This window comes from Breoghania sp., assembly GCF_030066895.1.
In the GTDB taxonomy this organism is placed as follows: domain Bacteria; phylum Pseudomonadota; class Alphaproteobacteria; order Rhizobiales; family Stappiaceae; genus Breoghania.
In genome coordinates this window covers 53,491-101,516 of sequence record NZ_JASJAV010000014.1, presented here as the reverse complement: position 1 = coordinate 101,516, position 48,026 = coordinate 53,491, and the positions used below count along the sequence as shown (strand labels likewise).

Below are 48,026 nucleotides of genomic sequence, written 5' to 3'. Positions count from 1 at the left end.
GAACGGTTACAATCAGCCTTTCGGTTGCGAGCACAGAGGCCAGAGATGCCGCCAGCGCCGTCATCAGGATACCGCGGTCGTCCAAGTCCACATCGGATTCGCCATAGAGCGTCTGCAGCGCGCCGACGGCGGCAGCAACAGGATCGAGCCGCCCGCGCAATCCCCGTTCCAGCGAATTGGTGGTCAGGATTGCCTTGTCATTGAGGAGTGCGAAGGTATTCGAGAAATTCGCCCGGCCGCTCAAGGCCAGGACGATCACCATGGAAAGACCGACGAGCAAGGCATAAGAACCGCCGGCAATGAGGACGATCGACGGTTTTCCCCTCGCCTTGCGCCGCCGACGCCACCACTTCATGCCGATCCCCGTCCTCTCAGCCGCTCTTCCATCCCGTCATGGACGGCCGCGCACAATCACAACCGGCAAGGGCGCTTTCAACAACCATACGTCATCCCGGAACATTACGGTATCGTCGCCTGTCAGGCGATGGCGGGGTCGATCTAATCGAAAAACGGTGTGAACAGCGGTTCGTCGCAGCGATAGCCGACCACGCATTGCGAGTTGTCGCGCGTGGGCGCACGTTCGGGGAAAAGTTGCTGCCAGCGATCGCAATAGCGTTGCTGAGAAACGAAACGCTGAAAGGTATGAGGCCCGGTCGTCATCACCACCGCGCCGTGGCAGCGAACGAAATCCTGTGCCTGAGCACAAGTCATGGATCGAGTATCGGGTCTGGCCGCGTATGCAGAGCCCACCGACAGAATGCACGAAACGAGGATCAGGATCGAAGCCGCCATCCGCCGCATGATGAAACCCTTTCGAGGTGGAAAACGGAGACGATCAGTATAGCAGATCAAGGGCGCAACGCTGTAAGTGGCAGGGCGCATTCCACTGACCCTAAACAGAATACGCCCCTTGCCGACGAGGCATTCCGGGATTTCGGGTCGCTCTCCCGGGGCCCGCTCTCACTCCGTCTCGGTTATCCGCCCGAGTTCGGCAAGAATTTCCGCCGTGTGTTCGCGAAGGCGCGGCGAGGGACGGTCCATCGGCATCCCGGAGCGCGAATAGCGGATGGGGCTGCGCACGGAGGGGATATGATCGCCCTGCGATGAGGTCAGTTCCAGTTTCAAGCCGCGATGAATCACCTGAGCGTCATCGAAGACATCGGCCACCGTGTTGATCGGCCCGGCCGGAATGCCGACGGCCTCCAGCTTCGCCAGCAGATCGTCGCAGGCAAAGGTTGCGGTTGCGGGCGCCAGTTCCTCCACCAGTTCCTCGCGGTTCTTCACCCGTCCCGCATTGGTCTTGTATGCGGCAATCTCAGACAGATCCGAACGTCCCAGCACCTCGCAAAAGCGCACATATTGGCCATCATTGCCGACCGCAACAATCAGGTGCCCGTCGCTTGCCGGGAAGACCTGATAGAGCACGATATTGGGATGGGCATTGCCGAGCCGATGCGGAGCATTGCCTGAAACCAGATAGTTCATCGCCTGATTGACAAGAATGGCAGTGGAGGTATCCATCAACGCCATGTCGATGTGCTGGCCGAGCGCGGCGGCCTCGCGTTCGCGCAAGGCCGCCAGGATGGCGATGATGCCATAGAGCCCGGTGAAGATATCGCATACGGCGAGCCCCACCTTCTGCGGCTCGCCCGCCGGATCGCCGGTCAGATCCATGATCGCACTCATGCACTGGATCATGAAATCGTATCCGGCGCGGTGGGCATAGGGCCCGTCCTGGCCGAAACCGGTAATCGAACAGTAGACGAGGCGCGGGTTCACCTCTTTCAGCGTCTCGTAGTCGAGGCCGTATTTCTTAAGGCCGCCGACCTTGAAATTCTCCACCAGCACATCGGCCCATCGCACCAGATTGAGCACAATCTCGCGGCCTTCCTCGGTGCGGAAATTGGCAGTGATGGAGCGCTTGCCACGGTTGCAGGAATGGAAATAGGCAGCGCCCAGCCCCTCCCCGTCCGCACCTTCCACGAAGGGCGGCCCCCAGCCCCGCGTGTCGTCTCCTGCCGGGACCTCGACCTTGATCACGTCTGCGCCGAGATCGGCGAGTGTCTGTCCGATCCAGGGACCGGCAAGGATCCGGGCAAGTTCAAGCACACGAACGCCCTTGAGCGGCGCATCCGAAGAGGAAGACTAGGGCACGGCGAGTATCCAGGACTGGGGCAAGGATTACAACAGGACGGAACCGGGGCGCGAGGAGCTGTTTGCTGGGCCCATTCTTCGAGGAGGCCCGACAGGGCCGTCTCGAAGAATGGGCCCAGCAAAAAACACCCCAAACCCCCGGCACCACACTCCGGTCGGATCATTGCGGAGCGACACGCGCTCCGCAACGTCAAACGGCGTTGATCAGAAGAACGCCTGCAAGAGCGCATGGGCGTCGTGCGTACCCTCGTAGGTGTTGACCGTCTCCAGGTTCTGGGCGTGACGCATGACATGGTATTCCTCGGAAATACCGTTGCCGCCGTGCATATCGCGGGCCTGACGGGCGATATCCAGCGCCTTGCCGCAATTATTGCGCTTGATGAGCGAAACCATTTAGGGAGCAGCGCGGTGGTCGTCTAACAGGCGCCCGACCCGCAAGGATGCCTGAAGGCCCAGCGCGATTTCCGTCTGCATGTCGGCGAGCTTCTTCTGGAAGAGCTGCGTGTTGGCGAGCAGACGGCCGAACTGCTTGCGCTCCAGACCGTAGGCACGTGCGCGGTGCCAGCAATCTTCCGCAGCACCCATCGCGCCCCAGGAAATGCCGTAGCACGCCCGGTTGAGACAGCCGAACGGTCCCTTGAGACCGGAAACGTTGGGAAGAAGCGCCTCTTCGCCCACTTCCACGTTGTCCATCACGATCTCGCCGGTGATGGAGGCGCGAAGCGAGAGCTTGCCCTGGATCTTCGGTGCGGAAAGGCTCTTCATGCCATTTTCCAGCACGAAGCCGCGGATCTGGTTGTCATGCGCTTCCGACTTCGCCCACACGACGAAAACGTCGGCGATCGGCGCGTTGGAGATCCACATCTTCGAGCCCTTGAGCAAATAGCCGCTCTCGGTCTTGATGGAGCGGGTGCGCATGGAGCCGGCATCGGGCTCGGTCAGGCCGAAGCAGCCAATATATTCGCCAGACGCAAGCTTGGGCAGATACTTGGCCTTCTGCTCCTCGGAGCCGTAGGCGTAGATGGGGAACATTACCAGCGAGGTCTGGACCGAGCTCATCGAGCGATAACCGGAGTCCACCCGCTCCACCTCACGCGCTACCAAACCGTAGGCGACGTAGGGGGCGTTGGCGCAGCCGTATTCCTCCGGCATGGTCACACCGAGAAAGCCGAGCTCGCCCATCTCGTTGAAGATCTCTCGGTCGATCTTTTCCTAGGCATAGGCCTTCAGCACACGCGGCAGGAGCTTTTCCTGCGCGTAGCCGCGCGCGGTCTCCAGGATCATGCGCTCGTCTTCGGTGAGCTGATCCACCAGCAGGAAGGGATCGTCCCAGACGAACTTGCCGCCGCCGGAGGGGGAAGGCGCGGAAGGCCTGGGCGTGGTGGTGGTGGTGGCGGTCGCAGTCATATGCTGTCTCTCCCATCATCAAGCGAAACGGCCGGTCGTCGTCTCAGACCCTCGGCCCCGGCGCACATCTCGCGGTATGCGTTAATTACCTACCGTCCGGCCGGTAATAAATTGTATTCAGAAAAAGTTAATCCGAGGCAATGCTCGTCAGGATGATCCTGGCGTACTCGGCCGCGCTCTTGCGCCCTTGCGCCCTTGCGGATTGTATCATCGCGTCATCCAGTTCAACATGCCCAGGATACCGCGCGTGGTGAGGGGCGCATCGTCGAAAACGAAGGCGCCCTGCGCCCTCCCCTCCTCCAGAATGGCCGTCAGAAAATCCGTATATGCGCGCCGGGCGGCCATCTGCTCGGGCGTGAAGACATAGAGATCACCGCCCCGGCCGATGAAGGCGGCGCGATAGGGATTGCGGTTGGCTTCGAAATAAGCCGATGCCCGGCCATGAAGGCGGCGACCCGCTCGCCCGGCGTCTCCGCCTTCACCACACGCTCCTTCGCCCAGTCGAGCATGTCGGACAGGACGGCGAGCACGATCGTGTCGAACAGATCCTGCTTGGTGGAGAAGTAGTGGTAGAGCCCGCCCGGCCTTGGTCACGCCGACGGCGGAGGTAACGTCCTGAAGGGAAGTGCCGTCATAGCCCTTGGCGGCAAAAAGCGCGGCAGCCGCATCGCGGATGGTGGCGGGGCGGCCGGGGCGCGGCGGGGTGTCCTTAGTGCTCATGGAGAACTCGGCTACCCCATAGAAGATGCTTGAGCAAACCTTCTGAGCGGATCGCACCTAAGAACTTCACCACCGAATGCGAAAAAACCGGTACATCGGAAGATGCGCGCCCCCAGAATCGGGGATGATCATCTATCCTGCTCTCACAGACATGCAAAAAGACGGCGAGCAATAGCGCCGGGGAAAGCGATGATCGATTACGAAGCCGAGTACAACAACCGGGTCATGGTACCGGAGCACCCCGAGATCATTGCCGGCTGGGAGCGGGATGCCGCCGCCTATCGCGAAAGCGCGTCCTGCGATCTCGATCGTGCCTACGGCCTCGGCCCGCGCCTCTTCTACGATCTGTTCCACCCGACCGGCGGCACGGAGGCGAATTCGATCGCTCTCTTCCTGCATGGCGGCTACTGGCAGTCGCTCGATCGCAAGCATTTCTCCCACATGGCACGCGGGCTCAACGCCCATGGCTATACGGTCTGCGTGGCAAGCTACGATCTGTGCCCGGAAGTGCGCGTCGGCGATATCGTGAGCGAAATCCGCAGCCTTGCGGAATATCTGTGGGAGACCTACCGCAAGCCAATCCTGAGCTACGGCCATTCGGCGGGCGGGCATCTGACCGCAGCGCTTCTGGCAACCGACTGGCGGGCCCGGCGTCTGCCGCCCGCCCTTGCCAGGGCCGGGCTAGCGATTTCCGGCCTGTTCGATCTAGTGCCTCTGCTGGGCACCAGCGTCAACAAGGCGTTGGGGATGGATCAGAAGGAGGCGGTCACCAATTCGCCGATCACCATGGGCATTCCCTATGGCACCAAGCTGATCGCGACCGTCGGCGGCGCGGAGTCGAAGGAATACAAGCGTCAGTCCCGCGTCATCGTCGATTTCTGGAACCGCGGCGGCACCGAGGCCACCTTGCACGAAGAGGCCGGAGCGAACCATTTCACCGTCATCGCATCGTTGGCAGATACCGACAGTTCACTCGTTCACGATCTCACCCAACTCGGCAAGTAAGGCCTTGTTGCATCATTCGTTCCCTCCCTTCGGCCGCCACCTGGCCTGTCAGGACCGTTTCGAGATGACACCAAGGGCCCAGGACAGGGGTTTTGCGCTTCTCATGCCCCGTCCCGGACTTCTATAGAAGAGCATTCGATTTAAACCAGAAGCGCTTTTCAAAGCGCCTGAAACCAGCTTGGAGATTTGCCGATGCGCACCGATGAGGCTCAACCCATCCGCCTGGAGGAATACCGCCCCACGTCCTATGCGATCCGCACGGTCGATCTGGATATCCGCCTTGCCCCCAAGGCGACCAGGGTGACGGCAAAGATCGCCTTTTCGAAGCGCGATGAGACAGCGCCGGGAACCGCGCTGGAGCTTGCGGGCGATGAACTGAAACTTCTCAGCCTGTCGCTGAACGGCGCGCGGCTCGACCACACGGACTACGAGGTCAGCGCGGACAAGCTCGTCGTCAAGACGCCGCCGTCAGATCCGTTCGTCTTGGAGATCGTCACCGAGATCTATCCGGACACCAATTCCAAGCTGATGGGGCTCTATTGCTCGTCTGGCACCTATTGCACCCAGTGCGAGGCGGAGGGCTTCCGCCGCATTACCTATTTCTACGATCGCCCCGACGTGCTGGCCGTCTATACGACGCGCATCGAGGCGCGCAAATCGGATGCGCCGATCCTGCTCGCCAACGGCAACCCGGTTGAATCGGGAGATATCGAAGGCACGGATCGCCACTACGCGATCTGGCACGACCCGTTCCCCAAGCCGTCCTACCTGTTCGCCATGGTGGCGGGCGATCTGGCCTGCGTTTCCGACACCTACCGCACGCTGATCAGCGGTCGCGACGTGGAACTGCGCATCTATGTGGAGCACGGCAACGAGACGCGCTGCGACTACGCCATGGACTCGCTGAAGCGCTCGATGCGCTGGGACGAGGAGACGTTCGGGCGCGAATACGATCTCGACATCTTCATGATCGCCGCCGTGTCCGACTTCAACATGGGCGCGGTGGAGAACAAGGGCCTCAACGTCTTCAACGACAAGTACGTGCTGGCGAACCCCGAGACCGCAACCGACCAAGACTATGCCGGTATCGAGAGCGTGATCGCGCACGAGTACTTCCACAACTGGACCGGCGACCGCATCACCTGCCGCGACTGGTTCCAGCTCTGCCTGAAGGAAGGCCTGACGGTCTTCCGCGATCAGGAATTCTCCTCCAACATGCGTTCGTGCCCGGTCAAGCGCATCGCCGACGTGCGCCTTTTGCAATCGCACCAGTTCCCCGAGGATGGCGGCCCGCTCGCCCATCCGGTACGCCCGACTGCCTACCGTCAGATCAACAACTTCTACACCGCGACCGTCTACGAGAAGGGCGCGGAAATCGTGCGCATGCTCAAGACGATCCTCGGCGAGAAGGGCTTCCGCGCCGGGATGGATCTCTATTTCGAACGCCATGACGGCGAAGCGGCGACGATCGAAGATTTCCTGAAGAGCTTCGAGGACGCCAACAAGACCGACCTCACCCAGTTCGCCCGCTGGTATGCCCAGGCGGGCACGTCGTCGCTGAAGATCTCCGAACAGTGGGACGAGGCCAACAAGCGCCTGCGCATGGACATCGAGCAGTCCTGCCAGCCGACGCCGGGCCAGGACACGAAGCTGCCCTTCACGATCCCGGTGCGGTTTGACCTGATCGGCCCCAATGGCGGCGAGATGGAATGGACGGCGGCCTCAGGCGCCGAAATCCGTGACGATGTCATCGTGCTTACCGAGCCGAAGCACACGATCACCTTCGAGGGATTGAGCGCAAAGCCCGTTTCCTCGCTGCTGCGCGGCTTTTCCGCGCCCGTGCGGCTGACCGACAACAAGGACCACGATGCGTTGGTCTTCCTCGCCCGCCACGATCCCGATCCCTTCAATCGCTGGCAGACGGTTCAGACGCTGGCCATGCAGTTGCTGAAGCGCGGGGCGCATTCGCCGTCCAATCTGGCGACGCAGGAAATCCAGGATCTCGCCTCGCTGATCGGCGATGCGGTTGCCGACGAGAATTTCGAGTCCGCGTTGCGCGCGCAGCTGCTGCAGCTACCCTCTGAATCCGACATCGCCCGCGAGATCGGCTCCGACGTCAATCCTGATGCCATCACGTCTGTCCGCAAGGCGGTGCAGGTGGCGATCGCGGGCCATTGCACGGACGGTTTCCTCATCCTCTACGAGGCGCTTGCCGACACCGGCCCCTATTCTCCGGATGCGGATGCCGCAGGGCGGCGTGCGTTGCGGCTTGTGGTTCTGGAATATCTGGCCGGGATCGACGGGGAAGCCAGCGAACGGACCCTTGCCCATTACAAGGCCGCCGCCGACATGACGGACCGGCTGGCCTCGCTCCGTCTGCTCGTCCACCGCGCGGATCGCGGGGCGCAGGAAGCGCTCGACGATTTCGAGGCACGCTTTGCCAAGGACGCGCTGGTCATGGACAAGTGGCTGACGGTCCAAGCAACCGCCCCCTTCCCCGAGACGCTGGCGCGCATTCACACGCTGACCGAGCATCCCGCGTTCTCCTACGCCAATCCGAACCGCATCCGCGCGCTGATCGGGGCCTTTGCCGCCGGCAACCAGACCCAGTTCAACCGTCCGGACGGTGCCGGGTTCGAATTTGTCGCAGATACGGTACTGTCGCTCGACAAGCGCAATCCACAGGTTGCGGCGCGTCTTCTGTCCGCCTTCCAGTCGTGGAAGGCGCTGGAGCCGGGTCGGCGCGCACTGGCGGAAGCCGCCCTCAAGCGAGTGGCGGAAACCGGCGGGCTTTCCAGCGATGTTCAGGATATTGCGACACGCTCTCTGCAATAGGCAGAATTGGCGTTGCCAGCTCTTCGCTCATGGTTAACGCGAGTGGTTAAGCCCTGTCTGGAGCCGTAGATTATTTTTTGTCTGCGGACTCTAGACAAGACGATTCGCGTGGATTCAAATGAACCTGGTTCGGACGTGCGACGTACATCGAATCCACGAGGCTGACAACTATTTTTGAAGGAATACCGAATGGCGCGGGCCTATATAGGCAACGCGACAGGGCGGTGTTTTGGCTTTATTTCCAGACAATGGAAGGCCGCCAGCGCCCGATCGCCGAAGACGACGCTGACCGGCCATATCCGGCTGCTTGCGCGCCCGGCCTATGCCCGTTTGGTTTCCACCGAAGGGTTCCTTCGGCGCGCAATTCCGGTCCTGAGCCTTCTGTTCGTCGCCTCTCTCGCCTACTACCGCGGCGTGGAGATGTCCGGAGATCACGCCGAGACGGAAGCGCGGGCGCGCGATGATCTCACCCTGATCGCCACCACCCTCGCAACCCGGCTTTCCAGCACCGAAGAAAACCTGCACGAAGTCGGCTATCAGATCGCGTTGCGCAACGAGCTTTCCCAATCGTTGCCGCCGCGCGCGACCAGCTTCGGCCGACAGATCCTGGTCACCAACCCGGAAGGCACGGTCGTTGCCTCGCAACCCTCGCGTCCCGACCTCGAGCAGCGCTCGCTAATCTCGCTGCTCGGTCCCAACCAGCCGCTCACCACGTTCGGAGCGCGGGCCGGGGTTCTGGAGATCACGGAAGCCAACGGCAACGAGGTTCTGGCCATCGTTCAGCATCTCGACAGCAAGCTCGGCATGGTCGCGGTCGTGCAATCGGTCGATGACATCTTCGCCGGCCGGCGCTCCTCGTTGCACGCCACGGTCACCTTGTTCGTCGGCACCTCGTCCGTCCTGATCGTGCTCATCTACGCCTTCTACAGTCAGGCGGCGCGCGCGGAACAGGCGGACGAGATCTACCAGGCGGCGACCACGCGTATCGGAACGGCTCTCAATCGCGGCAGGTGCGGACTGTTCGACTGGGACCTCGGCCGGGGCCGAATGTTCTGGACGGAGAGCATGTACGAGATTCTTGGCCTGCCGCCCAGCGATGAATTGGTGGGATTTGCCGATTGGGCCGCATTGATGCACCCCGAAGACGGCAATCTCTACGAAATCGCCTCCGAGCTTCTGGAAACCGGCGAGACGACGGTCGACCGCATGTTCCGCATGCGCCATGCCAACGGATCCTGGATCTGGACGCGGGCACGCGCCGAAGTCGCGCAGGAACCCGGTGCTGCCTCCCCGCATCTGATCGGTATCGTGGTCGACGTCACCGAACAGCGCCAGCTTGAGGAATCCTCACGTACGGCGGATCTGCGCCTGCGCGACGCCATCGAGACCATTTCGGAAGCTTTCGTGCTGTGGGATTCCGCCAACGAGCTGGTCATGTGCAACACCAATTACATGGAGCTGCACAACCTGCCCGCCTCGCGCATTCACGCAGGCATGCCCTATACGGACGTGATGCAGAATGCGCGTCAGCCCGTCGTGACCGCGCATATCGATCCCGCCGACGGCCTGCCCGCCGGATCGCGCTTCTACGAGGCGCAGCTTGAAGACAGTCGCTGGCTGCAGATTTCCGAACGCCGCACCAAGGACGGCGGCTACGTGTCGGTCGGCACCGACATCACGGCGCGCAAGCTGCACGAAGAAAAGCTGATGGACAGCGAGCGGCGGCTGATGGCAACCGTCGCCGATCTGCGCCAGTCGCGGCAGAAGCTTGAATACCAGGCGCAGCAGCTCGTCGAACTGGCGGAGAAATACGCCGAGGAAAAGACCCGCGCCGAAGACGCCAACCGCGCCAAGTCGGAATTCCTGGCCAATATGAGCCACGAACTGCGCACGCCGCTCAACGCCATCATCGGCTTCTCCGAAATCATGGTGGGCGGCATGTTCGGCGAACTCGGCTCGGAGAAATACGGCAACTACTGCCGCGACATTTACAAGTCCGGCACGCATCTGCTCGGCGTCATCAACGACATTCTCGATATGTCGAAGATCGAGGCGGGGCAACTGGATCTCTCCTTCGACGAGTTGAACCTCGCCAACTTCATCGACGAGACGGTCCGCGTCATCTCGCCGGAGGCGGATGCCAAGGAAATCACCGTTTCGCGCGATGTGGATGCCGACCTGTCGATCAATGCCGACGGCAAGGCGATCAGGCAGATCCTGCTGAACCTGATGTCGAACGCGGTGAAATTCACGCCGAAGGGCGGCGAGATGACCGTGGCGGCCCGGCGCAACGGCGAGGCCTATGTGGCGATCGACATCACCGACAACGGCATCGGCATCGCCAAGAAGGACATCAACCGGCTGGCGAGCCCCTTCGTGCAGGTGGAAAACCAGTTCACCAAGAGCCATCAGGGCTCCGGCCTCGGGCTCGCCATCGCGCGGTCTCTGGTCGATCTCCACGACGGCACGATGGAAATCAAGTCCAAGGTCGGGATCGGCACAACCGTCACGGTGACGTTGCCGGTCAAGCAGCAGAAGCTGTGGCCGGGTGCGGATGACAAGGGCGACAAGACCGTCGAAGCCGCCGCAGGCGGACGTCGTCAGGCGATCTGACCCGCCGGTTCATTCTTCAATACTTGCGCCTTCCGGCAGCAGTTCCTCCACCACATGGGCGGGAACCATGCGATGCGTCGGCCGCGAGAGACGGCCATCCAGCAGATCGAAGCCGCTGCCGAGATCGACCGCTACCCCGCCCCTGCGCTTGATCGTGGTGCAATAGCCTTCCGCCCATACCCCCGTACCGACGAGACACAGGCAACCGGTCAGATCCTGCGGCAGGGCCACTTCCGTTGTCCCGATGAAATCCGGCGCCGTCAGGTGCACCCGGCCGGGTGTCGTCGCCCCGACTGGGATCCAATCAATCGAGGCACCCGGATTGCGCGCGCGTAACCGCTCAACGACCATTCCGCGATTGGTCAGGCAGATCGTTCGCGATGCGGCCGCGATCAGCCTGTCGACGTTGCGCGCAACGCCAAAATAAAAATAGAGGTGCTGCGTCACCGGGATCTGCCCCTCAAATCCCGTCTCGCGGGCCCGCCGAAGCATCAGGTCCACGCCGCGCCAGTGGCCGACCGTTCCCCTGAGTGCCGTCATTGTCTTCGCAGCCGCATCCCGGGTCAGCGGGTCGTCCTCGAGGGGCGGACGCCACAGCCCCAGCACACCCACGATATCAGCCTGTTCCACCACCAGTTCCATCTGGTCCCGTAGGAGCGAAAACCACACTTCGCCCAGCTGGAACCGGTCATATCGCTTGAGGATGGAGGCTGCGAAACAGAAGCGATCGAGATGTGTGTCCCACAATAGCGCCCAAAGGCCAGGATATTCGCCTCGCCGTCGCCGATGCGGATGACCGAATACGGGACACGGCAATGGATGGCCTCAAGGATCAGGTCGGAAATCTCGTCGGAGAACGGGTCGGCGCAGTAGGGGATCGCGAGCGCGTCGTATTGCGTGCGCACGAAGTCGGCGTCGTAGTAGCGAACATCGATACCGGCCGCACAGTGATCGATTCCGTCCTGCGGCACGCTCCCGAGATCATAGGGGTTCCGCCATTCCGAAGCGACGCTACCAGTCGGCCGCATTTTTCTGGCTGTCGCCGATCATCGGAAGTGACGCATCCACCCAAGCGGAAAGCCGTCCGGATCCTTGCCGCGGCCTTTGCCTGCCCACGCTCCACCCCTCTTTCCGTCCATATGTGCGGATCCTCGAAACCCGTTGCCCCAACGTGAATATAAGTATTTATCGCATTGATTTAAATGTCCATTATTCGCATTGTACTGGACAAATATCCAGACAAAAAAGGGGCAGCTGTCGCGGCCCCTCTTCTCGGATTGAATCTCGACACAAGCCGATCTTACTGATCGGCAGGTCCGCCGTCATTCGCCGGGGCCGCCGCACGGACGGTTCCAGTTGTGATGGAAGCCACCGCCGCGAGGTCCGCCCCAGCCACCACGGTCACCCTTGGCCACCATTGGCATCATGACGCGCAGTTCCTCGGCATCGACGACGTCGTCATTGTTGCGGTGCGGTCCAGAAGCGCGAAGCGCTTGCCGCGATAGGCGTCGAACTCTTCCTTGGAAACCTTGCCGTCGCCGTTTGCGTCAAACCGGGCAATCCGATCTGCGGCACGGGCCTGCATGCGCTTCATGAAGACCGCGGTCACTTCTTCCTGGGTAAAACGGTCCCGTCCTTGTTGGTGTCGAAGCGCGCGAAGAAGAGGCTGACACGGCCGGCGAATTCGTCCTTGGAGATCTTGCCGTCCTTGTTGACGTCCATCATCTAGAACATGTTTGCCTTTGGCTCACCAGGACCACCGGCGCCCGGCTGGCCCGGAGGTGTCTTGCCCTGAGCCAGTGCAACACCTGCGAAGGCGGAGGCCGCTACCACAACAGCGGTTTCCGTGAGAACAAAGGCGCGAGTAAGGGTCTTGTTCGATTTCTTTGTCATAGTCTGCGTGGCTCCTCTTGCATCGATGTCCCCGATGCTTAATACGTCCGCAATATGACAAGGCTCGGTTGAACCCCGGATGAACCGGCTCTTCAGAATTACTTTTCTATTGTTTCCCGCAGAATTATTGGGCCAATAATCCTCTCGAAAGTGGCCCGAACAGCGCCTTGCGTTTCCCGCACTTGATCCTCCAACCGCGCGAAATCCGTCAGATGGACGGACCGGGCCAGCAGATCACGCACCCCGGCGGGCGCGGCTTCAGGATCGAATCCCTCCCCCACCGACAGACGGAGAATCTGCGTCAGCGTGTGGTAGAGGCGGATGGCAGGAGCGAGAATGTCCGCATCGCCCGCCGACAGAAGACCAAACTCCGCGGCCCGGCCGAGCGCCTGCTCCGTCATCTGCGTCAGAATTTCGGGGTGCTCGGCCGCATTCGCAAGCTGCAGATATTGCGCGATGAACTCGATATCGATGATCCCGCCGGCCACCGTCTTCAACGACCAGATGTCGCTGGAGCCCTTTTCCGCCTCGATCCGCGCCCGCATGTCGGCCACGTCAAGCCGCAGGTTTTCGAGATCCCGCGGGCGACACAGCACCTCGCGAATGACCTCCTTCACTTTGTCGCGCAACGCCTCATCCCCGGCGATCACGTCGGCGCGGGTCAGCGCCATGTGTTCCCAGGTCCAGGCGCTTTCCGACTGATAGACGGAGAAGGCGGAAAGCCGCGTGGCAAGCGGCCCCGCATTGCCGGAGGGACGCAGGCGAAAATCGACCTCGTAGAGCGTGCCTTCGGCCGTGGGGGCGGAAATGGCGGCAACGAGGCGCTGGGTCAGGCGCATGTAATATTGAGACGGAGAGAGCGGACGCTGACCGTCCGACGACGCGGCATCGTCCGGATAGTCGTAGAGCAGAATCATGTCAAGATCGGAGGTCGGCGTCATCTCGAAGCCGCCGAGCTTGCCCATGGCGAGCACCGCCACCTCGCCGCCCGGCACCCGGCCCGAGGCTTCCGCCAGATGGTCGGCGGCGCGCACCAGAAGCGCGCGCACCAGCACGCGGGCAAGCCTTGTATAGGCACGGCCCGCCTGCCCCGGATTGAGCGTATCGGACAGAAGCCGCACGCCGATCAGGAACATCTGCTCCTGACCGAAGATGCGCGCACGGTCGAGCGCATCCTCATAAGAGCGCACTAGAGCAAGCGTCGTCTCCAGCCGGGCCGCGAAATCGGCCTCGCGCGGCATGTCCTCATAGAAACTCGGATCGAGGATCGCATCGAGCACGCTCGCCCGCCGCGACACGATTTCCGACATACGCGGCGCCTCGCCCATGATCGTGGCGAGCAGCGACAGCAGATGCGGATTGGCGTAAAGCAGCGAGAACAGCGGCACTCCTGCGGGTAGCTTGGACAGGAACCGGTCAAAGGAGGAAAGCGCAGCATCCGCGCCCGTCGTGCAACCGAAAGCATCGATGAGGGCGGGATGGAGTTCCGTCAGCCGTTCGCGCGCCTTGGCGGAGCGGGTCGCCGGATAGCGCCCGAAGTGCCATGACTTGACGATCCGGATCGCATCGAGAGGCCGCTTGAAGCCGATGCGCGACAGGGTTTCCAACGTGTCGGGGTCGTCGTCGTCGCCGGTGAAGACGAGATTGCCGAGTTCGGAGGCAAGCTCCGATTCCGCTTCGAACAGATCCGCATAGTGCTTCTGAACCACATGCAGCCGGATCCGAAGCGCGTCGCCAAAAGGCTCCGGGCTCGAGAACCCCATCAGGGCCGCGATGCGCATCAAGCCTTCGTCGATCTCCGGCAGGGTCTGGGTCTGCTCGTCATTGACCATCTGGATGCGATGTTCGACGGCGCGCAGGAAGCGGTAGGCATCGTCGAGTTCGGCGCGCGCCTCGTCATCCACCCACCCTTCGGCGCACAGCCGCTTGAGCATTTCCAGCGTGCGCCGGTTGCGAAGCCGCGGGTTGCGCCCGCCCGCGATCAACTGCTGAGTCTGGACGAAGAACTCGATCTCGCGAATGCCGCCGCGCCCGAGCTTGACGTTGTGACCGGAGACCGCGATCGCCGCATGGCCCTTGTGGGCGTTGATCTGGCGCTTGATGGAATGCACGTCGGCGATGGCCGCGAAATCGAGGTGCTTGCGCCAGATGAAGGGCGCAATATCGTGCAGAAAGATGCGACCGGCCTCCTTGTCCCCGGCGCAGGGGCGCGCCTTGATCAGGGCTGCACGCTCCCAGTTCTGGCCCATGCTTTCATAGTAGATCAGGGCCGCAGGAACGCTCATGGCGAGCGGTGTTGCGCCGGGATCGGGGCGCAGCCGGAGATCGGTGCGGAAGACATAGCCGTTGGCGGTGCGCTCCTGCATGATCTTCACCAACCGCTTGGTGAGGCGGACGAATTCAACCGGCGCCTCGACGCCCTCTGCCAAGGGGGCGACGTGCGGATCGTAGAGCACGATCAGGTCGATATCGGAGGAGTAGTTGAGCTCCTCTGCCCCGTGCTTGCCCATGGCCAGCACGATCCAGCCGCTGTCCTTTGCCGGATCTTCCGGGTCGACAGGCTTGAACTTGCCGCGCTCGCTCAGTTCGGTGAGGAGAAATCGGATCGTGGCGTCGAGTGCGGCATCGGCCAGTGCGCTCAACGATGCGGTGACCGGCTCCAACGGCCAAGCGCCGGAAAGATCAGCCAGAGCGACGGCCAACGCGGCTTCCGCCTTGGCGCATCTCAGATCATGTTCCAGCGCGGCCTGACTGTCCGGCCTCAACGTCCGCACGCACTCCAAAAGGGCGAGAACGAAATCCGCCGGATCGCTTTCCAGAATGCGCGCGAGCCTCGAAGGTTCTGCCATGGCGAGATCGCGCAAGTAAGGCGCATTGGCGAAAACACCGGAGAGGAACGGTTTGAGGGCGTCGTCTTCATCGAGCAGCGCCTGAAGGCGCTCGGCCTCTTCCCCGGCGCGCTCGATCAGATCGTTGATGACCTCGCCGTTGGGGCCGCCTTCATGGATTTGCGGCACGATATCGATGCGGGCTGCCAGCGATCCGTTGCCAAGCACGGCATGAATCGCAGATTCCACCCGTTCCTCCTCAACGCACGCAGCCCGGTTCATGCGTTCCTCGCCAACCCGTGTTTTCGTTGGCCTCTGCTTTGCCAGTTTCGAGGGCGGTTGTCATCCCTAACGAAAGGAAGAGGAGAACGGGCAGGCCCCCCATGACCGGAGACACGGCCGATCCCCCGGAATGGTCCAACACGCTTGAACAAACACGCGGCGTAGGTTTTCCTCCTCCACCAGAAAGCTCCCAAGGGCCCAGCCTTGAGACCCCGGCATTTCCAACAAATGAGTTCTTCCGTCATGTTCCGCGCAGTTCATTTGAGATCGCTATTTCTCGGCTTTTTCGTCCTCACCAGTATCGCCGCCCTCGCCCATGCCTATGAGATCTGGGAGGGACTGGAGAGCGGCGATCTCGTTTTCATCGAGACAACGGGACCTCTGGCCACCTTCCTGAAAAAGGCAACGGGCAGCCGACTGACACATGTCGGCATCATGCGGGACACAAGCGGCGGTGCATACATCCTCGACGCCACGCCGCGGGAGGGCGTCTTCGAATCCCCGATCGACGCGTTCATTGAACGCGGGGTCGGGCACCGGTATGCGGTCTATCGTTTCAACGGTATCAAGCACCCGCACCACACCAACCATCCCGCCATCACGACGGCGTTCGACCATCACTATCTGAAGCCCTACGATCCCTATTTCCGGTTGGAGAAATCCGCGTTCTACGATGCCGAACTCATCTGGACAGCCTATGCGGAAGGCGGAGCCAGGATCGGCAAACTTCTGCAATTGGGGGAGCTTGGAGGTGAGACGCCGGAAGGCCGGGTCGTGTTCCTGCGCGACTGGCAGCACAATCCGCTGTGCAAGACCGTCGCGCCTGATGCCGAGGCTTGCTGGTCCCGGATCCGGAACCAGCAGATCATCACGCCTTCAAGCATTGCAGCCGACCCGCGGATGAGGCGCGTTTATTCCACATTCGACGAGGGGCACTGAGATGCTTCGTCATCGTCACCGTGGAGGCGTGGAACGAGGCGGGTGTTTTTGCATGGCCCATCCTTCGAGATGCCGTCTTGCGACGGCTCCTCAAGGTGACGTTATCGTGTTGTTTTTTTGAAGAAATGAACAGTATAAACGACGTCATCCTGAGGAAGCCCGGCAGGACCGTCTCGAAGGATGGGGCACACAAAGACACCGGGAACGTCCGGTCTCCTCACCCCACCTTCGGCAGTATCAGCCGGACAGCGAGGCCGGGGGCATTGTTGGCCAGTTCCAGCTTGCCGCGATGAAGGCGGGCAACCGCGTGGACGAGTGACAGCCCCAACCCCGAGCCCGGAGCCGTACGGCTTTCCTCAAGGCGCACGAAACGGCGCAGCACCCGGTCATGATCGGCTTCCGGAATGCCCGACCCGTTGTCGGCGACCGTCAACACCACCTCCTTGCCCTCACAGGCGACCGAGAGGGCGATGTGCAGATCGCTCTTCTCGTTTTCGCCGTCTTCCTCCCCTTCGGCCTTGGGCGGGAAACCGTATTTCAGAGCGTTGTCGACGAGATTGGAAAGCGCCTGGGTAATCAGCTCGCGCGAACCTTCGACCGGGGCGGTTTCGCAGATCTCAGAGGTGAAGGTCACGCCCTCGTCCTCGGCCACCGGCTCGTAGAATTCGGCAACCTCGGCCGCGATCTCGCAGGCATCGATCCGTTCCAGCCCACCGTCGGGCGAGCCCGCCTCCACGCGCGCGATCTTCAAGAGCGCGTTGAATATGCGGATGAGCTGGTCGGATTCATCGATGGTCGCTTCCAGCGCCTCGCGGTAGCCCTCCTCGGACGGTTCCTCACGAAGGGCCGCCTCAACCCGGTTCCTAAGCCGGGTCAGCGGGGTTTTTAGGTCGTGGGCGATGTTGTCGGAAACGTCCTTCAGCCCCTGCATCAGGAGCTCGATGCGCTCCAGCATGGCGTTGACGTTTTCCGCCAGCCGGTCGATTTCGTCGCCCGATCCGGTGACATGCAGACGGCGGGAGAGATCACCCTCCATGATCAGCCGCCCTGTCTCTGAGACCGCATCGATGCGCTTCATCACGCGGCGGCCGACGAAGAGCCAGCTCAGGATCGCCAGAACGCCGACCACGGCGATGGTGATGCGCGACGCGCTCTGGATCACCTCGCGAAAACGCTTGCCCTCGCTGATGTCGCGGCCGATCAGGATGTGAAAACCGCCGGGCAGCACGAAGACGCGCACCGCCGCTTCCTGGGGTTGGGCGTCGGCGCCATTGCGCAGATAGCGCACGATCTGGATGGGGATCTCCGGATCGCGCGGCATGGTTCCTTTCAGCTTCGCGACATTGCCCGCGATCACGTCACCGGAATAGTCGGTGACCATGTAGAGGCTCGCGCCGGGTTGGCGCGAACGGCGCTCGACGACGTCGATCAGACGGCGGATGCCGCCCTGGCTGTACTGCTCGCCGAGCCCCTTGACCTCCGCCTCGATGGTCTCGTTGAGCTGCTCGTTCATCATCCGCTGGGTGTTGTGGCCGATATAGACGACCAGGAACACCGCGAAGACGGCAAAGGCCGCCAGATAGACGACCGAGAGCTTGAAGGCGGTCGTGCGGACGAGCTTACCGAGCGTCGTCGCGGATCGTGTACCCCGCGCCGCGGATGGTGTGGAGGAGAGGTCGTTCGAAGCCTTTGTCGATCTTCGCGCGAAGCCGCGAAATATGGACATCAATGACATTGGTCTGCGGATCGAAGTGGTAGTCCCAGACATTCTCCAGGAGCATGGTGCGGGTGACGACCTGGCCCGCATGTTTCATCAGATATTCCAGAAGCCGGAATTCGCGCGGCTGGAGAACAATGGGCTGGCCTGCGCGGGAGGCGAAATGGGTGAGCCGGTCGAGTTCCAGATCGCCGACCTTGAAGGTCGTGTCCGCATCCGCGGGCCGCTTGCGCCGCCCCAGTGCTTCCACCCGCGCCAGAAGCTCGGAGAAGGAATAGGGCTTAGGCAGATAGTCGTCGCCGCCCGCCCTCAGGCCCTCCACTCGATCATCGACCTGGCCGAGCGCGGACAGGATGAGGATGGGCATGGAATTCCCTTCCGCCTTCAATCCTTCGATGACGGACAGCCCGTCGCGTTTCGGCAGCAGCCGGTCGACGACGAGCACGTCATAGTCGGTCGTCGAGGCCATGGCGAAGCCCGTCTCGCCGTCACCGGCGTGATCGGCCACATGACCCGCTTCCTTCAGTGCCTTGATCAGATAAGCGGCCGCTTCCTGATCGTCTTCGATGATGAGAATCCGCATGACGGGCATCTTATATCAAGCGACGCGAGAGGTGTGTTTCGTGTTGGGAGGGGAGCGCGGAAGCTGGGGTCCATCCTTCGAGACGGGCCACATCTCCACTCTCCACCGTGAAAAACAGACGGCGGCGAACCGAAGTTCGCCGCCGCTGATTGGTCGGAAGAGATGTCGGGGGCGACATGAAATTCATCCCTCCGACCGAATTCTTCTCGAGACGACCTCAGCTGTCCTTCTTCAGCGACAGCGCCACGAAGCGCATATCGTCGTTGTGCTGGACGCGGAGCAGGAGAGCCTTGCGACCATCCTTGCGCGCCGCTTCGGCCTGCTTGGCGACATCCTGGGGCGTTTCGACCTTGGCGCCACCCGCTTCCAGAATGATGTCGCCGGACTGAAGGCCCTTGTCAGCGGCCGGACCATCGGGATCGACCGAGCCGATCACGACGCCGTCGCTGTCGAGCTCTGCGTCACGGGCATTGGCGAGTTCGAGGCCGAGAGCACCGACAGTGCCCTGCGTATCGCCGCTGTCGGCGGAAGCCACCTGCTGCTTTTCAGGCATCTTGCCGAGTTCGACGGTGACCGTCTTTTCCTCGCCGTCACGCCAGATCTTGATGTCGACCTTAGCACCGGGCTCATAGCCCGCGATCACCTTGGCGAGTTCGCGCGGTCCCTTCACCGGCTTGCCGTCAACCGACAGGATGGCATCGCCGGTCTTGATACCGGCTTCGGCCGCGGGGCTGGTTTCGGTCGGGTTGGCGACCAGAGCGCCTTCCGCCTTCTTCAGACCCAGGCTGTCGGCGATATCCTGCGAGACGGGCTGGATCTGGACGCCGAGCCAACCGCGCACCACGTGGCCGTCATTCTTCAGCTCGCTGATGACCTGCTTGGCGGTCTCCGCCGGAATGGCGAAGGCGATACCGACATTGCCACCGGAGGGCGAATAGATCGCGGCGTTGATGCCGATGACCTCACCCTTGGTGTTGAAGGCCGGACCGCCGGAGTTACCGCGGTTGATCGGCGCATCGATCTGGATGAAGTCGTCATAGGGGCCTGCACCGATGTCACGGCCGCGTGCCGATACGATGCCTACGGTCACCGAGCCGCCGAGACCGAAGGGGTTGCCGACGGCCACGACCCATTCGCCGACCATCGGCGTATCGTTGGCGAAGTCGACATAGGTGAACTTGTGGTCCTTGCCATCGACTTTCAGCAGCGCCAGGTCGGTGCGCTCGTCGGCGCCGATGAGCTTGGCACCGTATTCGGTTCCGTCGTTCATCTTCACCGTGAACTTGTCGCCGCCTTCGACGACATGCTGGTTGGTGACGATGTAGCCGTCATCGGAGATGAAGAAGCCCGACCCTTGCGCCATGCCGTAGCGGTGATGCTTGGGGGCCTTCTTGTCCTGATTGCCGTGCTGCTCGTTCCAGAAGCGCTTGAAGGGATGGTTGGGCGGCAGGTTGCGGAAGAAATCCGGGACATCCCCGCCGAAACCAAAGCTCCAGCCCTGCATGTTGTCGGCGACGGGCTTGACCTCGGAACGCACGATCACGGAGACCACAGCGGGCTGAACCGCCTTGACGACGCCGGTGAAGTCGGTGGGGCCTGAATCCTCGACATGGACGGGATCGGCAAGAGCGAACTGACCGGGGATCATCGTCTGCGCCGTGAAGCCGCCGACCAGCGCCAGCGCCAACGCGCCAGCCATCAACTTGGAGCGGCGCATGCGCAGGATGCCGGAGGGGGACTTTTTATCGTTTTCACAAGTCATCGTTGGCTTGCTCCGATATTGAAATTCTGGAAGCTGGAGCGAGGAGGGGGTCGTTCGCTCCATGCTTGACCGTCAATATGGGGCAGGCCGGATTACAGACGCCTTTCGGGCGGATTAAACATTGGTAATGTCGGAAAACTGACAAGTGAGCGTCTCGGAGAACGCCTTGCCAGCAAAGAGCTGGACGCTTTTCTTCCAGTCGCCTGCCCCTCTTGCGATTGTCATCCCCGCGAAGGCGGAGATCCAGCAACCACAGGATTCAGCTTCGGAAACAGGAACGCAACACCTTTGGAATGCTGGATTCCCGCCTGCGCGGGAATGGCACCTTTTCGGGGAAGCCCTGCGCAAGGCAACAACTGACACGTCTTTTTCTTGCCGGGACTTGTTGCTGTGCATTGTCGCCGAAGAACCGCTCATCACGGGGTGAGGCTCACCCCTCCCCCATGATCCGCTTCAGCTCCGCCTTTTCCTTATCATTGAGCGGCACGGCGCCCGGAGCTTCAGCGGCTGTCTGCTTGCGGCGGCGGTAGTTGACGAATATGATCACCGCTCCCAGCACCAGCGCACCAGCCGGGCCAAACCACAGGAGCAGCGTCTTCAGTTCCAGGCGCGGCTTCAAAAGGACGAATTCGCCGTAGCGCGAGACCAGATAGTTGCGCACCTCATCGTCCGTATCGCCCTTTTCCAGCCGTTCGCGCACCAGCAGACGCAGGTCGCGGGCGAGATCGGCGTTAGATTCGGCGATCGACTCGTTCTGGCACACCATGCAGCGCAGACCCTCGGAAATATCGCGCGCGCGCGCCTCAAGCTTGGGGTTCTTCAGGATCTCGTCCGGCTCCACCGCTTGAGCCGTGGTGACACCGAGACCGACAAGGCCGCCTGCCCCGACGCCAAACAACGAAACAGCGAGCACGAGGCAAAGACGGCGCATCTGACAGGTCCCAATCATCGTCGCAATACCTTCACTAGAATAATCCTATTCAGCCGGAGCCGCCGCTGCGACATGATGTGCACGGCGCGGCGCGCCGACGCGCAACCGGCGATCGCTCAAGGACAGCAGACCGCCGAGCACCATGACCACGGCGCCCAGCCAGATCAGCGTCACCAGTGGCTTGTAATAGGCGCGCACCACGATGGCTCCGCCCTCCTTGGGATCGCCCAGCGAGACATAGACCTGACTGAACCAGAAGGTCTCGATGGCGGATTCCGTCGTCGGCATCTGACGGGCCATGTAGAAGCGCTTGGCGGGCTTCATGTCGGCGACCACCGCTCCGCCCTTGCGTAGGGTAAAGTGGCCGATATCCTCGCGATAGTTGGAGCTGGAGCTGGGGCTCAGACCGTCGAAGGTCAGCTCATAGCCGCCGATCGCCTTGGTCTCGCCAGGCGCCATGACGGTGATCACTTCCTGCTGCCAGGCGGAAACGGCGACGATGCCGAGCATGGTCGCGCCCATTCCGAAATGGGCCACCATCGTGCCCCAGGAGGAGCGCGGTAGACCGACAGCGCGGCGGAACGACTGGCCGAGCGGCACCCGCCTCAGCTTGGAGCGCCAGACGATTTCCGAAACCGCCCCGGTCATCACCCACACGGCGATGCCGATGCCGATCCGCACCATGACGTTGGTCGCCCCCTTCACCCAGACGACCGCCAGCGCGATCACGATGGCGAGCGCAAACGCCATCATCAGCCGTTGTGCAACCGCCAACAAGTCACCGCGCTTCCAGGCCAGGAACGGCCCGAACGGCATGGCGATGAGCAGCGGGATCATCAGCGGCCCGAAGGTCATGTTGAAGAAGGGTGCACCGACGGAAATCTTGTCGCCCGTGGTGACGTCAAGCGCCAGCGGATAGAGCGTTCCCACCAGCACCGCCGCACAGGCTGCGGTCAGGAACAGGTTGTTGAGGATCAACGATCCTTCCCGGCTGATCGGCGCAAACAGTCCTCCCTGCTTGAGAAGTGGCGCGCGCCAGGCATAGAGCGACAGCGACCCGCCGATGAAGATGGCGAGGATCGCCAGGATGAACACGCCGCGAGAGGGGTCGGTGGCGAACGCGTGGACGGAGATCAGCACGCCGGAACGCACGAGGAAGGTGCCGAGCAGCGACAGCGAGAAGGTGAGGATGGCGAGCAACACCGTCCAGACCTTCAACGCATCGCGCTTTTCCATCACCAGCGCGGAGTGCAGCAAGGCGGTGCCCGCCAGCCACGGCATGAAGGAGGCGTTCTCGACCGGATCCCAGAACCAGTAGCCGCCCCAGCCGAGTTCGTAATAGGCCCAGTAGGACCCCATGGCGATGCCGAGCGTCAGGAAGATCCAGGCGATCAGGATCCAGGGCCGAACCCATCGCGCCCAGGCAGCATCGATACGTCCGTCAAGCAGAGCGGCGGCGGCGAAGGAGAAGGTGATGGAGAAGCCGACATAGCCGAGGTAGAGCAGCGGCGGGTGAATGGCGAGCCCCACGTCCTGCAGAATCGGGTTGAGGTCCTGCCCCTCCATCGGCGGATTGGGAATGCGGATGAAGGGATTAGAGGTGAACAGGATGAAGGCGAGGAAGGCAACCGAAATCCAGCCCTGAACGCCCAGCACGTTGGCCTTCAGCGTTTCCGGCATGGTGCGCCCGAAGGCGGCGACCAGCGCGCCGAACAGCGACAGGATCAACACCCACAGGAGCATGGAACCCTCGTGGTTGCCCCAGACGCCGGAGATCCGATAGATCAGCGGCTTGTCGGAATGGGAGTTCTGACAGACGTTGAGAACGGAGAAGTCGGACTGGATGTAGGCCATCGTCAGCGCGGCGAAGGCGAGGCCCACCATCAGGAACTGAACACCTGCGACAGGCGCGGCCACCGACATCAGCCGCTCGTCGCGCGTATGCGCCCCCCAGATCGGCACCACCGATTGCACCAACACCAGGACAAGCCCCAGAACGAGCGCGAAATGGCCAAGCTCGACGATCATCAGTTCCCTCTCCCCGGGCTCCGGCCCGCTCATTCTGTTTTGCGGCTACCCGCTGCTTTTGCATTCCCGCCGCGCCCCTCGTCGCTGGGGCGCGATTGCCGAGGTCTCTAGTTTTCGATTCTCGGGTGGCCCACCCTCAGCCCGGTCTCAAGCTCCACATCCGGAGCCTGTCAATTCGTCAGTTTCACTGCCGCGTCCTGCGGCTCGGCCCGGGACGCCTTGTCGGGCGCGGGCGCGCCCTTCGCCTTCGGATTGTCGGCGCCCATCTGCCATTCGCCGCGCTCCTTCAGCGCCTCGACGACTTCCTTGGGTATGTAATTCTCGTCGTGCTTGGCGAGCACGGTGTCGGCGTGGAAAATGCCGTCATCGCCCACCTTGCCCTCGGCCACAACGCCCTGCCCTTCGCGGAAGAGATCGGGCAGGGTGCCGGTATAAATGGCCGTGAGGTCGCCGCCGCCGTCGGTCACGACGAAGCGCACCGTCTCGCCATACTTCACGATCGAGCCGTCCTTCACTAGCCCGCCCAGACGGATGCGCTGGCCGTGCGGCACGTTGTGCTCGGCAACGTCGCTCGGCGACTGGAAGAAGACGATTTCATCATTCAGCGCATAGAGGATCAACCCGCCCGCAACGGCCAGAACCGCGCCTGCTCCACCAATCATCGACAAACGCCGTTGCTTGCGGGTCATCGCCATTATCTTCGTCCTCGTTTTCCCGGCCGACTTCCAGCCCAACACTCACATACAGATAGGGCCGCGCCTGCTCCGCGAGAAGGTCGACCTTTGCTCTCGCGGCCGCGCGTCAAAGCCCCAGATGCTTCACCAGCGCATCGATGGTCTCCAGACCGTCCGGATCGTCCTTCAGATCCGCACGTGCCCGCTTCACGGCTTCATCCGCCAGTTCATGCTCGCCCAGCACCACATAGGCTCGCACCAGCCGGATCCATTCATCCACGGTGCCGCCCTGCTCCTTCAGCCGCTCGTCGAGCTGGCTGACTATGCCGTGGATCATGGCCTGACGATCTTCGTCGGACATCTCGCCTGCGGCTTCCACATCGCCCACGGTCGGTCCTTTCAGGTCCTCGCCGGACGCGGATTGCTGCGCCTGAGGCGCGGGAGCGCTCGCCATGGGCCCGGCGGGCGCGCTGCCGCCCAAAGTGGCGGGGTCGACGCCCAGACCGCGCAATTCGGCCTGCGCCATCGGCACCCAGACCTCGTTGCCGTCGGCGTCCTTCAAGAGCGACTCCCAGGCGGCGATGGCCTGCTCGTTCTTGCCTTGCTGACCGAACCCCAGCGCGAGATAGAAGCGCGGCTTGACCATTTTCGGCGCCAGTGCGGCGGCCCGTTCGAACGCCTTGCGGGCGTCCTCGGTCACGATCCCGTCATGGGCGGCGACGATGGCCTCACCCTGATTGGCGTGGCGCGGCGCGTTCTCGCCCACGAGCCTGATCGCATTGGCATAGGCCTTGGCCGCATCGGCCGCCCGGCCCATGCGCATATAAGCCGGCGCGATCACGTCCCAGCCGCGCCCGTCGTCGGGCTTTTCGGCAAGGCGCTTCTCGACCTTGGCAACGAGATCGCTGAACTGATGGAAACCGTCATCGGTGGACATGACGCGGGCGGTCAGCGGTTCGTCCGGCATGGAGGGGGAGCCCAGCGTCAGATAGAGCGACACCGCGACCACCGGCACGCCGACGACCGCGATCGCCACCGCGACCAGAGACCTGCGGCCGCCCTTGTCGGCGGGAGCGGCCTCTTCCTTGGTCCGTGCGGCCTTGAGCAGACGGCGCGCGATCTCGGTTCGGGCCGCTTCCACGTCCTTCGGCTCGATATCGCCGCGCTCCAGGTCACGCTCGATTTCGGAGAGTTGATCCTTGTAGATGGCGACATCAGGCTTGCTGTCCTCGCCCGGCTCGCCTTCAGACCACTTGTCGGGTCTGCGCGCCAGAGGAACGAGGATCGCCAGCGCGGCAGCAACGGTCAGGACGGCGAACAGAAACCAGATCATCATGGTGCGCGCAAATACCTAAGATTGGCCGGGTCGGGCGGGACAACTGGATGAAAGGCGGTCAGAATCCGGAACGCTGTCCGAACCCCCCAATCACCTTAGAACGGCTCTACACTATCCGTCGTCCTACCGCGTGGCGACAATGTGTCGCCCGTAACGTAACTTCGGCGGATATGCGTATTTCTTATGCGTCAGGCACGCCGTTTCAACAAGGCATCATTTGGGGAGAACATGTCGGGCGGGATCAGGATCCGTCTCATTTATGGGGACACGCCCTAGCTTGCCAGCGGTCGCTTATCGACGTCGATTACCGCGGCACGGCGCTTTTTGAGGATCTCGACATAATCGTCGCCGAAGACGATTTCGGCATAGGAGATCGCGCGCTCCAGCGTCAGCTTGAGGGCCTCGCGACGCGGGCCGACGCTAGACCTCAGTTCATCGACCAACTTCTTGCTGGCGTGTCCAGCACCTGCTCGATGGCTCGGCGGGCGCGGTTAACCGTCTCGGAGACGGCGAGCAGATCCGGGCTCTTGCAAGCGAGATAGAGGATTCGCAGCGAGCGATAGGCGGTCGCCGCGACCACCTCGTTGAGCTGCACCTTGCCCGCCTCGTCGGCGTCCGGCACCTGCAGGGCGTCGTGAATCGGGCGGTGAGCTTCGAAAATCTGCCCGGCGAGGACTTCCGACATGTCGCGATTGATGTTCAGCATCTTGCGGCGCCATTCGGCGACCTCGCGCAGATCGATGCCGGTGCGAAGTTCGCGGAGCTGATCGTGGTAGCGTGACACGGCGACCACGACGGCTTCGCTGTGCCATTCGATGCCGTGGACGGGATCCTTCGAGCCAGCATCCGCCACCGCTTCCTGCGCCATCAGCACGTAACGGCGCAATTAGCTCAGCGCCATCTCGACCATAGGCGCGAAGAAGTCGGAATGAATCGCGGAAGGCTGGGTCAGTCCCGTCACACTTCCCGCGATGCGCACCGGCAGGGCCGGATCGTCGCAACGCCACAGCAGGATGGCGGAAAGCCATCTCACGAAACTGGGATGAGTCTTGAGGGCATCGATCACCTGCGTGCGCATCTTGGATGCTTCGCGGGTGGCGAAGGAGCGGCGGGTGATCACGGGGGGGAAGATGGGCGGTGAACCCTTCAAGAACAGCGTCGGCCTTCAGGATGCCGTGAATATCGATGAGCTCTTCCAGCAGATCCTCACCGCCGACGCGATAGGCGACACGCTGATGCGCGACGCCGGGGCCGTTCGCCTCAACCAGCACGTCGCCGATTGCCGCGATCATCACCTTGCGCAGCCGGTCCGCTGTGCGCCCGACGACCTCGACGTCATAACCCTTCTCGGCCAGCAGATCCTGCGCTTCGGCGATACTGTCCGGCATCACGTCGCGCAAAACCCAGGTCCATATCGCATCAAGCCAGCAACGGCGGATACGGCCTGCCAGCTTCTGCGGCAGTTGTTCGGTGATGAGATAGGGTTCCAGCGGCAGGAAAATGGCGCGCTTCAACAGGTTCTGACGGTGAGCGCGCGGCTGGTCGTCGGCGACGCGCTTGCGCAGAAGCGGGCGTGCGGCCTCTAGGAGCGTACCTTCAACGTCATGAGGCTCTGATCGACCATGTGTTCCTGTCCGAAGCGGAGCCGCCGCGCGTTGCAAATGGCGCTACGGCCTGATTCCTCCTCACCGGGCGGCAGGTAAAACGGAAAGCACCGCTCGGGCCCATCGTCACCAGAGTGGCCGACAACTTTTAACTAAAGCTTTCGCTAACCGTAAAAATGAAACGATCGGAAAGGCCGGATTGCGCAATTTTGACGTTTCGGCATGTTTTGCCATGCGTAACGCAAACAAAAAGGGAGCGGCCGTTCGGGCCGCTCCCTCTTCATCGTTCATCATGTTACCGGCGATCACGTAGCCAGCAGGCCGATGATCCGGCCCCGCCCGCCTCGGTCAGTTGACCGGACGCCACGTGCCGTCGGGTTGACGGCAAGCCGTGCCGCGTGCGACTTCCGACTTTCCGTCGATATAGATCGTGTGGGTGTAATCCCGGCAATCGGCGTTGTTGATGATGTAGCCCGGCCCCGGGACCACCTCGCCATAGTGACCGCTATCGGGATTGCGCCATTCAACCGGCTGGCCCGAACGGGAGTATTCCAGCGCCCGGTACTGGGCGTTGTAAACCTCCTGACGATCGCGCTCGTCGAGCGAACGACCGATCTCCTGGCCGATCAGCGCTCCGATGACGGCACCTGCCGCCGTCGCCGCCGCCTGGCCGGAGCCGGCGCCGAACTGACTGCCGATAACACCGCCGGCAACGGTGCCCGCCACCGTGCCAATTCCTTCCTTCGGGCCTGTATTGGTGCAAGCAACCAGGCCAAACCCGGCCAGGAGCACCACCGCAACCTTCAAAATCCGCATCATTTTCCCCATCCAGTGCCGCATCGCGTGGCGAAAGCCCGCCCGGAACATCCCGCCTTTCAGGCTGTTCACCCTGAGGCGGATCACTCCGTTCCGCAGAGCCGAAACATCCCGGACACGTTCAAAAGAACTCGAACGCGGGAATTCCGGTGGCCGGCTCGCCTCTTTTCCGTGGTAACGCCACCACCGTTAACGAAACGAAAGCCGCAGCGCAAACGCGCGCGAAGTCCCATAGCTTTGTGGCTAAAGTGGGCCGCTTACCGCGCGATACAAGATACGTCCCTTCCCGGTTTTCGACTGGATGGAGGGCCTCGCTCTCGCCAACCCCCTCTCCCCTGTCTTGACCAGATACTCCCCTTGCAGGGACGAGAAGCGAAATGTCACTCTATAAACTTGAGTCTTTTATGTAAGATATATTGCAAGCTTGGCCGTCGCCCTGCGGACGGCCCCCTCCCCTTTTCTGGAAGAGTCAATTCGATCGGTGACTTGCGACGACAAACCCACCACCGAATCCGCGTTCGACCATCGCCGGCGCATGAGTTCGGGCTCGCCGAAAGCGGCATCCGCCGCCGCCGTGCACGCGCATCATGCTCCCCCGCCGCGCGAGGTATTGCGGCTGAATGATCTTTTCACCACGCCCAGCGACGATCCGCTGGCCAATGCCTTCGCCCGCAAGACCGCCGTTCACCCGGCCATGAACGCCGCCCCGATCTCAGGCGACGACATGGTACGGACCTGGCAGACATTGGCGAATACGCCACAGTGCGGAAAATCCGTCGCCTACCTGCACATTCCCTTTTGCGAGAATCATTGCCTGTTTTGCGGCTTCTACCAGAAACCCTGGAGAAGTGGGCGCAGCCGCACCTATGCCGATGCGCTGATCGCGGAGATTCAGGCGGGCAAGGACAGTCCCGCTCAAAACGAGGGCCCCATCCACGCGGTCCATTTCGGCGGAGGCACGCCGACCGCGCTGGAGGGAGAGGATCTCGCCCGCATCGTCCAAGCGGTGCGCAAATATCTCCCGCTGGCCCCCGATTGCGAGATCACGCTAGAAGGCCGCATCTACAGTTTCGGGATCGAGAAGGCCAAGGCCTGTTTCGAGGCGGGCTTCAACCGGCTGTCGCTGGGCGTCCAGATCTTCGATACCGCACTCAGACGCAGGAAGGCTAAGAGCACGACGTTGCCATCGCAGCCGATCTGGGGTTGGACGGCTTCGATCTCTACGCGCTCAACCTGCTGCCCAACAGTCCGCTGGCGCGCTCCATCGCCAAGGGCAATCTTTCCCCCTGCCCGCAGCAAAGCGAAATGGGGCATTTCTACCGCCTCGGCCATGAGGTTCTGGCCGATCACGGCTGGCAGAGCATTTCGACGAGCCATTGGCGCCGCACCACGCGGGAGTGCAATCTCTACAACCTGCTGGTCAAGTCTGGCGCCAACTGCCTTGCGTTCGGCGCGGGCGGGTTTCTGGGCGACGTCTCATTCCGGCTTGCAAGCGATCTAGACGTCTATTTCGAAGCGGTGAAAGAGGGGCGCAAGCCGCTCGGCTTCATGATGCGCTCTCTCCAGGGCTACGACTTCCTGAAAGAGCTGAAATCGCAAATGGAGGTCGGCCTGCTCGACGTGGCCCGGCTTGAGCGGGTGCTTGCCGACCACAGGATCGACGCCCCGCGCCATGTCCGCCCGCTCATCAACCAGTGGCAGACCTGCGGACTTCTGGAACTGACGAACGGCTGGGCACAGCTGACAACGACCGGGCGCGTCTGGCAGACGACCATGACGCAGAACCTGCTGCAATGGATCCGGCAAAACGTTCGTCCCGCCGCCTAACGGCTTTCCCCTCAATCGACACCATCAAAAAGGGCTTTCCCGCATGACCGACCTGACGTCGCCGAAACACGCCGAGATCTCCAGACGACTGGATGAGGAACCGGGAGCGGTTCTTGAATATGTGGCCAAGGAAATGGGCGTCTCTCCGGCCGATGTCATCCGCTGTCTTCCGGCCGATCAGGCGACCTCCGTTGCAGGTGATCTGCTCGAAACCGTGACGAACAACGTCGCCGAGTGGGGCGAAATCACCTTCATCGTCAACACCGAGGACGTGATTTTCGAGGCCAAAGGCTCGCTTCCGCACGGCAGCAAGGCACGCGGCTTCTTCAACCTTCACGGCGACCCGATCGGCGGTCATCTGAAGGACGAGAACTGCGGCATGATCGCCTTCGTCTCGCGCCCTCTGTTCACCACGCAAACGAAATGCCTGCAGTTCTTCAACAAGTCCAGCAACTGCATGTTCAAGATCTATCTGGGAAGGGATGAGGAACGGCAGATGCACGCCAGTCAGGTCACGGCATTCGATGCCCTGCGCGACCGGCTCGCCGCCGGGGTTGCGAAGGAGTGATCGGTTCGGTGGGGTGTGATTGAGGCCTCATCGCACGCGCCCTTTCCCGAGGCCCCACCATCGTCATCCCCCGGCGAAGTCCGGGGGATCCATCACGCTCCGCATATGACGTAACCCACTGGATTGCCCGGACTTCGCCGGGCAATGACAGAGGAGAGTGTGGATTTCGAAGCATGTTGGAGATTGAAGTAAACAGTCACCTGTTTCGGCGGCGTGGCCCATCCTTAGAGACGGCCCTTACGGCCCTCTTCAGGATGACGTTATCGTGGTGTTGGTTTTTAAGGCTCGTGCAACATACACAACGTCATCCTGAGGAGCCCGCGTCAGCGGGCGTCTCGAAGGATCGCCAACACGACGAACGAGCGCGCGCCCGGCGCTCACAAATCGTCCGTGGCAGCGGGCAATTCCAGACGGGCGCCCAGTCCTCCGAGTTCGGATTCCTCCGGCACGAACCGTCCGCCTTAGAGCCCGGCGAGTTCCGCCACGATGGACAGGCCGAGCCCGGCGCCCGACACCATTTCGTCGAGGCGCCGGCCCCGCTCGACCGCAATCTTGCGTTCCGCCTCGCTCAATCCGGGGCCGTCATCGGCGACGACAAGAGACAGGATCGATCGTTCCGTCTTCTCTCCCTCGTGCCGTCGCACGGTGAGGCTGACGGTCGACGTCGCCCATTTGCAGGCATTATCAATCAGGTTGCCGAGCATCTCCTCCAAATCCTGCTGCTCGCCGCGAAAGCGCAATCCGGCGGGGGCGTCCAGCACCAGATCGAGCTCGCGCTCGCCATGGATCTTTCCCATGACGCGCATCAAGCGCGCGGTAGCCGGCGTGATTTCGGTGGTGACGCCGACCATCCGGCGCTGCGCGGCCATGCTGGCGCGTTCCAGGTGGTGCTCGATCTGCATGCGCATGATCGCGGCCTGTTCGGAAACCTTGTCGGCAGCGGTCCGTGGGCGGCGCGAGCCTCGTTGGTAATGACGGAGAGCGGCGTCTTGAGCCCGCGCGCCAGATTGCCGACATGGCCGCGTGCGCGCTCCACCGTTTCCTTGTTCGAGGCGATCAACGCGTTGAGTTCGAGGGCCAAAGGCGCCAGTTCGCTGGGCAGGTTCTCGTCGATTTTCTCCGCATCGCCCCGGCGAACGGCCGCAAAAGAGGCCCGCAGTCGCTTCAGCGGCCGGGTGCCGATCCACACCTGCAAAAGCACCGCGCCGATAAGCCCGATACCGAAGACGGAAAAGGTCAACGCGACCTGACCGGCAAATGTCGAAATCTGTTCCATCAGGCCCGACATCTCGCCCGCAACCGCGATGATATAGCGCTTGCCCGGACCGAAGCCGACGGCCCGCTAGCTGACGCGCACCTTCTCGCCACCCGGGCCAGTGGCGTATCCACGCCAGACGCCGCTTGATGAGGAGATCTCGGGCAGGGTCAGACCGTCGTCTCCCAGGAGCGAGGCGGAGGCATACAATATGCGCCCGCTTTCCGCATCGCGGACCGTCCAGTACCAACCCGAAAACGGCAGACGAAAACGCGGCTCGCCGGTAAGTTCCAGGGATGAAGGAACAGTGTCGGCATCCGCACCGGCGTCGGCCGTCGCCGCGCTGTTCGCTGCCCCGTTACTGGTAGCGCCGTTGCTCGTCCCTTGAGCTTCCTGCTCGCCGTTCTCTTCATAATCGAGACTGGCCAGCGCGCCGATGACCGTGGTCACGTAGACATCGATACGCTCATCGAAGAATCGCTCGCTCGCGCCGGAATAGAGGTGAACCAGCACCCCGCCCGCAATCAGCAGCGACACGACCGACCAGACCATCGCGGTCGCGATCATGCGCAGGGTCAGAGACTTGTGACGTCTCACCTGGCAACGCTTTCGCCTTGGGAGTTACCTTCGTCGCCCTCACCGCCGTCGGGCGGATTGAGCCGATAGCCGAGACCGCGCACCGTCTGGATGAGATCGGTGTCGAGCTTCTTGCGCAAACGCCCGATGAAGACCTCGATCGTGTTGGAGTCGCGATCGAAATCCTGATCGTAGATGTGTTCGGTCAGCTCCGTGCGCGAAACCACGCGGCCCATGTGGTGCATCAGGTAGGAGAGCAGGCGGTATTCGTGCGAGGTGAGCTTGACCGCCGATCCGTTGCTAGTCACGCGGCTGGTGCGCGTATCGAGACGGATGTCGCCGCACACGAGTTCGTTGCTGGCATGTCCGGTCGCGCGGCGAAGAATCGCCAACAGTCGCGCCAGCACCTGCTCGATATGAAACGGCTTGGCGACGTAGTCGTCCGCGCCCGCATCGATACCGGCGACCTTGTCGGACCAGCGGTCGCGCGCGGTGAGCAGCAGCACCGGCATGGTGCTGCCCGTTAGACACCGCCACATCTCCAGCACGGTGATGCCGTCCATTTTCGGCAGGCCGATATCCAGCACCACCGCGTCATACGGCTCGGTATCGCCAAGGAGCTCGGTATCGCCAACGAAATGGCCTTCTCTTCGCCATCCACAGCCGTATCGACCGCGTATCCGGCTTCCTGCAAGGTATCCGAAAGCTGGCGATTGAGATCGGGATCGTCTTCGACGACGAGCAGTCGCACCGCCGCATCTCCTTCTTTTTCATCCTGCCCGGCCTTTCGTCCGGTCGGGCCTGATCGTCATGTTGCGGTTCAGTGCCAGTGGAGGATCCGGCCGGTCTCCGCATCGACGATCATTTTCTCGACGCGCGAGCCGTTCAAGACCGCGATCAGGTAAACGAGACCGTGCGGCGTTCGACACAGCATCGTACGAACGATCTCGCCGCCGCCGATCTCACGCATGACCGGCCCCAGCGGTTTGGCCTCTCCCGCGCGCACGGCCTCACGCATTTCGCCGCCACGCAGGCAATGGTACGGGCCCCGACCCATGCATCGACCGGGCCCTCTGCCCGGCCCCGGCCCCTGGCCATGCTCGCACCCCGGACCGAATCCGGGCCCCTGGTCGGGGCCGAGCCCCGGCCCTGCTCCGGGTCCAGCTCCAGGTCCGGGCCCGCGCCTGGGATCCGTATCCGAGTCCATCTCGGGAACGAGCCCCTGATCCTGTCCCTGGTCGGGTCTCCAGTCCGGGTCGCGCTGATCCACGAGCGTGAAGATGCTCGCCCCCGGCAAAGGCAACTGCGCCGCGGCCGGCTCGGCAAGTGCCATCGCACCGAGAAACGCGATCGCGGCGAGACGGGATGCTCGAAGATGCGGAAAAACCGGGAAACCATTCATGACGCAACTACTATCGGAAGGCGCGCGAACAGGACATGAATGAATCTTTCCACCTCAAGCGATCCCCGCCCGCTTTTCCGACGAGCGCTGCCAGACATAGACGCCAAGCACCGAGGTTCCCATCCCGTAAAAGGCGATGAGAAAGCCGGAAATCCCCGCCAGAGCGTTGATCGCGGCCGTGTCGCCGTGCCAGAGAGTGCGCACCAGCGTCAGGGCCAGCGCGATGAAGGCGACGGCATAGCAAAGCCCGAAAATCGGCCGCCAGATGCGCTGGAGCAGGCTGCTCGCGGTCTGTTCGCTGCGCATGGTGGCGTTGACGTCGGCCAGCATGTCGGCCCAGTCCTCGCGCCGCTCGATCTCGACCGCCCACATGGCCTTCCCGCACTTTCCGGATCAGACCGGTAGGCCTCCTCGATGGCTTCTGGCGTCGAGGCGGTGTTCAATCGTGCGGCAAGTACATCGACGACCGCGGCTCCCGCCTCCCCGACGGCGCCTCCGGCATGACGAGCGATCAGTCGTTTGAGAAGCGGGGCGCCGACCTCCAACAGGATCGGTACGAGCAGAGCGAGCGGAAAGGCCATGAAGATCTCCTCCTTGTGGTTTGCTAAAGTCTGGCAACGAGCAGACGCAGTTCATCGCGGTAGCGCCAGGCGACGAAGCCTCCCGCCAGCATGAGCACGGCCACGGCAAACCCCACGGCGAGAAGCAGCGGATCGCCCCATCCGTCCCCGGCAACCGGATTTTCGGCAAAGACACCGGCGGTACTGCCGCTGACGACGGTGTCGCCGCTCGGTGGGAAGGGGCCCCCGATGCAAGAACGGGGAAATTTTGCGCCCTGTTCGGCGATAAGCCCGGCCAATGGCGCCGGACCCGGAAAACGGAGGACTTCGCAGAGGACTGGGCTGTCACCCATTCTCCTCAAACATACAGGCATACAGGCCGTTATGCGCAACATCCCCGGCCACGTCGCCGGGGAAGTACTCCTCATTCCCGCTTGCCGTATAAATATAAGCCCGTTCCCCTCAGCACGATAACGTCGCCCGGTAGCCGAGCCGTCAAACGTGCATCCATAGGTCGTCTGGGAACTTTGCCCCATGGCAACCGTGAAATAGCCGGGGAAGGCAGGCGTACCGATAACCGTTATCGTGCGGTTCAGGATCCGCAGGTTCGCATTATCTGAGCTTCAGATATGACAACCGCTGCCGCCACTGATCGTGTAGTCCCCAGCCGCTTCGAAATAAGCCAATTCCCAGGGGAAAATATGACAATAATGACTGACAGTCTCGATCGCGCCGAAATCCAGATTTCGAAACGTGAACCGCGCGGAATTGCTCTGGATACCACGCGATAGTCCTGCCCCTTCGATCTTGAAACCGCGCAGATACCATGATCCGACGACGTTGGCGGCAGTGATCGCAATCCCGATTGCCGGAGATAACAACACGTTGGAGGGTGTCGTCTCATCACCGATGATGTAGCAGGGGCCGCCGACCAGATCCGTCAGCCCGACGTTTTCCGCATAAGTTCCGGCTGCGATCGATATCGTTGCGACGTTACCGGCCATATCGATCGTCGCCACTTCGTCGACGGCGCGCTGGATCGTGGCAAAGGCAGAAGCGGAGGTGCGGCCGTCATTGGTGTCGTTACCGCTCGTTGCATCGACGTAGTAGATCCGGTTCGCCGTCAACGCCTCGCGCACGCCGCTTATCCCGGCGCGGAACCCAATCAACCCCGTTGCGTGATCGATCGACAAGGCGGTCGTGAACGTGGCCCCGTCGGGCGATACCTTGATCTGATAGTCGCCGTCGCTAAAGAGCCCGGCGAGCGCACGCGCCTCCCAGCCGATCTTGAAGGCGTGACCAGCATCGTTTGCATCGACCGCCTTGTTAAGGGTCACGACCATGTTGCCGTTGCCCGGCGTCACATCGTCATGGGAGTAGATGACCTCGTCCGACTTCACCGAAAGCCGCTGGATCTCTGAGACTGTCGTCCCGACGCCGAGCATGGACAGGTTCTGGAGCCAGAGAAACGAGGCGAAATTGTTCCAGCTCCCGTCCGAGAAGACAATCAGCGCCTCTTCGTCCACCACGAAGGCGATCAGCCCGTCGAAGGGCGTATGGAAGCGCCAGCCGCCATCGATCTTGGCGGCGATCTGGCCATCCTCGCCTTTCCAGTCACCGGTTGCAGAACTTGCGACGATATAGGCGTCGCCATCTGCCTCCCCACCCGCCGGGGCGGTCAGATCGCGGTCGAGCACTCTCAGGTTGACCAATGTATCGAACCCGACCAACGCCTCATTGTGGGTCACGTGCTTTTGCGCCTGCGCCGCCTCAATCAGGGGTAGGGCCAGTCTCGGAGTACCAGACATGGACGGTCGCCCTCCTTGCGCTTCCGCGCCCGACATGGGCGGAAATCTGGGTCAATGAGAGCGAAATCTCGTTCGGCAGAACGCCGAAATCCGCGATCTGGTCGGCCGCTGCATAGTTCGCCTCGGGGCTTGTCAGGCTGAGCGTGCGCAACACCGTGCCACCCGCAGACGCGAGAATTTCGAGCTCGTAGGCTTCCGCATCCTCGCCAAGCGGCACCTCCACCTGCTCCCAACCGTCACCGCCGAGCCGGGTGCGGCGGATCCAGCTCAGCGTCACGTCGCCGGACGTCTCACGCCGGACCCGAACATGCACCGGCGAGAACGGTCTGAGCGCCACTCCGTCGACCGCGAATTGAAGCGAAGTCGCCGCGTCGTCATCGATCGCACGATCCGTCGGCACCACCCGCCAGGAAAGCGGCAGCGAGAGCCGATCCCACCCGACATCGATGAGCGGCAACCCGGTATCGAGCAGCACGAAGGCAGCACCGACGGAGGCCCCCGCCGTCATCGACTCCTCCGTTCCACCCTGGGCGCGCAACAGCCGCGAAAGCCGCCACGCATTCGTGCCGACGAGTTCGGCTTGCGCGAATTGCATCACTTCCCGGGAGCCGTCATCGCAAAGGACGGCGGCCGCATTGGCACCTGCCAGCGCGTCGAGATCGGCTCGAGCCGACAAGTTTCCGCCGTAAAGCGTGACCCAGATCTCGTTGATTTCGTCCCAGCGCCCCGTCGGGCCGGCGAAAAGCGCTCCGGACAATTCGCCCATGGTCGCGGGTTCGGAGATATCGCTCACAGCCTCGAAGCCTGCCCCGCTTGCCGAGCACCAGACGGTCATGCCGCCAAGCCAGGGGCGGGCGAAGGCCGCCGCACGGAAGGCGGAGACGGGCTCGTCGCCTTTCAGAAGTGGCAGATCAAGGAGAGGTCGCACTCGGTAGATTGCTGCGCCGGGCCAACGAGGCGGGCGGATGCTCCCGCAGACGATCGGAAGCCGCACTTACCCCTTCCAAGCGACGCATCGTGCCGTCCTAGATCTGGGTAATGCGGATGAGCGCGCCGTCGAGCGTGACGAGATCGCCGGGCTCAATCGCAAGCCCCGTTTCCGAAAGGGCGAAGGCGTAGCGCTCGCGCCCCGCCCAGGCATCGCGCAGACGCGCTTCGGCCGCCACCTGCATCATTCCCGCATCGGCCGCCACATTGAGATCGATATCACTCACGCGGCGGCTCAACCCGGCAAACCTGCGCGAAGCGATGGCAAGGCGGGCATAGTCCCGCGTCGGGTCGGTAAAGCTCAGGCGAATTTCGGACGGCAGTTTAGACTCTTGCGCACGCGTTGCACTCAACAGCGCCATCTCCGGGCTCGGTTCCGCCAGATCACCGCGCGCCATTTCTTGCGGATGGTCGAGCGGAGAGCGAAACGCAAGCGCGGTGCCCGTATCGGCGGAGATGAACCCGAAAATCGTGGCAAGCTGTTCCAAAATCGCGCGTGCGCTCGTCGGCGAGGGAATAGTGAACCCGTCGATGGAACCCGCGAGCGTTCCCACGTCCACATCCGCCACAGAGATCTCGAAATCGGAGAGGATCGCTCTGACCAAGCCGTCCAGCCCGCATCCTCCGAGCCGTCCGTTCAGCCAATGGCCGAGCTGCCAGTTGTCACCATCCGCCCACACGCTTGTATCTGATGGAAAGGCAGGCCAGGGCCGCGCATCCCAAGCCCACAGATGGATGCCCGACGGGGCGACCATCGGCGCGCCGTAGACGGAGGAGACAGGATTGTCTCCGGCCGCGAGTTCCGGATGATCGTTTCCCCACCAACTCAAGAATGCTTCCAGGGCGCGGCGCTGCTGATAGTCGTTGCGCGCACCGTTAGAGAAATACGGCAAGGCGCTTTCCGACGACTTCGGATCGTAGAAGACGTTCGACTCGTTCGCCCCTCGATCAACGGCGGGGAAGCCCAGTTCTGTCAGCCAGATGGTTTCGATTCCGGCACCCAGGCCGTCGGGCTTGCCGCTTCCACCCCGTCGGAGCGGTCGTAATGGGCATTCGACCCCCAGCCGACCAGATCCTTGGCGCGGTAAACCCAGGGCTTGTCATAGGCCCCGTCCGTGATCGACGTGCGTAAACCTGCCTCCCGGTCGGCGGTGCTTGCGTAATACCAGTCGAAATACTCTCCGCTCGCGATGCGTCCGCGCAAATAGTCGAGATCGTAGGGCTCCAGTGCCAGAGCTGTATCGGCGTGGTCGCCGTCGCGCCAATCGATTATCGGCGGATAGAAATCGATGCCGACGAAATCGATGTCATCGGAGGTCCACAGCGGATCGAGATGGAAGGTCACGTCGCCCGAACCGTCATCGGGCCGGTGTCCGGAATATTCCGACCAGTTCGCGGCATAGGAAATCGCCGTGCCGGTCCCCAGAACGCTGCGCACATCGGCCGCAAGCGCGACCTAGGCCTCCACGAAAGGATAACCCGTGTCGGAGCGCACCTGCGTGAGGGCGGGCATTTCCGAGCCGATCAGGAAGGCATCGACGCCACCGGCGGCGACCGCCGGATGGGCGTAATGCAGCACGAAGCGACACCAGGACCATTCCGCCGGGCCGGAATAGACGACAGTGCTTGCGGTTGCCGCGAAATCGGACGGCCCAGCCTGACCGACAAAGGCCGCAACCTGATCTGCCACATCCGCCGTGGTGTCGGGATACCCGGTCTTGCCGGGGGCTGGATGGCAGGTGATGTGCCCGCACCAGGGGTAAGCGGCCTGCTCGCTTGCCCCGTAGGGATCGGCAAGGCCGTTTTCCTCCGGCACGTCCATCAGCACGAAGGGATAGAGCGTGACCTTCAGGCCGCGCGCCTTCAGATCGGCGATGGCGACCTTGACGGTGGCATCGGCAGGCGTGCCGCCATAGGCTGGGCGGCCGTCCTTTTGCGACACCGTCCGAGCGGAGGAACGTGACAACCCGCCTGCCAGCCAGGTGACGCCGGAACTCTTGGTGACGTGATCCTCCACGGCCGGACGAATCGTGCAGTCGCCACATCTCAGATCATCGCCGAACCAGGCAACCACCAGCGCGACCTGCTCCAGATTGGGGCAAAGCGCCTGCAACTCGTCGAGCGATGCCTGCCAGTCGGTATCGGCGTGCACGATATGGCGGTTGGCGCGTGAACTGCTTCCCTCGCCCGTGTTGATCTTCACCCGCCGGTCCGCATAGACGAACTCGCCCGCACCCGGAATGAGGCAGACGGCGCGCACCATCTCCTCCAACCGATCGACGGAACGGATCACCTCCACCGCGATCTGCGGCAGGCGGTTGCCGTAATCGGCCAGCGGCAGACGGTCGAAGACCAGATAGGCCGTGCCGCGATAGCCGGGCGCATATCCAAGCCCCTGCTTTGCCTCGATCAGCGGGTCCGGCTCCTGGGTCTCACTCCCGAGATAGCGGCGGACGGTGATCTCGGTCGTGTCCATCAGCTTGCCGTCGACCCAGACCCGGCCGATATAGCTGACCGGCACCTCGCACAGAGCGACCGCGAAATTGGCGTAATAGGAAGTAGGTGGTCACCGTGGTTGAGGAACTGCTGCTCGTGCTGCCCTTGCCGTCACCCTCCTCCTCTTTCTTGACGACCTCCTCGAATCGCGTCGCCCAGATCACCTGTCCCGTCAGTCATGCCCAGCCATAGACGCGCGTCATGGACGTGCCCTCGGTGGAGGACTGCACGTCGAGATAGGAGAGACGCGACCCTTCCACGGAGGAGTGGTGCCGAAGATCTGCTGGTCGATCGCCTGACCGGCCAGCGCACCCGCCGTGCGTCCGATCACGCCGCCGATGGGACCGCCGATCGCTGTGCCGACGGCCTGACCGACAGTGGAGAGAATGAGAGTTGCCATCACGCGCTCACATTGGGAAAGCAGAAAACGAAAGCGAGGCGGCGACGCCACCAGGGCACCAGCCGCGTTTCGACGACACAAGCCGCCTCGTAGGAATGGATGAAGAGGCCCGATTGCGCTGTGCCCGCACTCAGAATGCCCGCATGCTTGGCCGAGGCACCGGAGACGAAACGAAAGAGAAAGACATCGCCGGGGAGTGCCTCCTCCGGTTCGCGCGGCACAAGATGGGCACGGCCGGCTTCCGCCAGCTGTTCCGTACCGCCTGCTTCCGCCCAGTCGGGCGTATAGGCCGGCAGAGCCGTGGGCTCGACGCCGTGAAAGGCCCGCCAGACGCCACGCACGAGGCCGAGGCAATCGGTGCCCACGCCTTTGAGGGAGGCCTGATGACGATAGGGCGTGCCGAGCAGTCCCGCGCCTCGGTGACAAGGGCGGCCCGCGTGTAGGTCGTCTGGGGCATGGGGCCTCGATAGGATTCGGATGGGGAAATAAGAAAAGAAGCGGAGGCGCGTTGCGCCACCTATTGCGCTGGATTCCGGATCAGCGTTCGGCTGCGCCTCACTTGTCTGGAATGAGGGAATGTGGGGCTGAGTTGTAAGCACACGCGAATTTGGAAGCCTGATGCTGCTCGCTCGCGATCCGCGTGTGGTTACAACTCTCCCCTTGCTCGTCATTCCGGACGGTCTGCAGCGAAGCTGCATGGCCAGATCCGGAATCCAGCGCGGGCAAGCTGCACCGCAGGTGCTCCGTTTCCCTTCGCGCCTAGTCCACCAGCGTGCCGTCGTCGTTCACGCCGGTATCGCGGTCGGGGTAGGATAAGGCGAAATCATTGCCCGGCATGTGCGGAAAGCCGCGGAAATTGTCGAGGTTGACGAATTTCGTTAGGCACGTCGCCGCGCGCTTGTCGCACCCGGCCGTCACGGTGAAAGCATCGCCGATCGCAATGGCGGACGACGGCGCCAGCCACACGGATAGGACAGCCCCGTCCGCGCCGATGGCATGGCTCGCCACCTCCACCGCACCGCCGAGATTGTCGCCCGAGGTTCAGCGCAGCAGACCGCGGGCAAAGAAATCCTCCGCAAAGCCGTCGATCCCCGCCGCAACGATCCGGCGCTCACCCAAAACTGCACTGACCACGCCGGAGCCCAGATAGGCCGAAGCCTGAAGATTCACCCCGCAACGTCCGTCCCCCAAATCCGCATCGCAGACATGAGAAAAGACGCGGCCGCGCACCTCCTCCAATCCTTGCACCAATGAGCGCAGTTCGGCACGGAAACCGCCGTCGGCGCGAGTTACCTCTCCGATTTCGGCAATGCGCATCAAGACGCGCTGATCAGGGGCGGCCCAGTTGACCCGCCAAACCTCGATGCGTGCCCGGTCCCAAAGGCCAGCCGCCAGATCGGCCTCCGATAACGGCTCGGCCGAGAGAGCCAGATCGTTGAGCGCACCGGAAATCTCCGATCCGCCGACGGCAAGGCCCGGTCCTGTCGTCGCCTCGCTCGCCTCCGGACCGCTGTCGGCGAGATAAGTCACCCCATCGAAGACGATATCGGCATCATGATCGGTGAAACCGAGAACCGTGCCGTCACTGCGCGTCACCTTCCAGCAGGTCGCAAGCGTCGTGGCGCCGGAGCCGAGATGGTCTGCCAGGTCAGGATCTAGCGTTTTCACGGAAGCACCTCCACGATGGGAACTTGCGGGATGGCGCCCACCGCGAAATGGCTCATCGACACGTCCAGCCGGTCGGTGTCGAAGCGAGTGGGGACGTCAAAGGCAAATCCAGCGGTGACTTCTACCCCGGCTGCCGAAACCGATCCGACCTCGAAGGTGACGAGCCCGGTGGTGTCATCGACCGCGAAGCCGGTCGTGAATTCCGTTCCTCGACGGCGACGCGCACGGAGCCCGCCACTGGCTTGACGATGGTTCGGACATAGGCGATCGGCACCCGTGCCGTAGATCTTGACGAGCTGGAAGGCATCGCTTTCCCCGTCGCCTGAACCGATGACGCAATCGCCCGAGTCGAGCTGGGCGGAGGGCAGGCCCAATTTCCAGTCGAAGGGATCGCCGAAGCGGAAGCCGCACAGGCGGCCGCGCCGCTCCTCGAAGAAAGAAACCACCGCCGCGAAATCGTCGAAGGAGCGGATGCCGTAGCCGGCATCGAACCGGCGCGCGAGCGGGCCCAGCGAGCGTTACGCGCCTCCTTGCCGGAGTCGAGCGCCACGATATCCGTGCGCCGTTCTGGCCCACCGGAGGAGCCGAAACCGACTGCGACCAGAAACCGCACCTCGTGGAAGGCCGCTATCGTCGCCATGCGTCACCTTTGCGCTAGGGATTTGATTTGCGTCATGTCGAAATGGCGGTGGGTGGGCAACAGTCACCATATGACGGAGGAAAAGGCTCATGATGCACGTGCCCCATGAGCTGCAGGAGGAGTTCCCCGAGGCAGCGCAAGTACTTCATCAACTGAAAATGTCAGATCCGCACCTCGACGCACTTTGCGAGCACTACGGCGTGGTCAATCACGAAATCCATCTCATCGAGATGAAAGTCACGCCGACGTGCGACGTGACCACGGAGGATATCAAGAAAGAACGGCTGGCATTGGAGGACGATATCGCAGAGGCACTCCGCAGGGCCAGTACCATCGGGTGATTTTCCTCTCCTTCCGGTCGCGATAAACCCGCCGGTCGCTGATAAATTTCAATGAGCTCTTCCACCGTTACTCCATAGGGTGGGGAACGGTCCGCTTGAGTGACCGAGACTGGCCTCCTGCACGGATTTCCCCTCCCCGTACCGGAGACCCGACGCACCGTTGCCGCAGCCCCTCCTCGCGGTAGCGGTGTTACAGCCCGTGTTGCCCCCGTCCGGCAACGCGGGCAACCATTCTGGAAAGCTGCAATTCGGAGCGGCTGAAGCTTTCCGCATCCGGGGTCGTCACGGTGAAGGTCATCGCGACACCGTCGGACCTGCCCGCTCCCCGCACGCCGAGCCGTCCGTCGACTCCGCACGCCATCGGCAGGATAGCCCCCGCCCCCGCCCCCGCCTCACCCATCAACCCGATCTGACCGCCCGACATCGGAAAGTAGGTTGGCGTCGCCACCACGCCGCCCTCGACGAAGGCGCGCACCGTTCCCCCTTGGCAAAGGCCGTCGCGGATCCGCCGGAGAAAAGACTGGTCAGCCCGGACGTGACCGAGCTTGCCAGCGAGGACAGCGACCGGGATACGAGGCTTGAGGAAAAGCTGAGGGCTACCTGGCGCAACACGTCATCAAGCTGCTTGCCGTCGGAGACGACCCCCTTCAGCGCACTGGACAGAACACGGGAAAAATCGTTTGCAGCCGAGTTCAGCAGGTTCATTTCGGAGCTGAACCGGGTGAGATCGTCAAAGGGTAGATCGAAGCCCTGATCTTCGAAATCGGACATGGAACGTCCTTTCTGGTTTCAGCGGTCATGCGCGACGGGTTGCGCGGCAATTTGCAATCTCTCCACCCCTCAATCGGGATAGCGGCGCAGCAGCGCGGCCAGTCGTTCCCGGCTCGACCGCTCGCTTTTCCCTTTTCCGCTCGACAGGGCGACGGCAAGTTAGCGCGGGGTGGAGCGCCACATCACGTCCGGCGGTCATCTCAGGTGCGCCAGGCAGAAATACATCACCTCGTCCCAGGGAAAGGGCTCTATCCGACGAAAGGGCCGGAGGTCCTGTCCGCCGCCGAAGGTCGCCTTGAGAAGATCGCCGACGATTGCCGCAAAGCCGGGCGCGCCGCCTGCGGCCATCATGCGCTCCACGTGCTCGTTCTCCACCATGTTGCCGGCACCGCGAAGCCCCGCCCCGATGAAGCGCACCGCATCACGCGCCAAAAGTCGACCTTCCGCGAAGCGTTCGGCAAGCGCGCCCATGTCGGCGACGGAAAACGCATCCCCCAGTTCCGCCAGTGCGCCCAGCGTCAGGCAAAGCGTCCAGCGTCGGCCGTCGAGCATCGCCTCGATCTCACCCCTGTGTCGATTGACCATCATCACCTCCCTCGTCATTCGACCCTGAATCCCTCGTCATTCGACCCTGAATGTGAGCGCACCGGCGGATTCCAGCGCCATCTCGTAAGTCACCTCGCCCGCATATTCCAGCGCGGTAAGCTAAGGGCCTAAGGGCCCGGCAACGGTGCCGAAATCCGGGATCACCACCTGCCAATCGCGAATTGCTCCGGCGAAGAAGATCTCCCGCACGGCTGCATCGGAGGCCCCGTCGCGAAATATGCTGCCGCCGGAAAGCCCCGCGCGACGGATGCCCGCACCTTCCAGCAATTCCCGCCAGCACCCGGTGCTGTCGCTGTCGGTCACATCGACGGCTTCGGCGTTGAAGGTGAGACGACGGGTCCTGAGCCCCGCCACGGTGACGAAGCTGTCCGACCCATCGGTATCGAGCTTCAGCAAAAGGTCCCTGCCCCTCTGCGCACCCATGGTGTTCTCCTTGAGTTCTCCTTGAAATGAGATGAATGGTTGGTTGGAAGACGCTGAGCTCCCCCACCTCTACCGCTGTCATCCCCCGGCGAAGTCCGGGGGATCCGGCAACCTCAGTGCATGCCGACGATGCTGGATTGCCCGGACGAAGCCGGGCAATGACAAAGTAGAGAAAGGAGAATGACGACGGCTCACGTCAGCCCCGTCGGCTCCGTCACGGCGCGATACACGACCGTGCCGCGCCAGGTGCGCCCGTCGCGAGTGCGAGTGACCGTTTCGCGGATCCTCACCAGGCTCACCAGCCGATACCCGGAAAGAACAATCTCTCTCTCGTCGATCAGGCTCCCGAGTTGCGCCATCAACCCCAACGCCTCCTTGCGACCGCCTGCGCGGGAGAAGACGACGAATTGCAGCTGATGCTCCTCGCCGGGCCAGTCGTCATCGGCAATCGGGCGGCTCGTCCATTCGCCGACCACGATGTTGGGATAGGCGGCGGCGCGGCGCGCTCCATCCTCCACGCGACCATCGCCCAGCAGAGCGGACAATGTGGCATCGCTCCTGAGAAGAGTGACAAGTGCTGCCTGGAGCTCCTCGGCGGCGTGGGTCATCGGCCTTCCTCCTCCGCCAGCACGTCGAGCCAGCGACCGCGATTGTCCGGATCGCTTGCCGCCAGAACACGAAACACACGCAAACCCTGAACAAGCCGCCAGCCGCCCGCGATATCGGCGCGATGGCGCAGGCGGATGCGATGGGTAACGACGCCATCAAACCGATCATCGGTAAAGCGCTCGACCATGCCGCGCACCATCACCGCGCCCCAGACAGAGCCTGCCGCTTCGAAGCTCGTTTCGCTGCCGCCCGCACCGTCGTCGGTGAGCACGGGGCTCTGCAATTAAGCCTGGTGGAGAGGTCCGCGATCCGGGTCATGTCCACGCTCCCAGACCGATCAGCCGGTAAGGCGCGATGAGCGCAGCGACGGACCCCGGTACGTCCCCGCCTTCCGGGCCCTCGTGGGTTTCGTACCATTGGGCGACGAGCCGCCGGATGGCGAGGGTGAGCGGCGCGGGCACGTCGGTGACCGTGCCATAGCCTGCGGTGAAATCAATCTCAATGCCGTTGACACTCACCCCCGGGGTAGGCGCGCCCGCATCGATCACCAGTCGCGCGGGACGGCTGGTGGTATCGATCTGGTAGTCGGCACTGCCCAGCACTGTGGCCGTGCCGTCGGCGTCATAGACGGTCACCGCATCGATGATTGCGACCGGAGCCCGCGCAATCCGCACCCACCCGGCGCGAGGGCCAGGCATCGAGCACGGTGTGATAACCCTGGCTCATCAACGCCCGGCCGGTGATGGATTCCACGCGGATACGCGCGGCCGAGATCAGGGCCTCGATCAGGCCGTCCTCGTCGTCGTGATCGATCCGCAGGAAGGCCTTCGCCTCGGCCAGGGAGATGGGCTCGGCCGCGGGCGGCGAGATGGAAAGCGTGGGCATGGGGACCTCGGGGAGATTTCAGGGATGCGGGGCGGGTGCACAGCTCCGGTCGACGGCTCTCCGTTCTCTCTGCCCTTCCGTTCCCGCTGCCCCTCCGTCATCATCCCCCGGCTTCGTCCGGAGGATTCATCACTTTCAGCGCATGCCGACGGTGCTGGATTGCCCGGACGAAGCCGGGCAATGACGATGGAGAGAGCAGGAGCGATCGAGAGCACAAGGAGGGCGGAAAGACAGAAAACGCGGCATGGGACTGCCGGGCAGCACAACCGCGCACGAACCGTCGGCAACCGACGTTCATCTGGCCTCCCAAGCGACCCCACCCCCAATCTGGAGATGGGACCACCCGGGGGACGGCCGGCGGGAGGCAACCAGCCGCATCACGGTCAGGCGGAGAAGGCCAGCAGCTTGATGGCATTGAAATCCTGCACCCCGCCGCCGACGCGCTTGGTCGTGTAGAAGAGCACGTAGGGCTTGGCGGAATAGGGATCGCGCAGCACGCGCAGACCCATGCGGTCGATCACCAGATAGCCGCGCGCGAAATCGCCAAAGGCGATGGGCGTGGCATCGGTTGCGATATCGGCATGTCCTCGGCTTCGGTGATGGGGAAGTTCATCAGCGAGGCGTTGGCGCCCACACCGGCGGGCGGCTGCCAGAGATAGTTGCCGTCGGCGTTCTTCAGCTTGCGGATCTCCGCCTGGGTGGAACGGTTCATCATCCAGTGGGCGTTCTGGCGGTGACCGCTTTTCAGCGAGTAGACCAGATCGATCAGCAGCTCGTCGAGGGCGGAGTTGATGCACTCCAGCTTTTCGTCGGCCAGAACGTCACCGCGCGTTTCCAGCGCCTGCAACCTTGAATCATTTGCGGCCTTGAACTCCTAGAAAGCATTGAGGAATTCGTCGAGCGCGCCGCCCGTATCATCGCCCGTCCTGGGGGCCGTCATCGCCGCCACCTTGGTCTCACGCACAGGAGCCCCGTGCTCCGGGGCACCGCCGCGCAGGGATTTATGTTCCATAACGTTCGTCATTTCACTCACCTCGTTTGAAGGGTTGGGGTCGAAGGTCTGCTTGTTGGGATGGCTATCGTATGTGGTCGGGGCGGCCGCGCCCGCGTCGCGAAATCGCATCGACGTCATCCCCCATTCTCTCCGCCGTCATCCCCCGGCGACGTCCGGGGGATCCAACGCCCTCAGCGCGTACCGAAGGTGCTGGATTGCACGGACGAAGCCGGGCAATGATGGCGGAGGGAGACGGGGCGACAGAGAGTGATGCGTGGACAACGAAACCGGGACGACTGAAAAACCCGCCCTACCCGCACATCAACGTGTCCATCCGCAAGCGGTGGGTGAGATGACCTGTTTCAACGCCACGATCCGCGCACCCTCCTGCATGGGGAAGGTGACGACGGAGATCTCCCACAGGTCGACCTCGTAAAGCCGCCACACTCCGGTACGCGCATCCCGGTTGCCGCGCACGGTGCGAAAACCGATGGAGAGGCCGTCGAGTGGAGAGGCCGTCGAGAACGCCCGCATTCATCAGGCTCCTCACCTCCCGGGCGCGGGAGAGATCGGGCAGCAGGCAGCCGCGCACCTTCAGGCCGCGGGCATCCTCCGCAATCTCCTCCCAGCGGCCAATCAGTTCGCCCGGTTCGTGCTAGTAGAGAGGCTTGATGCCCCCCGCACCGCGCCGCTTGAGCGTGGCGGAAAAGGCGCCGGGCATGAGAATGTCGCGACCGAGATCGGCCACGCCGAAGAGCGCCGCATAGCCGGAGAAGGCATCCGCCTCGTCGAGGACGAGCCCCGTCTCGGGAGGGATGCCCGGCGGGGTGAGAGCGGGGTCGGATTGAGACATGACCGCCTCCATCAATGTGAGGCCTGGCGCACGCGCGGTTCCGGCCGGGATTTGGCCAGCACCTGTTCCAGCGTCCGGGCAAAGCGGGCGAAGACCTCGCGATAGGGCTTGCGCCGGAGGAACATGCGAATCCGATGAAAGGCCTGCATGGCTTTCCTGTTCCTGTCGTTGGAGGGAGAGAAAAGGACCGTCAGAGACAGCAGACAGGTCGGGAGAAAGCCACGCGGATG

At 62.8% G+C, this 48,026-nt stretch carries 51 protein-coding genes and 9 pseudogenes; 9 read left to right on the top strand and 51 right to left on the bottom strand.

Annotation, left to right across the window (positions count from 1 at the left end; translation table 11 throughout):
* From QNJ43_RS14865 to QNJ43_RS14845, 5 genes and pseudogenes are all read right to left on the bottom strand, one after another.
* Window positions 1–355 (bottom strand): annotated as a pseudogene (locus QNJ43_RS14865) (hypothetical protein); the annotation flags it as partial.
* A 143-nt stretch (window positions 356–498) separates the two neighbouring features.
* Complete coding sequence (locus QNJ43_RS14860; RefSeq protein WP_300471236.1) at window positions 499–801, bottom strand: hypothetical protein; 303 nt, start codon at window positions 799–801, stop codon at window positions 499–501.
* A gap of 159 nt (window positions 802–960) precedes the next feature.
* Window positions 961–2,133 (bottom strand): annotated as a pseudogene (locus QNJ43_RS14855) (CaiB/BaiF CoA-transferase family protein); the annotation flags it as partial.
* A 225-nt stretch (window positions 2,134–2,358) separates the two neighbouring features.
* Window positions 2,359–3,561 (bottom strand): annotated as a pseudogene (locus QNJ43_RS14850) (acyl-CoA dehydrogenase).
* 207 nt (window positions 3,562–3,768) lie between these two features.
* Window positions 3,769–4,281: a TetR family transcriptional regulator gene (locus QNJ43_RS14845; protein WP_300471234.1), complete on the bottom strand. Its 513-nt coding sequence runs from the start codon at window positions 4,279–4,281 to the stop codon at window positions 3,769–3,771.
* 189 nt (window positions 4,282–4,470) lie between these two features.
* Here QNJ43_RS14845 and QNJ43_RS14840 point away from each other — a divergent pair, with 189 nt between their 5' ends.
* The 3 genes from QNJ43_RS14840 to QNJ43_RS14830 all read left to right on the top strand — a co-directional run bounded on the left by QNJ43_RS14840 (window position 4,471) and on the right by QNJ43_RS14830 (window position 10,734).
* The gene (locus tag QNJ43_RS14840) at window positions 4,471–5,286 is read left to right on the top strand and encodes an alpha/beta hydrolase (RefSeq protein WP_300471232.1); all 816 of its coding nucleotides are present in this window, start codon (window positions 4,471–4,473) and stop codon (window positions 5,284–5,286) included.
* A gap of 192 nt (window positions 5,287–5,478) precedes the next feature.
* The gene (gene pepN / locus QNJ43_RS14835) at window positions 5,479–8,121 is read left to right on the top strand and encodes an aminopeptidase N (protein WP_300471229.1); all 2,643 of its coding nucleotides are present in this window, start codon (window positions 5,479–5,481) and stop codon (window positions 8,119–8,121) included.
* Between the two features lie 189 nt (window positions 8,122–8,310).
* Entirely contained in the window at window positions 8,311–10,734 is a 2,424-nt protein-coding gene (locus tag QNJ43_RS14830; RefSeq protein WP_300471226.1) for a PAS domain-containing sensor histidine kinase, read from the top strand.
* Window positions 10,735–10,743: 9 nt separating this feature from the next.
* Here QNJ43_RS14830 and QNJ43_RS14825 read toward each other — a convergent pair whose 3' ends face one another.
* The 5 genes from QNJ43_RS14825 to QNJ43_RS14805 all read right to left on the bottom strand — a co-directional run bounded on the left by QNJ43_RS14825 (window position 10,744) and on the right by QNJ43_RS14805 (window position 15,704).
* A complete protein-coding gene (locus QNJ43_RS14825; protein ID WP_300471224.1) occupies window positions 10,744–11,376 on the bottom strand; it encodes a hypothetical protein in 633 nt (210 codons plus the stop codon).
* On the bottom strand, window positions 11,298–11,705 hold the full coding sequence (locus tag QNJ43_RS14820; protein ID WP_300471222.1) for a hypothetical protein: 408 nt from the start codon (window positions 11,703–11,705) through the stop codon (window positions 11,298–11,300). Before QNJ43_RS14820 ends, QNJ43_RS14825 begins: the two co-directional genes overlap by 79 nt.
* A 452-nt stretch (window positions 11,706–12,157) precedes the next feature.
* Window positions 12,158–12,343 (bottom strand): EF-hand domain-containing protein, encoded by a 186-nt coding sequence (locus tag QNJ43_RS14815; protein ID WP_300471219.1) that lies wholly within the window; start codon window positions 12,341–12,343, stop codon window positions 12,158–12,160.
* Complete coding sequence (locus tag QNJ43_RS14810; RefSeq protein WP_300471216.1) at window positions 12,340–12,459, bottom strand: hypothetical protein; 120 nt, start codon at window positions 12,457–12,459, stop codon at window positions 12,340–12,342. The genes QNJ43_RS14815 and QNJ43_RS14810 overlap by 4 nt, the downstream gene beginning before the upstream one ends.
* 266 nt (window positions 12,460–12,725) lie before the next feature.
* The gene (locus QNJ43_RS14805) at window positions 12,726–15,704 is read right to left on the bottom strand and encodes a bifunctional [glutamine synthetase] adenylyltransferase/[glutamine synthetase]-adenylyl-L-tyrosine phosphorylase (RefSeq protein ID WP_300471214.1); all 2,979 of its coding nucleotides are present in this window, start codon (window positions 15,702–15,704) and stop codon (window positions 12,726–12,728) included.
* 261 nt (window positions 15,705–15,965) lie between these two features.
* On the opposite strand from QNJ43_RS14805, the gene QNJ43_RS14800 reads away from it, so the two are divergent.
* The gene (locus tag QNJ43_RS14800) at window positions 15,966–16,676 is read left to right on the top strand and encodes a YiiX/YebB-like N1pC/P60 family cysteine hydrolase (protein ID WP_300471211.1); all 711 of its coding nucleotides are present in this window, start codon (window positions 15,966–15,968) and stop codon (window positions 16,674–16,676) included.
* Between the two features lie 217 nt (window positions 16,677–16,893).
* Here the strand turns inward: QNJ43_RS14800 and QNJ43_RS14795 are convergent, their stop codons facing one another.
* From QNJ43_RS14795 to QNJ43_RS14785, 3 genes are all read right to left on the bottom strand, one after another.
* Window positions 16,894–18,411, bottom strand: coding sequence for a HAMP domain-containing sensor histidine kinase (locus tag QNJ43_RS14795; protein WP_300471209.1), 1,518 nt, complete (start codon window positions 18,409–18,411; stop codon window positions 16,894–16,896).
* Window positions 18,296–18,976, bottom strand: coding sequence for a response regulator transcription factor (locus tag QNJ43_RS14790; RefSeq protein WP_300471207.1), 681 nt, complete (start codon window positions 18,974–18,976; stop codon window positions 18,296–18,298). The genes QNJ43_RS14795 and QNJ43_RS14790 overlap by 116 nt, the downstream gene beginning before the upstream one ends.
* Window positions 18,977–19,193: 217 nt before the next feature.
* A complete protein-coding gene (locus QNJ43_RS14785; protein ID WP_300471204.1) occupies window positions 19,194–20,693 on the bottom strand; it encodes a Do family serine endopeptidase in 1,500 nt (499 codons plus the stop codon).
* 190 nt (window positions 20,694–20,883) lie between these two features.
* On the opposite strand from QNJ43_RS14785, the gene QNJ43_RS14780 reads away from it, so the two are divergent.
* Entirely contained in the window at window positions 20,884–21,165 is a 282-nt protein-coding gene (locus QNJ43_RS14780; RefSeq protein WP_300471202.1) for a hypothetical protein, read from the top strand.
* 3 nt (window positions 21,166–21,168) lie between these two features.
* Here QNJ43_RS14780 and QNJ43_RS14775 read toward each other — a convergent pair whose 3' ends face one another.
* From QNJ43_RS14775 to QNJ43_RS14745, 7 genes are all read right to left on the bottom strand, one after another.
* Window positions 21,169–21,687, bottom strand: a complete 519-nt coding sequence (locus QNJ43_RS14775; RefSeq protein ID WP_300471200.1) for a cytochrome c-type biogenesis protein CcmH — start codon at window positions 21,685–21,687, stop codon at window positions 21,169–21,171.
* 27 nt (window positions 21,688–21,714) lie between these two features.
* On the bottom strand, window positions 21,715–23,697 hold the full coding sequence (locus tag QNJ43_RS14770; protein WP_300471198.1) for a heme lyase CcmF/NrfE family subunit: 1,983 nt from the start codon (window positions 23,695–23,697) through the stop codon (window positions 21,715–21,717).
* 170 nt (window positions 23,698–23,867) lie between these two features.
* Complete coding sequence (gene ccmE, locus QNJ43_RS14765) at window positions 23,868–24,386, bottom strand: cytochrome c maturation protein CcmE (RefSeq protein WP_300471196.1); 519 nt, start codon at window positions 24,384–24,386, stop codon at window positions 23,868–23,870.
* 112 nt (window positions 24,387–24,498) lie between these two features.
* Window positions 24,499–25,707 carry a c-type cytochrome biogenesis protein CcmI gene (gene ccmI / locus QNJ43_RS14760; protein ID WP_300471194.1) on the bottom strand — a complete coding sequence of 403 codons (1,209 nt, stop codon included), beginning with the start codon at window positions 25,705–25,707 and terminating at the stop codon, window positions 24,499–24,501.
* Window positions 25,708–25,979: 272 nt separating this feature from the next.
* Complete coding sequence (locus tag QNJ43_RS14755) at window positions 25,980–26,150, bottom strand: hypothetical protein (RefSeq protein ID WP_300471192.1); 171 nt, start codon at window positions 26,148–26,150, stop codon at window positions 25,980–25,982.
* Complete coding sequence (locus tag QNJ43_RS14750) at window positions 26,135–26,593, bottom strand: hypothetical protein (protein ID WP_300471190.1); 459 nt, start codon at window positions 26,591–26,593, stop codon at window positions 26,135–26,137. Before QNJ43_RS14750 ends, QNJ43_RS14755 begins: the two co-directional genes overlap by 16 nt.
* Window positions 26,594–26,827: a hypothetical protein gene (locus QNJ43_RS14745; RefSeq protein WP_300471188.1), complete on the bottom strand. Its 234-nt coding sequence runs from the start codon at window positions 26,825–26,827 to the stop codon at window positions 26,594–26,596.
* Between QNJ43_RS14745 and QNJ43_RS14740 the strand changes: the two genes are divergently transcribed.
* Complete coding sequence (locus QNJ43_RS14740) at window positions 26,820–27,293, top strand: hypothetical protein (RefSeq protein WP_300471185.1); 474 nt, start codon at window positions 26,820–26,822, stop codon at window positions 27,291–27,293. The two genes, QNJ43_RS14745 and QNJ43_RS14740, sit on opposite strands and share 8 nt — an antisense overlap.
* A 366-nt stretch (window positions 27,294–27,659) precedes the next feature.
* On the opposite strand, the gene QNJ43_RS14735 is transcribed toward QNJ43_RS14740, so the two are convergent.
* From QNJ43_RS14735 to QNJ43_RS14725, 3 genes are all read right to left on the bottom strand, one after another.
* A complete protein-coding gene (locus tag QNJ43_RS14735) occupies window positions 27,660–28,214 on the bottom strand; it encodes an RT0821/Lpp0805 family surface protein (protein ID WP_300471183.1) in 555 nt (184 codons plus the stop codon).
* Between the two features lie 382 nt (window positions 28,215–28,596).
* Window positions 28,597–28,815: a hypothetical protein gene (locus QNJ43_RS14730; protein WP_300471181.1), complete on the bottom strand. Its 219-nt coding sequence runs from the start codon at window positions 28,813–28,815 to the stop codon at window positions 28,597–28,599.
* A 24-nt stretch (window positions 28,816–28,839) separates the two neighbouring features.
* Window positions 28,840–29,130 carry a hypothetical protein gene (locus QNJ43_RS14725; protein ID WP_300471178.1) on the bottom strand — a complete coding sequence of 97 codons (291 nt, stop codon included), beginning with the start codon at window positions 29,128–29,130 and terminating at the stop codon, window positions 28,840–28,842.
* A gap of 200 nt (window positions 29,131–29,330) precedes the next feature.
* On the opposite strand from QNJ43_RS14725, the gene QNJ43_RS14720 reads away from it, so the two are divergent.
* Both QNJ43_RS14720 and hutX read left to right on the top strand, forming a co-directional pair.
* Window positions 29,331–29,954: a hypothetical protein gene (locus QNJ43_RS14720; protein ID WP_300471176.1), complete on the top strand. Its 624-nt coding sequence runs from the start codon at window positions 29,331–29,333 to the stop codon at window positions 29,952–29,954.
* A 43-nt stretch (window positions 29,955–29,997) separates the two neighbouring features.
* Complete coding sequence (hutX, locus tag QNJ43_RS14715) at window positions 29,998–30,522, top strand: heme utilization cystosolic carrier protein HutX (protein WP_300471175.1); 525 nt, start codon at window positions 29,998–30,000, stop codon at window positions 30,520–30,522.
* A 461-nt stretch (window positions 30,523–30,983) separates the two neighbouring features.
* Here the strand turns inward: hutX and QNJ43_RS14710 are convergent, their stop codons facing one another.
* The 15 genes and pseudogenes from QNJ43_RS14710 to QNJ43_RS14640 form a co-directional block, all read right to left on the bottom strand.
* On the bottom strand, window positions 30,984–31,328 hold the full coding sequence (locus QNJ43_RS14710; protein ID WP_300471172.1) for an ATP-binding protein: 345 nt from the start codon (window positions 31,326–31,328) through the stop codon (window positions 30,984–30,986).
* On the bottom strand, window positions 31,328–31,810 hold the full coding sequence (locus tag QNJ43_RS14705) for a HAMP domain-containing protein (RefSeq protein ID WP_300471169.1): 483 nt from the start codon (window positions 31,808–31,810) through the stop codon (window positions 31,328–31,330). Before QNJ43_RS14705 ends, QNJ43_RS14710 begins: the two co-directional genes overlap by 1 nt.
* Before the next feature lie 54 nt (window positions 31,811–31,864).
* The gene (locus QNJ43_RS14700; protein WP_300471168.1) at window positions 31,865–32,374 is read right to left on the bottom strand and encodes a hypothetical protein; all 510 of its coding nucleotides are present in this window, start codon (window positions 32,372–32,374) and stop codon (window positions 31,865–31,867) included.
* Window positions 32,371–33,104 (bottom strand): annotated as a pseudogene (locus QNJ43_RS14695) (response regulator transcription factor). Before QNJ43_RS14695 ends, QNJ43_RS14700 begins: the two are co-directional and overlap by 4 nt.
* 69 nt (window positions 33,105–33,173) lie before the next feature.
* A complete protein-coding gene (locus QNJ43_RS14690; protein WP_300471166.1) occupies window positions 33,174–33,371 on the bottom strand; it encodes a PepSY domain-containing protein in 198 nt (65 codons plus the stop codon).
* Window positions 33,372–33,809: 438 nt separating this feature from the next.
* A complete protein-coding gene (locus QNJ43_RS14685) occupies window positions 33,810–34,127 on the bottom strand; it encodes a 3TM-type holin (RefSeq protein WP_300471163.1) in 318 nt (105 codons plus the stop codon).
* Window positions 34,128–34,359: 232 nt separating this feature from the next.
* Window positions 34,360–34,614, bottom strand: a complete 255-nt coding sequence (locus QNJ43_RS14680) for a hypothetical protein (RefSeq protein ID WP_300471161.1) — start codon at window positions 34,612–34,614, stop codon at window positions 34,360–34,362.
* A 324-nt stretch (window positions 34,615–34,938) separates the two neighbouring features.
* Entirely contained in the window at window positions 34,939–36,123 is a 1,185-nt protein-coding gene (locus QNJ43_RS14675) for a DUF2793 domain-containing protein (RefSeq protein ID WP_300471159.1), read from the bottom strand.
* Window positions 36,086–37,051, bottom strand: a complete 966-nt coding sequence (locus QNJ43_RS14670) for a hypothetical protein (RefSeq protein WP_300471158.1) — start codon at window positions 37,049–37,051, stop codon at window positions 36,086–36,088. Before QNJ43_RS14670 ends, QNJ43_RS14675 begins: the two co-directional genes overlap by 38 nt.
* A 97-nt stretch (window positions 37,052–37,148) precedes the next feature.
* Window positions 37,149–37,865 carry a phage tail protein gene (locus QNJ43_RS14665; protein WP_300471244.1) on the bottom strand — a complete coding sequence of 239 codons (717 nt, stop codon included), beginning with the start codon at window positions 37,863–37,865 and terminating at the stop codon, window positions 37,149–37,151.
* Window positions 37,863–39,373: pseudogene (locus QNJ43_RS14660) on the bottom strand (glycoside hydrolase TIM-barrel-like domain-containing protein); the annotation flags it as partial. The gene QNJ43_RS14665 and the pseudogene QNJ43_RS14660, both read right to left, overlap by 3 nt.
* Window positions 39,374–39,805: 432 nt before the next feature.
* Window positions 39,806–40,009, bottom strand: coding sequence for a hypothetical protein (locus tag QNJ43_RS14655; protein WP_300471156.1), 204 nt, complete (start codon window positions 40,007–40,009; stop codon window positions 39,806–39,808).
* Window positions 40,006–40,371: a peptidase P60 gene (locus tag QNJ43_RS14650; RefSeq protein WP_300471154.1), complete on the bottom strand. Its 366-nt coding sequence runs from the start codon at window positions 40,369–40,371 to the stop codon at window positions 40,006–40,008. Before QNJ43_RS14650 ends, QNJ43_RS14655 begins: the two co-directional genes overlap by 4 nt.
* A gap of 394 nt (window positions 40,372–40,765) precedes the next feature.
* Window positions 40,766–41,674: pseudogene (locus QNJ43_RS14645) on the bottom strand (DUF2163 domain-containing protein).
* Window positions 41,671–42,314 (bottom strand): annotated as a pseudogene (locus QNJ43_RS14640) (DUF2460 domain-containing protein). Before QNJ43_RS14640 ends, QNJ43_RS14645 begins: the two co-directional pseudogenes overlap by 4 nt.
* An 89-nt stretch (window positions 42,315–42,403) precedes the next feature.
* Between QNJ43_RS14640 and QNJ43_RS14635 the strand changes: the two are divergent.
* Window positions 42,404–42,655, top strand: coding sequence for a DUF465 domain-containing protein (locus QNJ43_RS14635; RefSeq protein ID WP_300471151.1), 252 nt, complete (start codon window positions 42,404–42,406; stop codon window positions 42,653–42,655).
* 190 nt (window positions 42,656–42,845) lie between these two features.
* Here the strand turns inward: QNJ43_RS14635 and QNJ43_RS14630 are convergent, their stop codons facing one another.
* The 13 genes and pseudogenes from QNJ43_RS14630 to QNJ43_RS14575 all read right to left on the bottom strand — a co-directional run bounded on the left by QNJ43_RS14630 (window position 42,846) and on the right by QNJ43_RS14575 (window position 47,945).
* Complete coding sequence (locus tag QNJ43_RS14630) at window positions 42,846–43,055, bottom strand: hypothetical protein (protein ID WP_300471149.1); 210 nt, start codon at window positions 43,053–43,055, stop codon at window positions 42,846–42,848.
* On the bottom strand, window positions 43,055–43,426 hold the full coding sequence (locus QNJ43_RS14625; RefSeq protein WP_300471147.1) for a hypothetical protein: 372 nt from the start codon (window positions 43,424–43,426) through the stop codon (window positions 43,055–43,057). The genes QNJ43_RS14630 and QNJ43_RS14625 overlap by 1 nt, the downstream gene beginning before the upstream one ends.
* A gap of 195 nt (window positions 43,427–43,621) precedes the next feature.
* Window positions 43,622–44,011 (bottom strand): gene transfer agent family protein, encoded by a 390-nt coding sequence (locus tag QNJ43_RS14620; RefSeq protein ID WP_300471241.1) that lies wholly within the window; start codon window positions 44,009–44,011, stop codon window positions 43,622–43,624.
* Window positions 44,012–44,047: 36 nt separating this feature from the next.
* Window positions 44,048–44,455: pseudogene (locus QNJ43_RS14615) on the bottom strand (phage major tail protein, TP901-1 family).
* A gap of 191 nt (window positions 44,456–44,646) precedes the next feature.
* Window positions 44,647–45,063, bottom strand: a complete 417-nt coding sequence (locus QNJ43_RS14610) for a DUF3168 domain-containing protein (protein WP_300471145.1) — start codon at window positions 45,061–45,063, stop codon at window positions 44,647–44,649.
* Window positions 45,060–45,335 (bottom strand): phage head closure protein, encoded by a 276-nt coding sequence (locus QNJ43_RS14605; RefSeq protein WP_300471143.1) that lies wholly within the window; start codon window positions 45,333–45,335, stop codon window positions 45,060–45,062. Before QNJ43_RS14605 ends, QNJ43_RS14610 begins: the two co-directional genes overlap by 4 nt.
* Window positions 45,336–45,378: 43 nt before the next feature.
* Window positions 45,379–45,738, bottom strand: coding sequence for a hypothetical protein (locus QNJ43_RS14600; protein WP_300471141.1), 360 nt, complete (start codon window positions 45,736–45,738; stop codon window positions 45,379–45,381).
* Window positions 45,686–45,949, bottom strand: coding sequence for a head-tail connector protein (locus QNJ43_RS14595; protein WP_300471138.1), 264 nt, complete (start codon window positions 45,947–45,949; stop codon window positions 45,686–45,688). Before QNJ43_RS14595 ends, QNJ43_RS14600 begins: the two co-directional genes overlap by 53 nt.
* Window positions 45,950–46,332: 383 nt before the next feature.
* A pseudogene (locus QNJ43_RS14590) lies at window positions 46,333–46,724 on the bottom strand (phage major capsid protein); the annotation flags it as partial.
* Window positions 46,725–46,823: 99 nt separating this feature from the next.
* Window positions 46,824–47,072: a hypothetical protein gene (locus QNJ43_RS14585; RefSeq protein WP_300471136.1), complete on the bottom strand. Its 249-nt coding sequence runs from the start codon at window positions 47,070–47,072 to the stop codon at window positions 46,824–46,826.
* Between the two features lie 192 nt (window positions 47,073–47,264).
* Window positions 47,265–47,477, bottom strand: a complete 213-nt coding sequence (locus QNJ43_RS27260) for an HK97 family phage prohead protease (protein WP_346432997.1) — start codon at window positions 47,475–47,477, stop codon at window positions 47,265–47,267.
* 121 nt (window positions 47,478–47,598) lie between these two features.
* Window positions 47,599–47,796, bottom strand: a complete 198-nt coding sequence (locus QNJ43_RS27255; RefSeq protein ID WP_346432996.1) for a hypothetical protein — start codon at window positions 47,794–47,796, stop codon at window positions 47,599–47,601.
* Between the two features lie 11 nt (window positions 47,797–47,807).
* Window positions 47,808–47,945, bottom strand: a complete 138-nt coding sequence (locus QNJ43_RS14575; RefSeq protein WP_300471133.1) for a hypothetical protein — start codon at window positions 47,943–47,945, stop codon at window positions 47,808–47,810.
* Window positions 47,946–48,026 lie beyond the last annotated feature (81 nt).

Excerpts from the sequence above, each read along its gene's own strand:
- QNJ43_RS14610 (WP_300471145.1), bottom strand. The coding sequence starts at position 45,063 with ATGACCCACGCCGCCGAGGAGCTCCAGGCAGCACTTGTCACTCTTCTC.
- QNJ43_RS14665 (WP_300471244.1), bottom strand. The coding sequence starts at position 37,865 with ATGGTCGCCCCGTCGGGCATCCATCTGTGGGCTTGGGATGCGCGGCCC.
- QNJ43_RS14620 (WP_300471241.1), bottom strand. The coding sequence starts at position 44,011 with ATGGTCAATCGACACAGGGGTGAGATCGAGGCGATGCTCGACGGCCGA.
- QNJ43_RS14630 (WP_300471149.1), bottom strand. The coding sequence starts at position 43,055 with ATGGGTGAGGCGGGGGCGGGGGCGGGGGCTATCCTGCCGATGGCGTGC.
- QNJ43_RS14810 (WP_300471216.1), bottom strand. The coding sequence starts at position 12,459 with ATGATGGACGTCAACAAGGACGGCAAGATCTCCAAGGACGAATTCGCC.
- QNJ43_RS14690 (WP_300471166.1), bottom strand. The coding sequence starts at position 33,371 with ATGCGTGAGGCCGTGCGCGCGGGAGAGGCCAAACCGCTGGGGCCGGTC.
- QNJ43_RS14710 (WP_300471172.1), bottom strand. The coding sequence starts at position 31,328 with ATGCGCGTCATGGGAAAGATCCATGGCGAGCGCGAGCTCGATCTGGTG.
- hutX (WP_300471175.1), top strand. The coding sequence starts at position 29,998 with ATGACCGACCTGACGTCGCCGAAACACGCCGAGATCTCCAGACGACTG.
- QNJ43_RS14775 (WP_300471200.1), bottom strand. The coding sequence starts at position 21,687 with ATGATTGGGACCTGTCAGATGCGCCGTCTTTGCCTCGTGCTCGCTGTT.
- QNJ43_RS27255 (WP_346432996.1), bottom strand. The coding sequence starts at position 47,796 with ATGTCTCAATCCGACCCCGCTCTCACCCCGCCGGGCATCCCTCCCGAG.
- QNJ43_RS14785 (WP_300471204.1), bottom strand. The coding sequence starts at position 20,693 with ATGCGCCGCTCCAAGTTGATGGCTGGCGCGTTGGCGCTGGCGCTGGTC.
- ccmI (WP_300471194.1), bottom strand. The coding sequence starts at position 25,707 with ATGATGATCTGGTTTCTGTTCGCCGTCCTGACCGTTGCTGCCGCGCTG.
- QNJ43_RS14625 (WP_300471147.1), bottom strand. The coding sequence starts at position 43,426 with ATGTCCGATTTCGAAGATCAGGGCTTCGATCTACCCTTTGACGATCTC.
- QNJ43_RS14825 (WP_300471224.1), bottom strand. The coding sequence starts at position 11,376 with ATGGAACTGGTGGTGGAACAGGCTGATATCGTGGGTGTGCTGGGGCTG.
- QNJ43_RS14840 (WP_300471232.1), top strand. The coding sequence starts at position 4,471 with ATGATCGATTACGAAGCCGAGTACAACAACCGGGTCATGGTACCGGAG.
- QNJ43_RS14595 (WP_300471138.1), bottom strand. The coding sequence starts at position 45,949 with ATGCCCACGCTTTCCATCTCGCCGCCCGCGGCCGAGCCCATCTCCCTG.
- QNJ43_RS14860 (WP_300471236.1), bottom strand. The coding sequence starts at position 801 with ATGCGGCGGATGGCGGCTTCGATCCTGATCCTCGTTTCGTGCATTCTG.
- QNJ43_RS14685 (WP_300471163.1), bottom strand. The coding sequence starts at position 34,127 with ATGTGGGCGGTCGAGATCGAGCGGCGCGAGGACTGGGCCGACATGCTG.
- ccmE (WP_300471196.1), bottom strand. The coding sequence starts at position 24,386 with ATGACCCGCAAGCAACGGCGTTTGTCGATGATTGGTGGAGCAGGCGCG.
- QNJ43_RS14705 (WP_300471169.1), bottom strand. The coding sequence starts at position 31,810 with ATGTCGGGCCTGATGGAACAGATTTCGACATTTGCCGGTCAGGTCGCG.
- pepN (WP_300471229.1), top strand. The coding sequence starts at position 5,479 with ATGCGCACCGATGAGGCTCAACCCATCCGCCTGGAGGAATACCGCCCC.
- QNJ43_RS14830 (WP_300471226.1), top strand. The coding sequence starts at position 8,311 with ATGGCGCGGGCCTATATAGGCAACGCGACAGGGCGGTGTTTTGGCTTT.
- QNJ43_RS14800 (WP_300471211.1), top strand. The coding sequence starts at position 15,966 with ATGAGTTCTTCCGTCATGTTCCGCGCAGTTCATTTGAGATCGCTATTT.
- QNJ43_RS27260 (WP_346432997.1), bottom strand. The coding sequence starts at position 47,477 with ATGCGGGCGTTCTCGACGGCCTCTCCACTCGACGGCCTCTCCATCGGT.
- QNJ43_RS14585 (WP_300471136.1), bottom strand. The coding sequence starts at position 47,072 with ATGCGATTTCGCGACGCGGGCGCGGCCGCCCCGACCACATACGATAGC.
- QNJ43_RS14575 (WP_300471133.1), bottom strand. The coding sequence starts at position 47,945 with ATGCAGGCCTTTCATCGGATTCGCATGTTCCTCCGGCGCAAGCCCTAT.
- QNJ43_RS14795 (WP_300471209.1), bottom strand. The coding sequence starts at position 18,411 with ATGTCATTGATGTCCATATTTCGCGGCTTCGCGCGAAGATCGACAAAG.
- QNJ43_RS14675 (WP_300471159.1), bottom strand. The coding sequence starts at position 36,123 with ATGTCTGGTACTCCGAGACTGGCCCTACCCCTGATTGAGGCGGCGCAG.
- QNJ43_RS14845 (WP_300471234.1), bottom strand. The coding sequence starts at position 4,281 with ATGAGCACTAAGGACACCCCGCCGCGCCCCGGCCGCCCCGCCACCATC.
- QNJ43_RS14790 (WP_300471207.1), bottom strand. The coding sequence starts at position 18,976 with ATGCGGATTCTCATCATCGAAGACGATCAGGAAGCGGCCGCTTATCTG.
- QNJ43_RS14770 (WP_300471198.1), bottom strand. The coding sequence starts at position 23,697 with ATGATCGTCGAGCTTGGCCATTTCGCGCTCGTTCTGGGGCTTGTCCTG.
- QNJ43_RS14635 (WP_300471151.1), top strand. The coding sequence starts at position 42,404 with ATGATGCACGTGCCCCATGAGCTGCAGGAGGAGTTCCCCGAGGCAGCG.